This is a genomic window from Priestia sp. SB1 (genome assembly GCF_038898415.1).
In genome coordinates this window covers 110,477-168,147 of sequence record NZ_JBBJSS010000010.1, presented here as the reverse complement: position 1 = coordinate 168,147, position 57,671 = coordinate 110,477, and the positions used below count along the sequence as shown (strand labels likewise).

59 protein-coding genes and 4 pseudogenes (2 of these 63 running past the window's edge) are annotated in these 57,671 nt (G+C 35.7%); 17 read left to right on the top strand and 46 right to left on the bottom strand.

Annotation, left to right across the window (positions count from 1 at the left end; genetic code table 11):
- The 6 genes and pseudogenes from WKH56_RS30325 to WKH56_RS30300 all read right to left on the bottom strand — a co-directional run.
- Positions 1-226: the start of a hypothetical protein gene (locus tag WKH56_RS30325; RefSeq protein ID WP_342837268.1), read on the bottom strand. 740 nt of this gene lie to the left of the window's left edge; 226 of the gene's 966 nt are visible here — the first part of the coding sequence; it begins with the start codon at positions 224-226; its stop codon lies beyond the left edge, outside the window.
- Between the two features lie 153 nt (positions 227-379).
- The gene (locus tag WKH56_RS30320; protein ID WP_328141671.1) at positions 380-649 is read right to left on the bottom strand and encodes a hypothetical protein; all 270 of its coding nucleotides are present in this window, start codon (positions 647-649) and stop codon (positions 380-382) included.
- 314 nt (positions 650-963) lie between these two features.
- On the bottom strand, positions 964-2,052 hold the full coding sequence (locus tag WKH56_RS30315) for a tetratricopeptide repeat protein (RefSeq protein WP_342837266.1): 1,089 nt from the start codon (positions 2,050-2,052) through the stop codon (positions 964-966).
- Positions 2,053-2,530: 478 nt separating this feature from the next.
- A complete protein-coding gene (locus WKH56_RS30310; protein ID WP_154992211.1) occupies positions 2,531-2,881 on the bottom strand; it encodes a DUF2178 domain-containing protein in 351 nt (116 codons plus the stop codon).
- Position 2,882: 1 nt separating this feature from the next.
- On the bottom strand, positions 2,883-3,110 hold the full coding sequence (locus tag WKH56_RS30305) for a helix-turn-helix transcriptional regulator (RefSeq protein ID WP_028414839.1): 228 nt from the start codon (positions 3,108-3,110) through the stop codon (positions 2,883-2,885).
- A gap of 240 nt (positions 3,111-3,350) precedes the next feature.
- Positions 3,351-3,934 (bottom strand): annotated as a pseudogene (locus WKH56_RS30300) (DJ-1/PfpI family protein).
- Between the two features lie 137 nt (positions 3,935-4,071).
- Here WKH56_RS30300 and WKH56_RS30295 point away from each other — a divergent pair.
- The 3 genes from WKH56_RS30295 to WKH56_RS30285 all read left to right on the top strand — a co-directional run bounded on the left by WKH56_RS30295 (position 4,072) and on the right by WKH56_RS30285 (position 6,347).
- On the top strand, positions 4,072-4,482 hold the full coding sequence (locus WKH56_RS30295; protein ID WP_328141675.1) for an Lrp/AsnC family transcriptional regulator: 411 nt from the start codon (positions 4,072-4,074) through the stop codon (positions 4,480-4,482).
- 166 nt (positions 4,483-4,648) lie between these two features.
- Entirely contained in the window at positions 4,649-5,548 is a 900-nt protein-coding gene (locus WKH56_RS30290) for an alpha/beta hydrolase family protein (RefSeq protein ID WP_342837263.1), read from the top strand.
- Between the two features lie 181 nt (positions 5,549-5,729).
- Positions 5,730-6,347, top strand: a complete 618-nt coding sequence (locus WKH56_RS30285; protein ID WP_310884039.1) for a methanogen output domain 1-containing protein — start codon at positions 5,730-5,732, stop codon at positions 6,345-6,347.
- Positions 6,348-6,664: 317 nt separating this feature from the next.
- Here the strand turns inward: WKH56_RS30285 and WKH56_RS30280 are convergent, their stop codons facing one another.
- The 12 genes from WKH56_RS30280 to WKH56_RS30225 form a co-directional block, all read right to left on the bottom strand.
- On the bottom strand, positions 6,665-8,044 hold the full coding sequence (locus WKH56_RS30280) for a PTS ascorbate transporter subunit IIC (protein WP_028414843.1): 1,380 nt from the start codon (positions 8,042-8,044) through the stop codon (positions 6,665-6,667).
- A gap of 21 nt (positions 8,045-8,065) precedes the next feature.
- Positions 8,066-8,347 carry a PTS sugar transporter subunit IIB gene (locus WKH56_RS30275; RefSeq protein ID WP_028414844.1) on the bottom strand — a complete coding sequence of 94 codons (282 nt, stop codon included), beginning with the start codon at positions 8,345-8,347 and terminating at the stop codon, positions 8,066-8,068.
- Entirely contained in the window at positions 8,347-10,389 is a 2,043-nt protein-coding gene (locus tag WKH56_RS30270) for a BglG family transcription antiterminator (RefSeq protein WP_048019346.1), read from the bottom strand. The genes WKH56_RS30275 and WKH56_RS30270 overlap by 1 nt, the downstream gene beginning before the upstream one ends.
- A 337-nt stretch (positions 10,390-10,726) precedes the next feature.
- Positions 10,727-11,563 carry an alpha/beta fold hydrolase gene (locus WKH56_RS30265; RefSeq protein ID WP_243495008.1) on the bottom strand — a complete coding sequence of 279 codons (837 nt, stop codon included), beginning with the start codon at positions 11,561-11,563 and terminating at the stop codon, positions 10,727-10,729.
- A 36-nt stretch (positions 11,564-11,599) separates the two neighbouring features.
- Entirely contained in the window at positions 11,600-12,691 is a 1,092-nt protein-coding gene (locus tag WKH56_RS30260) for a low temperature requirement protein A (protein ID WP_338704930.1), read from the bottom strand.
- 255 nt (positions 12,692-12,946) lie between these two features.
- A complete protein-coding gene (ycaC, locus tag WKH56_RS30255) occupies positions 12,947-13,591 on the bottom strand; it encodes an isochorismate family cysteine hydrolase YcaC (protein ID WP_063247090.1) in 645 nt (214 codons plus the stop codon).
- A gap of 172 nt (positions 13,592-13,763) precedes the next feature.
- Entirely contained in the window at positions 13,764-14,330 is a 567-nt protein-coding gene (locus WKH56_RS30250) for an NADPH-dependent FMN reductase (RefSeq protein ID WP_342837260.1), read from the bottom strand.
- A 145-nt stretch (positions 14,331-14,475) separates the two neighbouring features.
- Positions 14,476-15,414, bottom strand: a complete 939-nt coding sequence (locus WKH56_RS30245; RefSeq protein WP_310884040.1) for a ring-cleaving dioxygenase — start codon at positions 15,412-15,414, stop codon at positions 14,476-14,478.
- A 142-nt stretch (positions 15,415-15,556) separates the two neighbouring features.
- Complete coding sequence (locus WKH56_RS30240; protein ID WP_063247092.1) at positions 15,557-15,955, bottom strand: DoxX family protein; 399 nt, start codon at positions 15,953-15,955, stop codon at positions 15,557-15,559.
- Positions 15,956-16,494: 539 nt separating this feature from the next.
- On the bottom strand, positions 16,495-16,776 hold the full coding sequence (locus tag WKH56_RS30235; protein ID WP_028409889.1) for a hypothetical protein: 282 nt from the start codon (positions 16,774-16,776) through the stop codon (positions 16,495-16,497).
- A gap of 10 nt (positions 16,777-16,786) precedes the next feature.
- A complete protein-coding gene (locus WKH56_RS30230; protein WP_016766321.1) occupies positions 16,787-17,176 on the bottom strand; it encodes an SHOCT-like domain-containing protein in 390 nt (129 codons plus the stop codon).
- Positions 17,177-17,187: 11 nt separating this feature from the next.
- Positions 17,188-17,553 carry a DUF2089 domain-containing protein gene (locus tag WKH56_RS30225; protein WP_028409887.1) on the bottom strand — a complete coding sequence of 122 codons (366 nt, stop codon included), beginning with the start codon at positions 17,551-17,553 and terminating at the stop codon, positions 17,188-17,190.
- Between the two features lie 272 nt (positions 17,554-17,825).
- On the opposite strand from WKH56_RS30225, the gene WKH56_RS30220 reads away from it, so the two are divergent.
- From WKH56_RS30220 to WKH56_RS30210, 3 genes are read left to right on the top strand one after another with little or no spacing between them, the layout of a single operon-like run.
- Positions 17,826-18,383 carry a TetR/AcrR family transcriptional regulator gene (locus WKH56_RS30220; protein ID WP_047750134.1) on the top strand — a complete coding sequence of 186 codons (558 nt, stop codon included), beginning with the start codon at positions 17,826-17,828 and terminating at the stop codon, positions 18,381-18,383.
- 14 nt (positions 18,384-18,397) lie between these two features.
- The gene (locus tag WKH56_RS30215; protein WP_063247095.1) at positions 18,398-18,760 is read left to right on the top strand and encodes a DMT family transporter; all 363 of its coding nucleotides are present in this window, start codon (positions 18,398-18,400) and stop codon (positions 18,758-18,760) included.
- A gap of 4 nt (positions 18,761-18,764) precedes the next feature.
- Positions 18,765-19,175, top strand: coding sequence for a YvaD family protein (locus tag WKH56_RS30210; protein WP_063247096.1), 411 nt, complete (start codon positions 18,765-18,767; stop codon positions 19,173-19,175).
- A 95-nt stretch (positions 19,176-19,270) separates the two neighbouring features.
- Here the strand turns inward: WKH56_RS30210 and WKH56_RS30205 are convergent, their stop codons facing one another.
- The 8 genes from WKH56_RS30205 to WKH56_RS30170 all read right to left on the bottom strand — a co-directional run bounded on the left by WKH56_RS30205 (position 19,271) and on the right by WKH56_RS30170 (position 27,443).
- The gene (locus WKH56_RS30205) at positions 19,271-20,674 is read right to left on the bottom strand and encodes an MFS transporter (protein ID WP_034267369.1); all 1,404 of its coding nucleotides are present in this window, start codon (positions 20,672-20,674) and stop codon (positions 19,271-19,273) included.
- 160 nt (positions 20,675-20,834) lie between these two features.
- A complete protein-coding gene (locus WKH56_RS30200; protein WP_063247097.1) occupies positions 20,835-21,842 on the bottom strand; it encodes a LacI family DNA-binding transcriptional regulator in 1,008 nt (335 codons plus the stop codon).
- A 106-nt stretch (positions 21,843-21,948) separates the two neighbouring features.
- A complete protein-coding gene (locus tag WKH56_RS30195) occupies positions 21,949-22,896 on the bottom strand; it encodes a dihydrodipicolinate synthase family protein (RefSeq protein ID WP_028413776.1) in 948 nt (315 codons plus the stop codon).
- 360 nt (positions 22,897-23,256) lie between these two features.
- Positions 23,257-24,063, bottom strand: a complete 807-nt coding sequence (locus tag WKH56_RS30190) for a DUF2262 domain-containing protein (RefSeq protein WP_168761134.1) — start codon at positions 24,061-24,063, stop codon at positions 23,257-23,259.
- A gap of 92 nt (positions 24,064-24,155) precedes the next feature.
- On the bottom strand, positions 24,156-24,632 hold the full coding sequence (locus WKH56_RS30185) for a hypothetical protein (RefSeq protein ID WP_221832243.1): 477 nt from the start codon (positions 24,630-24,632) through the stop codon (positions 24,156-24,158).
- Positions 24,633-25,483: 851 nt separating this feature from the next.
- Complete coding sequence (locus WKH56_RS30180) at positions 25,484-25,654, bottom strand: hypothetical protein (protein ID WP_168761135.1); 171 nt, start codon at positions 25,652-25,654, stop codon at positions 25,484-25,486.
- A 197-nt stretch (positions 25,655-25,851) separates the two neighbouring features.
- Positions 25,852-26,742, bottom strand: a complete 891-nt coding sequence (locus tag WKH56_RS30175) for a prephenate dehydrogenase/arogenate dehydrogenase family protein (RefSeq protein WP_063247193.1) — start codon at positions 26,740-26,742, stop codon at positions 25,852-25,854.
- A 20-nt stretch (positions 26,743-26,762) separates the two neighbouring features.
- Positions 26,763-27,443, bottom strand: coding sequence for an S-adenosylmethionine--2-demethylmenaquinone methyltransferase (locus WKH56_RS30170; RefSeq protein ID WP_048019338.1), 681 nt, complete (start codon positions 27,441-27,443; stop codon positions 26,763-26,765).
- A 436-nt stretch (positions 27,444-27,879) separates the two neighbouring features.
- Between WKH56_RS30170 and WKH56_RS30165 the strand changes: the two genes are divergently transcribed.
- Both WKH56_RS30165 and WKH56_RS30160 read left to right on the top strand, forming a co-directional pair.
- Positions 27,880-28,731, top strand: a complete 852-nt coding sequence (locus WKH56_RS30165) for a MurR/RpiR family transcriptional regulator (protein ID WP_048019337.1) — start codon at positions 27,880-27,882, stop codon at positions 28,729-28,731.
- A 726-nt stretch (positions 28,732-29,457) separates the two neighbouring features.
- The gene (locus WKH56_RS30160; protein ID WP_221832241.1) at positions 29,458-30,756 is read left to right on the top strand and encodes a CitMHS family transporter; all 1,299 of its coding nucleotides are present in this window, start codon (positions 29,458-29,460) and stop codon (positions 30,754-30,756) included.
- A 264-nt stretch (positions 30,757-31,020) separates the two neighbouring features.
- Here the strand turns inward: WKH56_RS30160 and WKH56_RS30155 are convergent, their stop codons facing one another.
- The 6 genes from WKH56_RS30155 to WKH56_RS30130 all read right to left on the bottom strand — a co-directional run bounded on the left by WKH56_RS30155 (position 31,021) and on the right by WKH56_RS30130 (position 36,612).
- Positions 31,021-31,488 (bottom strand): hypothetical protein, encoded by a 468-nt coding sequence (locus WKH56_RS30155; protein ID WP_310884041.1) that lies wholly within the window; start codon positions 31,486-31,488, stop codon positions 31,021-31,023.
- Positions 31,489-31,587: 99 nt separating this feature from the next.
- Positions 31,588-33,033 carry a DHA2 family efflux MFS transporter permease subunit gene (locus WKH56_RS30150; RefSeq protein ID WP_168761136.1) on the bottom strand — a complete coding sequence of 482 codons (1,446 nt, stop codon included), beginning with the start codon at positions 33,031-33,033 and terminating at the stop codon, positions 31,588-31,590.
- A 113-nt stretch (positions 33,034-33,146) separates the two neighbouring features.
- A complete protein-coding gene (locus tag WKH56_RS30145; protein ID WP_157774343.1) occupies positions 33,147-33,305 on the bottom strand; it encodes a hypothetical protein in 159 nt (52 codons plus the stop codon).
- A gap of 200 nt (positions 33,306-33,505) precedes the next feature.
- Positions 33,506-34,012: a DinB family protein gene (locus tag WKH56_RS30140; protein ID WP_221832225.1), complete on the bottom strand. Its 507-nt coding sequence runs from the start codon at positions 34,010-34,012 to the stop codon at positions 33,506-33,508.
- A gap of 201 nt (positions 34,013-34,213) precedes the next feature.
- The gene (locus WKH56_RS30135; RefSeq protein WP_342837258.1) at positions 34,214-35,911 is read right to left on the bottom strand and encodes an MFS transporter; all 1,698 of its coding nucleotides are present in this window, start codon (positions 35,909-35,911) and stop codon (positions 34,214-34,216) included.
- Between the two features lie 68 nt (positions 35,912-35,979).
- On the bottom strand, positions 35,980-36,612 hold the full coding sequence (locus tag WKH56_RS30130) for a TetR/AcrR family transcriptional regulator (RefSeq protein WP_048019331.1): 633 nt from the start codon (positions 36,610-36,612) through the stop codon (positions 35,980-35,982).
- A gap of 290 nt (positions 36,613-36,902) precedes the next feature.
- On the opposite strand from WKH56_RS30130, the gene WKH56_RS30125 reads away from it, so the two are divergent.
- Positions 36,903-37,097 carry a hypothetical protein gene (locus WKH56_RS30125; protein ID WP_028414863.1) on the top strand — a complete coding sequence of 65 codons (195 nt, stop codon included), beginning with the start codon at positions 36,903-36,905 and terminating at the stop codon, positions 37,095-37,097.
- A gap of 199 nt (positions 37,098-37,296) precedes the next feature.
- On the opposite strand, the gene WKH56_RS30120 is transcribed toward WKH56_RS30125, so the two are convergent.
- The 3 genes from WKH56_RS30120 to WKH56_RS30110 all read right to left on the bottom strand — a co-directional run bounded on the left by WKH56_RS30120 (position 37,297) and on the right by WKH56_RS30110 (position 40,061).
- Positions 37,297-37,494: a ChaB family protein gene (locus WKH56_RS30120; protein ID WP_033580050.1), complete on the bottom strand. Its 198-nt coding sequence runs from the start codon at positions 37,492-37,494 to the stop codon at positions 37,297-37,299.
- Positions 37,495-38,011: 517 nt separating this feature from the next.
- Complete coding sequence (locus tag WKH56_RS30115; RefSeq protein WP_221832222.1) at positions 38,012-39,364, bottom strand: sensor histidine kinase; 1,353 nt, start codon at positions 39,362-39,364, stop codon at positions 38,012-38,014.
- The gene (locus WKH56_RS30110; protein WP_048019328.1) at positions 39,342-40,061 is read right to left on the bottom strand and encodes a response regulator transcription factor; all 720 of its coding nucleotides are present in this window, start codon (positions 40,059-40,061) and stop codon (positions 39,342-39,344) included. The genes WKH56_RS30115 and WKH56_RS30110 overlap by 23 nt, the downstream gene beginning before the upstream one ends.
- 600 nt (positions 40,062-40,661) lie before the next feature.
- Between WKH56_RS30110 and WKH56_RS30105 the strand changes: the two genes are divergently transcribed.
- Positions 40,662-43,781, top strand: coding sequence for an efflux RND transporter permease subunit (locus WKH56_RS30105; protein WP_310884042.1), 3,120 nt, complete (start codon positions 40,662-40,664; stop codon positions 43,779-43,781).
- 184 nt (positions 43,782-43,965) lie between these two features.
- Positions 43,966-44,559 (top strand): hypothetical protein, encoded by a 594-nt coding sequence (locus WKH56_RS30100; RefSeq protein WP_048019326.1) that lies wholly within the window; start codon positions 43,966-43,968, stop codon positions 44,557-44,559.
- A 79-nt stretch (positions 44,560-44,638) separates the two neighbouring features.
- Here the strand turns inward: WKH56_RS30100 and WKH56_RS30095 are convergent, their stop codons facing one another.
- The 3 genes from WKH56_RS30095 to WKH56_RS30085 form a co-directional block, all read right to left on the bottom strand.
- A complete protein-coding gene (locus WKH56_RS30095) occupies positions 44,639-45,841 on the bottom strand; it encodes an iron-containing alcohol dehydrogenase (protein WP_048019325.1) in 1,203 nt (400 codons plus the stop codon).
- Between the two features lie 80 nt (positions 45,842-45,921).
- On the bottom strand, positions 45,922-46,431 hold the full coding sequence (locus WKH56_RS30090) for a GNAT family N-acetyltransferase (RefSeq protein ID WP_048019324.1): 510 nt from the start codon (positions 46,429-46,431) through the stop codon (positions 45,922-45,924).
- A gap of 222 nt (positions 46,432-46,653) precedes the next feature.
- The gene (locus WKH56_RS30085; protein ID WP_048019323.1) at positions 46,654-46,995 is read right to left on the bottom strand and encodes a hypothetical protein; all 342 of its coding nucleotides are present in this window, start codon (positions 46,993-46,995) and stop codon (positions 46,654-46,656) included.
- Positions 46,996-47,676: 681 nt separating this feature from the next.
- Here WKH56_RS30085 and WKH56_RS30080 point away from each other — a divergent pair.
- On the top strand, positions 47,677-47,868 hold the full coding sequence (locus tag WKH56_RS30080) for a hypothetical protein (RefSeq protein ID WP_028414873.1): 192 nt from the start codon (positions 47,677-47,679) through the stop codon (positions 47,866-47,868).
- 402 nt (positions 47,869-48,270) lie between these two features.
- Here the strand turns inward: WKH56_RS30080 and WKH56_RS30075 are convergent, their stop codons facing one another.
- Both WKH56_RS30075 and WKH56_RS30070 read right to left on the bottom strand, forming a co-directional pair.
- Positions 48,271-48,438: a hypothetical protein gene (locus WKH56_RS30075; protein ID WP_168761144.1), complete on the bottom strand. Its 168-nt coding sequence runs from the start codon at positions 48,436-48,438 to the stop codon at positions 48,271-48,273.
- Positions 48,439-48,634: 196 nt separating this feature from the next.
- Positions 48,635-49,018 carry a hypothetical protein gene (locus WKH56_RS30070; RefSeq protein WP_063247112.1) on the bottom strand — a complete coding sequence of 128 codons (384 nt, stop codon included), beginning with the start codon at positions 49,016-49,018 and terminating at the stop codon, positions 48,635-48,637.
- A gap of 603 nt (positions 49,019-49,621) precedes the next feature.
- Between WKH56_RS30070 and WKH56_RS30065 the strand changes: the two genes are divergently transcribed.
- On the top strand, positions 49,622-50,335 hold the full coding sequence (locus WKH56_RS30065; RefSeq protein ID WP_034267430.1) for a hypothetical protein: 714 nt from the start codon (positions 49,622-49,624) through the stop codon (positions 50,333-50,335).
- A gap of 53 nt (positions 50,336-50,388) precedes the next feature.
- Here the strand turns inward: WKH56_RS30065 and WKH56_RS30060 are convergent, their stop codons facing one another.
- The 3 genes from WKH56_RS30060 to WKH56_RS30050 all read right to left on the bottom strand — a co-directional run bounded on the left by WKH56_RS30060 (position 50,389) and on the right by WKH56_RS30050 (position 51,876).
- Positions 50,389-50,535 carry a hypothetical protein gene (locus tag WKH56_RS30060; protein WP_014458831.1) on the bottom strand — a complete coding sequence of 49 codons (147 nt, stop codon included), beginning with the start codon at positions 50,533-50,535 and terminating at the stop codon, positions 50,389-50,391.
- 43 nt (positions 50,536-50,578) lie between these two features.
- On the bottom strand, positions 50,579-51,499 hold the full coding sequence (locus tag WKH56_RS30055; protein ID WP_168761145.1) for a CPBP family intramembrane glutamic endopeptidase: 921 nt from the start codon (positions 51,497-51,499) through the stop codon (positions 50,579-50,581).
- A gap of 221 nt (positions 51,500-51,720) precedes the next feature.
- Positions 51,721-51,876 carry a hypothetical protein gene (locus tag WKH56_RS30050; protein WP_342837304.1) on the bottom strand — a complete coding sequence of 52 codons (156 nt, stop codon included), beginning with the start codon at positions 51,874-51,876 and terminating at the stop codon, positions 51,721-51,723.
- Positions 51,877-52,353: 477 nt separating this feature from the next.
- Between WKH56_RS30050 and bioF the strand changes: the two genes are divergently transcribed.
- The 4 genes and pseudogenes from bioF (at position 52,354) to bioC (ending at position 55,089) form a co-directional block, all read left to right on the top strand.
- Positions 52,354-53,532: an 8-amino-7-oxononanoate synthase gene (bioF, locus tag WKH56_RS30045; RefSeq protein ID WP_221832218.1), complete on the top strand. Its 1,179-nt coding sequence runs from the start codon at positions 52,354-52,356 to the stop codon at positions 53,530-53,532.
- Positions 53,529-53,726, top strand: coding sequence for a hypothetical protein (locus WKH56_RS30040; RefSeq protein WP_342837256.1), 198 nt, complete (start codon positions 53,529-53,531; stop codon positions 53,724-53,726). The genes bioF and WKH56_RS30040 overlap by 4 nt, the downstream gene beginning before the upstream one ends.
- A gap of 12 nt (positions 53,727-53,738) precedes the next feature.
- Positions 53,739-54,275: pseudogene (locus WKH56_RS30035) on the top strand (alpha/beta fold hydrolase); the annotation flags it as partial.
- Complete coding sequence (gene bioC, locus WKH56_RS30030) at positions 54,268-55,089, top strand: malonyl-ACP O-methyltransferase BioC (RefSeq protein ID WP_063247116.1); 822 nt, start codon at positions 54,268-54,270, stop codon at positions 55,087-55,089. The pseudogene WKH56_RS30035 and the gene bioC, both read left to right, overlap by 8 nt.
- Before the next feature lie 111 nt (positions 55,090-55,200).
- On the opposite strand, the pseudogene WKH56_RS30025 reads toward bioC, so the two are convergent.
- The 3 genes and pseudogenes from WKH56_RS30025 to murQ form a co-directional block, all read right to left on the bottom strand.
- Positions 55,201-55,641: pseudogene (locus WKH56_RS30025) on the bottom strand (PTS sugar transporter subunit IIA); the annotation flags it as partial.
- Positions 55,642-55,761: 120 nt separating this feature from the next.
- A pseudogene (locus WKH56_RS30020) lies at positions 55,762-57,153 on the bottom strand (PTS transporter subunit EIIC); the annotation flags it as partial.
- A gap of 32 nt (positions 57,154-57,185) precedes the next feature.
- A protein-coding gene (murQ, locus tag WKH56_RS30015; RefSeq protein ID WP_048019317.1) for an N-acetylmuramic acid 6-phosphate etherase crosses the window boundary here: on the bottom strand, positions 57,186-57,671 show its 3' portion. 405 nt of this gene lie beyond the right edge of the window; only the last 486 of its 891 coding nucleotides appear in the window; its start codon lies beyond the right edge, outside the window; its stop codon occupies positions 57,186-57,188.

The following is a 57,671-nucleotide window of genomic DNA, read 5'->3' as shown; positions in this document are numbered from 1 at the left end:
TTGCAGTTTCTTTGTTTGTAGCATCAGTAGATGTTGCTTTACTTGCTTGCTTCTCGTCATTAGTAGCTGCTTTGTCTTTTGACTCAGTTTTATTTTCGTCTTTTGCAGAATCTTTACTAGAGTCATCACTGCTGCTACAACTGCTAACAATAACAATAAGAGATACTACAATTACAAGTAGTGCAATGAGTTTTTTCCCTAGGTCTTTCTTTTTTTCTTTTGCCATCTTTCTATTCTCCCTCGATGTATATTGCTACATATAAATTTGTTTCTACGTATCTATAAATCTAACAAATTCAAACATGATAGCTAGTCCCTACATAATTATACACTAAAAAAGAAGATACTGGTAAATGGTAAAGAAACTCTAGTACCGCTCTTATAGAACGTACAAGATGAACCCAATGACATAAACTAAAAGAGCAAGCGTCCATTTTACTACCGAAGAGCATTTGAATTTGTCTAATCTGCTTGATAGATAAATAGCAACTATGCCGATAACAATGTAGGCCGCTGGTGACCTCCATGATTCAGGAGTCAAGGTAAAGAGGATCCAACATGTACCTAATACGAATGCAGTACTAAGCTGAGATGAAGTCTCTTTCGGTTTATGTCTTTCACTTCTTGTAGGCAGTTGGTTACTCTCCATTTATTTCTCTCTCCCTTTACATAAACTTTCTTTGAACCAACGAACTAAACATCTTCCTCTTATTCTATTAATGTGTCATTCACTTGTACTACTTTTGAACCTTCTGGGAAGGTTAAGCATACCTTTTCTATGGATGAATATCCGTCCTCGTTGGAAAACAAGAAAAAACCTGCCCCATAATGAAAAATAGTGATGAATGTAGTATCTTCTTCTGTTTTTGAAAACGGGGATCAATACATTTTTACATCTTCCCCATTCCTTCAATTATACAAATCAATCATTTTATATATTTATCCTAAAAGAGTTGTAGCATCTTATATAGAAAAATAACTAGGGTTTGTATCTGTATGTCTAAAACAGCCATACAAATAACAGCGAGTTTCCAACGTAGGTTCATACTTTACAACAGGAGCTTTTCCCCAATACACTTCTTTAACCGTATTTTTAATGAAGGTAATCTCTTCTTTTGTCACTTCTTTGTATTCTATTTTAAACTCTTCTTCCTCATCTGGATCTTGAAGAACTTCTTGCATTTCTTTTTCTTTTCTTTGGATAGTCTTAGAAGCAAGTTCTTCAATTTCTTTTGTTTTTGAGAGCTTCCATAAACAATAAAAATAAGTCGGATAAAATTCTTCTGAATAAAATTCCCAGTCTAACTTGCAGTAGATATTAACAACCTCTTCATAATTCTCCAGAATATAATAGATCTCTGCTATATCAGCTTCTAAATCTTCTCCTTCTTTTTTACTCAGCAGCAGCAGCTCTTTTACAGCTTCTTTTGCTTCTGATTCCCTTCCCAAATGCGCTAGACAAACTCCATAGCTAAGGAATGGAAATAAACTATCGTTGTTAGAAGATCGCAGTAAGTGCGCTTTACGAAAACATTCCGCTGCTTCAGATAACCTTCCTTTTTTGTAGTAGCATAACCCAAGATTATTTAGATTTTCTAGTGAAGGAGTTAGAGTGATGGCTTCTTCTAATATACCAATCGCTTCTTCATACTTTTCTTTTTTAATGTACATTTCACCCATTACATTATAGGGAAAAGAATGCCTTGGTTTGTACTTCAATATATCTTCTACTATATCAAATGCTTCTTTATCTGCGATTTCCCATGTATAAGACATTTCTTCCACATCTTCTTCAACACTTCTTGATTCCATGTCTTCTACAATTGGTTTGCCTTCTGCAAAATAAAAATAGCCTAAATTATAAAGAGTTTGGATGGAAGGTTTTAGTTCAGCAGCAGCTTGCAGTTGAAAGAAAGCCTCTTCATACTGATTTATTTCCATAAAAACGATCGCTAGCTCATTTCTTAGCTGTACATTGTTTGGGTCTGTTTCCACTTGCTTCTGCATGTGAAGCGCAACCTTTTCAAAATCTATTTCATCATACTTGCTCATAGTCATACTCCTTTTAAATAGCAAACATAAAAGCCGCCTCGATTTGTCAGATAAGGCAGCTTTTACGAGAAATTTAATATAGAATCTGTTTTACTATGAATTATAGTATACTTTTCCGGTAAACACTATATTTTCCTGTAGAGACACACTCGTCTGGGTAGAGAATATAGTTAACTATAAATTTAATGATAAATATGATTTAGTTATTGATCATCATCTATTTCATTTTATAAAACGTAACCAATAGTCTACTATAATTGAATGTCTGAAATGTTGAGCACTAAAGAAAGAGAATGAATGATGGTTGGTCTATAGAAATGTATCAATCTTATTCGTTTAAAGACGACCATAAAAATAAGAGTAGGATTGTCATGAAGTTAATAAGGTTGTTGTAAGAAAATTATAGTTAAAACACTAAAGCCAAAGAAATGTATAGCCTTCTATGGCTTTTTTACTGCTGGTAAATCTGCGTCATTCTCTAGTTTAAAAAATCCCTTTTATATCGAACAGCAAGATATATACCTGAAGCAATGAATGCAATGGAATATTTAAATAAGAAGAAAATTTGCCACATATATTCTTTTGGAAAAATCAAGTCGCACAAAATAACTCCACACAGTACAACGAGGGCACTTTTTAAACCGATTTGACTTGTTCTTTCGTCAGACACACTCATGCCCATTTTCTTTTGAAAAACATATATTAAAACTGCTCCTACTATAAGCGATATAAATCCAATACAAATAAGCATATTCCAGTTACTATTTGATTGTTCTGTCCAGGTTCTCAAAGGAGTAAAAATGGCATTTTCTATTTTGTCAGTTATCATTTTAATCCCTTCCTTTCACATAACTAAAAATATCGTTAACATCTACGTTAAAGAAATCAGCTATTCGAAAAGCTAAAACAAGAGAAGGCGAATAATTATTCTTCTCCATCACATATATCGTTTGTTTAGATACTCCAACTGCGTCAGCCAATTCTTTTTGAGACATCCTGTTTAAAACTCGGTGCTCATACACTTTATTTTCAACGTAGTCACCATTTTTTTCTTTCAATGTAATCACCTTCCTTTTTTTGACTACAACTATATAATACAACAAACTTTGATAAAGGTAAAGTAAACTTATACAAAAGATAAATATTATTATATAATTTAGGGAAATAAAAAGAGTTAGACTCTTAGCAAGAAGTCTAACTCTTTTTCTATTTCAACATCAAAAAATAAAGTACTCATTTCCTTTTACTGTTTAAAAACGGTTCATTTTCGTTTCTTCGCTAAAAACAATATTCGTTGATTAGTTAAATCCCATTAAGTTTTTCACCTGTTGAACATTTTCTAAAGAAGTTAATTTCTCTAATAGTAAAAAGGCCACATCAAACCCGGTGCTAGGTTTGAGGAAGTAATTATATTGTGGTTTACGACAATATAATCATCTTGAACAAGTACACCAAATTCTTTTAACTGTGCCCTTCTTATACTTGTGGGGTGATTATAGGTAGTAGCTTTTTCACCTTCCAGAATTCCACTTTTTCCAAGTGAAAGAGCGGCAACACAGACACTGGCTATAGGTTTTCCTGCTGAGTGAAATTCTCGAATAACCTGCAAGAATCTCTCATCGTAAGCATCTTCGTAAAAATTTGCTTCTTCAAAGCCACCTGGTATAGCAAGCGCATCAAATTTTTTTACATTAATATCTGATACTAGCATTTCTGGAATTACAGTAAAATTCCATGTACAGGTTAGTTTTGGATGTAAGCCTGCTGTTATTAGTTCAGTCGTGCCGTCTCCCTCAAATTTATTCCATCCAAACACATCTGTAAAAACGCTTGCTTCTACAGCTTCAAATCCATTTGCTAAAAGTAATAATATTTTCTTCATAGAATCATCTCCTTTCAGTAATTTTTATGAAATACTTATGCAATGTTATATACAAATAATTAGGTTATTTCTAAAGATAGCTTTACTAAATTGGGCAATTACTTGATAATAATTAATAAAAAAAGGTTGACGATAACATGGAGGTAATAGATAGAAAAATACTTCATGAACTGCAGGCAAATGCTAAGATTTCAATGAAAGAATTAGCTCAAAAAGTTTATTTATCTTCTCCTTCTACCATTGAACGAGTGAGAAGGTTAGAGGAAAACGGGATTATAAAAGGCTATAAAACAATTGTTGATGCAGAAAAATTGAATAGAAACATAACTGCGTTTGTTTTATTTGAAACGACAAAATGTGAAGATCTTGCCGCGTTTTGTAGCGTTCATCCTGATGTAATGGAATGTTATCGTGTGGCAGGAAAAATAAGTTACATAGCAAAAGTACGTGCAGAGTCCGTACATACTTTAGAAGAATTTATTGATAAAGCTATGGAGTTTGGTACACTTTCAACAAACATCGTTTTATCATCACATACGAATATGTAACTCAAATTATCTCAAGATACTAGCAGTGAATAACTTTAAAAAAGCATGTTTATATATTTGTTAGTTAACAGTATCCAAATTGATTTTCCAAGAGAGCTAAATCAATAAAATTTCATATATGAGCTTGTTGTAATAAGGATTTTTAAAAGCAAGGAGGAGTATATAAGTGCAAATAAAAAAACATGAAAGACAGTTATTTTATGCCGGATGTCAATTCGTAGATATAGAAAATCAAGAACATGAAAACGTCTTGCCTCTGCTTATTATGTATCCTACATACAAAGAAGAAAAAGTTGAAAAGATGGGACCTTACACGATAAGCGCTGCGCAAGATGCTCCGCTTTCAGATGGATTATTTCCTTTGGTCATTATTTCTCATGGAGATGGAAGCACGCCTCTTGCTTATCGAACCATTGCTCAATTTTTAGCACGTAATGGTTTTATTGTAGGGGTACCTCAGCATCCGTTTAATAATCGAGAAAATAATACGCTATCTGGAACAATAGACAATTTAAAAAATCGGCCTACTCATATACGTACTGTAATCGATTGGTTTTTAAAAGAAAATTCCTTTTCTCCATCCATTCATTCAAATAATATTTCTCTTATTGGCCATTCAATGGGAGGATATACGGCTCTTGCTGTAGCAGGTGGAGTTCCCACTTCTTTTCCTTCTGAATCTCCTGATCAAAAGCCTTATTGTTTATCTGTTGATCATGATAAGCGGGTTCAATCACTTATTCTTTTAGCGCCAGCCGCCGGATGGTTTAGAGAAAGAGGAGCGCTTCAAGACGTGAATATACCTATTTTAATGATTACAGGAGAAAAGGATACGATTACTCCTTCTTTTCACGGGGAATTTGTGTTAAATGGGGTTTCTGATGCGGAAAAAGTTCAGTATATCGTTGTAGAAAATGGAGGACATTTTTCATTTCTCAGTCCATTTCCGGACTTTATGAAATCTCCTACCTTCCTCCCTTCTCAGGATCCGGAAGGCTTTAATCGCAAAGAGTTTCATGAGGACCTGCAAAACACTATATTGGACTTTTTATTACATTCTTTTTAATAGATTAGTCACTTGTACCCCCTTTTCTTTTGAAGCAATTATATCTAGGAAGAAAAGTTAAAAAACATAACACACACTCTTATTAATCTGTAATAATTAAGAAATAGAGATATATAGAAAAAGTGCTGCTTATTAAATTGATATTTTTGCTCTTTTACAAAACAAAAGGGGGATTTACAATATGGCTTTAAAAAAAGATCAGCTAACCGGACATGTATTTTTGGCTAAACTTATTACACAGTACGCAATGATTCATGAAAAAACGGTAGGCCCCGTAGCTGAAGAATATATTAAACAACTTGGTATTCGTACTGGAGAGTGGATGGAAAGCCTTTATAGCGATAAGCATGAAAAGTGGACGGTAGAGAAATATGCAGAAGTTATAATTGACCTTAAAAATTCAATTGGAGGTCACTTTGAAATTGTTTCCGTTCATCCAGACCATGTGATTGTAAGCGCTACCCAATGTCCATTTGGTGATGTCGTACAGGATGCTCCTCATTTATGTAAGATGACGTCTAGTGTGTTTGGAGGAATTGCAGCTCGGAAATTCGGCTATGGAAAAGTGAGCTTGCGCCAGCGTATTGCTCTTGGTCATCCAATGTGTGAAGTTGCTATATATTTTACAAAGCACAGTGAAGAAAATGGAGATGTGTATGAAGATCTTCCTATTACGCCTTCTTATGGTAACCCTTTCAATTGGGAAGAGGAAACAATTCATATGCTTAATCAAGAACTTCGAAGAAGCGATGAAATGATTGAAACCCTTCTTGCGGAATTAGAAGAATTACGTAAATAGCATTTGTATTACCACACTTAACTATGAAGACATTTTGTTCTAGTTAGAGAAGCAAAACAAGACGTACAAAACAAAGAGCAGCCTTTGATTAAAGGTTTGCTCTTTGTTTTTATCACTCATTTTAATTATTATGGTAAGCAGAAAAAATAAAGTAAAAGTTATTATAGCTATTTAGGGATTTTATTTGTAACCTTATGCTTACGAATCAGATGCGTCACCCTAAAGAGTCCTTGAAGCGGTCAGAATGCCTTTGTTAATTGCATGAACTGATAATGAATGGATTGACGATACTACTTCAAGCTCTTGTCTATCATTTTTTATTTCTCAACTTTTTTGTAAGGCACTGCATGACTTTCTTGCTTGCGTATACTGGCCAAGATCATTATCAGTAACACTAAACCAATACCAACCATAATGGTAGTTTTTCCACCGAAATGAGCTAGCCCACTCAAGAATAGTCCCACTATACCGAAGTCTGAATCTGAAAATGTAGCATTTGATAGACCCAAATCTCCCAACACGGGTATTAATAGAATTGGCATGAAACTGATTAAAAGGCCGTTCACAAATGATCCTAAAATCGCACCGCGTACACCACCCATTGCATTTCCAAACACCCCTGCAGCTGCACCGGTAAAGAAGTGAGGTACTACACCTGGCAAAATAATGATTCCTCCTGATAAAACTAGTATTAACATACTAACAATGCCGCCTAAAAAACTTGAAAAGAAACCAATTAATACAGCGTTTGGTGCATAAGTATAGATGATTGGAACATCTAATGCTGGCTTTGAATTTGGCACAATTTTAGAAGATATCCCTTTAAATGCTGGTACAATTTCAGCTAATACCAATCGTACACCAGCTAAAATGACGAAAACGCCGGCAGAAAACATTCCTGCTTGAAGTACCGCAAATAAAATATAGTTTTTTCCGTCACTTAATTTTCCTTCGACATAACCAGGCCCCGCAAAAAGAGCGACAATAACGTAGAAAATCGCCATAGTTAATGCAATACTAACCGTACTGTCTCGTAAGAAGCCGAGCCCTTTTGGAAAGTTAATTTTTTCTGTTGATACAATCTCTTTCTTTCCCTTTACAGCCATCCCCACGAGACCACCAACTGCAAAACCAACTGCTCCAGAATGTCCTAGTGCCACATTATCATTACCTGTTAATTTACGGATAAAAGGCTGAACGAGGGCTGGAGAAAGCGTCATAAAAATTCCCACTGTTAAAGCACCAAAAAGAATTAATGAAAAAGATGTAAAACCACTTACGGATAAAATGATGGCAATCATACATGACATGTACAAAGTGATATGTCCTGTCAGAAAAATATATTTAAATCGTGTAAAACGAGCAATCAGCAGGTTTACAATCATACCAAAAAACATAATCAATGCGGTCGAAGAACCATATTTACTCAGTGCAATCGCAACGATGGCTTCATTATTTGGAACGACACCGTTTACGTTAAATGCTGCTTTGAACATTTCTCCAAATGGAGCGAGTGCTTGCTGAAGAATCCCTGCACCTGCTGTAATAACCAGGAACCCAACAAACGTTTTTGTTGTTCCTTTTAGTGTATCTGAAAGATTTTTCTTTTGTGCAAGTAGACCTACTAGAGCAATTATGGCTACTAAAACTGAAGGTTCACTCAGAACGTTAACTAATACATTTAACACCTGATTCATCGCTATCACCTCTCAATTTCTTTACAGTAGATTTTTTTCTTGCAGAACCCCTGTTAATTTAGCGCGTAATTCTTCTAAATCAATAATATTATCCAAAATTACGACGTTTCCTAAGCTTGCCCCGCCCTCTGCAATATCTTTTGCAAGGAAGAACACGTCTGCATCCTCTGGTGTTGCAGAACCTAAATCAGAATGATTTACTTCTACGCCGCTTACTCCCATCTCATTCAACAACTGTTGAATATTCATTTCTACCATAAAACTTGTTCCTAATCCTGATCCACATACTGTTAAAATTTTCATTATTCATCTTCTCCTTTTTTTCGCATCATAGCTATAATTTCAGCTGAAGTTTCAGCTTCTTTTAAACGTTTTAATGAGTCTTCATTTACTAAAAATGAGGTCAATTCTGACAGTGCTTTTAAATGTAATTTGTTATCAATGGCTGCTAGACAGATAAACAAGTCAATTGCATGTTCTTCTTGGTTCAGTAACAAAACTGGTTTCTTCATTCGTAGAAGGGACATACCAAGCTCTTGTACACCTTGTTCTGGCCGAGCATGAGGAATAGCTATCCCTTTCCCTATATGAATAAAAGCTCCCATTTCTAAAACTCTATCAATCATTGCTTGAGTATAGGCTGAAGTAATATAATGCTGTTCTTCCAAAGGTTTTGCTGCTAGTTGGATTGCTTCTTCCCACTCTAGAGAAGCGTCAGAGAATTGAATCTTATCCTCTGTTAAAAGTTCAGAAAGCATAGGGGCGTAACTCCTTTCACATGTATAGCTTTGTCTTAAATGTTTTGTTAAATCTTCATAAAGCGATTTTTCATTTTTAATAGTTGCATATTTTCGTATGGTCGCCATTAACTTATCCATTGGGATAGTTGATTGAACCGGCAAATTAAAATCAGCTGCCACAGCCTGCTGCAAATAGTTTTCCTCTAGCGCTGTTAATAATGGACGTGTTAAATAAACAGGCTTGGATGATTCCAAATAAATAGTTGAAAAAATCATATCGTAACTGTCTGGTGACAGTTTTTCGATTTCTGCAGCCGAATATGATTCTGTAAAATGCAATTTTGGAAACAGTTGTCGTAATTGCGTTCGTAGCATCATAGAGGAACTAATCCCATTTGGGCAAACGATTGTGGCTTTATACACTTTAGGTTTAGCCTCCAGTTTTCGAACATGCCCACCGAATAAAATCGTAAAATACCCTATCTCTTCATCTGAAATACATTTTCCCGTATATTCAGAAAGCGGCTTCAACGCCTGTTTAACAAATTCAAAGAGTACACCGTGCTCTGTTTTAATTGTGTCAATCAACGGATTTGATAATGGCACTTCACAGATGATTCTAAAATAGGCTGGTACCAAATGTTTATATAAGAGCGATTTTAAAATATGCCTTTCCTTAAATGGTACTAATATTAAGCGCTCTACTTCTGAAATAATAGTGCTTGATACAAGGTCAAGCTTTTCATCAATATGGAGCTCGTCTATATTCTGCATAGCAGATAACAATTGAACCGTTAGATAGATAACCTCTGCTTCAGCCACTTCATCAAATAAATAAGCTGATAGCTCTTCCCCCATTTTTAGTAAGGGCTGTTCTTTCATTAATTTAATTTGCTTGATTGGTAGAATCAGTTTATGATGCCCAGACCTGCACTGTAGAAATAAGAGTTCATAAACTAGCTGATCTAGCCGGTTACTAACAAAATCAATCCGATATTTTTTAGCTAAATCATTTACGTTCTCTCTAATTGCCGAACCCGTATTTTCATAATTCCAACTATTAAGAACCTGCTTCATCCCTGAAATGCCCATTGGCAATTGCAAAAGTGTTCCAATACAAATAGTTGCAAATCGACGCTTAAGCCTCTCTTCTCCCTCTAGATGAAAGCCATCTGTCCGGTTATAAGATAACTGAATGCCTTCTTTCTCACAATACGAACGAAGCTTTTTAATATCCGCTAGTGCTGTATTCCTGCTTACCTGCAGAAAAGACTGATAATGTATATTTGCTATCGGCTCTTTTCTTATATACGTGTATAAATAAATTAAGTATATCCGCTCAGTCTCTTGAAAAACTGACTGCTGACGGTTAAGCGATGTGCCTTCTAGTTTCCAATAATTTTTAATTCTTTCATCAACCTTAAATTCTATATCAATCACTTGAATTTCCGGTAAATCTAAATTGCTTAATGCATTGTTCAACTTATCAAGCGTATAAGCAAATTGTCGAGGTGATAAATTTATTTGAAGTCTCAACTCCGGAATTGATAACTTCGGGTAATTAATCATCTGCTCAAGCAGCTGCAATGATTTATGATCAAACATCTTATTATCCTCCTCATGTTTATTATAAAATAGAAGTGTTAGCGATTACATAACTGTTCAATCCAATCTTTGTTGTCATTTTAGAATAGCTGTTGGACTGAAGGTTATATTTCCCATTTAAAAGTTTAACATAAGCTCTCGCACCACAGAATGGCAAACGTTTATTATTTGATTTTTATCTTTTAAAGCTATAGCAAAGCAATTTAAATGGCCTCCCTTACTATAGTACGCTTTTCTATCGGCGTAAAAAAACAAAAAAGAAGTGACCCTTTGGTCACTTCTTCTGTTCATTAACTATTTTCCGAGCTGTTTTTACTTATCAAACATTCACTTACATTCAGTCTCGTAAAAATGACACCAGCGCTTCGTTAAATTCGTGTGCATGCGTTGCATTTAAGCCGTGCGGACCGCCTTTTATTAAGGCTAACTTAGAACCAGAAATAGCTTCATGCGTTCGCTTTCCGCTATATTCAAATGGAACGATCTCGTCTGCATCACCGTGAATAATAAGAGTCGGTATTGTAAACTTAGCTAAATCGGCTCTGAAATCCGTTTTGCTGAAAGCAGCTATACAGTCTAGCGTCCCTTTAGGTGATGCAGCTGCTGCAATATCCCGGTTGTACAGTCGAAATGGTTCGCTGACTAAGCCCTTTCCGTCTTTAGCTCCAAAAAATGTTTTTGTAAAATCATCAAGAAAAGCTAAACGATCATTTTTTACGCCGTTTTCAAATTCTTGAATGCCTGTATCATCCAATGCTCCTTCAGGATGATCCTCTGACTTGTAAAGAAATGGTGGTACGGCTCCTGCAAATACGGCTTTTTCTACTCTATCTGTGCCGTATGTTCCTACATAACGGGCTACTTCTCCGCCACCCATTGAAAACCCAACTAGTGTCACATTTTTTAAATCCAAATGTTCTAGCAGCTGATGTAAATCAGCAGCGAATGTATCATAATCGTAGCCGTTCCATGGCTGAGAAGACTTGCCGAATCCTCGGCGGTCATACGTGATGACTCTGTGTCCAGCCTCAATAAGAGCCGGAACTTGATATTCCCAAGAACGTCCGCTTAGTGGCCAGCCGTGAATTAAGACAACCGGCTTTCCTGTCCCGTGATCCTCATAGTATAGTTCAATAGGTGCTTCATTTTCTGTTCCTACCGTAATTTTTGCCATTTTGCTACCTCCATTATATAGTCGTTCTTTATTTGGTTAAGTGGTCGTAAACCTAGCGTAGATCATAAAAAAGATCGCTAATTCTCCTATGATGAGAGTGCTGGGAACAATCAGTATTAAGTTAACAATAAAAAACAGCGCTAAAATCCCTAAAAACATTCCCAAGTGATACACTTTCAAACGATGTTGTTCAAATCTATATTGGTGAAAAACAAGAGTGGTTGCCATGAAATAAAGCAGCACGGATCCGAATACAAAATATAAGCTGAATGTGTACTGAACTTCATGTAAAAACATGAGCTTAATCGATGCTGCAATCATGCTTAGAGACATGAGGATAAGTAAGTGTCCGTAAATAATCGTTTGTCCGGCTCTTTGAATAGACTTGTTTACTTTCTTTTCTACATTCTCAAAGTACTGCCACCACATGGCAATAATCAGGACAAATGAAATAACCGAAAATAAAATGGTATTCCAGTCCCCTTTTTGTGGCTGTATCACAGCAAGAATGCTGACAACGGATTCTCCGAACAGGATTAATGTTAACAAAGCAAAACGCTCCAATAAATGAGCGGTGTTGGTCGGTAATTTTGCCAGTCTATTATGCCCTAAAATAGGTAAAATCATATCCACTGCAATTCCTGTATACAACACGGCGTAGCGAATCCATGAATCAAAAAAAAGCGAAAGAAGCGAGATAAAAATCCCAATTCCAAAGCATGTACCTAAAAACACAGCAACTTTTTTCCGTTCATCTCGTTCAAATTTTTGAACAATAAGGTATTGAATCGAGGTTAACGCTCTTAGCCCAATATAGCCAATCAAAAAAGAGACGTAATATTGATCAAAATCTACGGACAAGCTTGAGATCATGATAAGAACAAACAGCATTTGAAGAATCATAAAGATGCGCTGATGCAAAAAATCTTGTCCAAACCGATTGATAAACATCGTTTGTCCGGTCCACGCCCACCATATAGGAATAAAAATTAGTACAAACTTTAACAAATACTCTCCATGAATATACCCTTGTTCAACGTGAAGCAAAACATGCGTAGCAGTAGCAACGGCTGCCACAAATAACAAATCATAAAAAAGCTCCAGCCACGTAACTTTTTTTTCTTCCACTACTCCGCATCCCTTCCTATCATTTATAAGCTGTAGTGAATGTATTTTATTTTATATATAAGAGACGCATACTTCATGACAGGCAGCGTAGTAAAAGATAGATGAGCCGACTGTTCATCAGTCGGCTCATCTATCTAACAATTGCTCTTATGTCGTTACATTTTCTCCGTCACATAAATGCTCCATAGATGCCATTCTACTTTCATGTCTTATATGTAAAGAGAACGACCGATGCCAAAATGAAGCTCCGCTACGTTAAACGCCCTGCTTGCTGAAATCGCGCTGAGCTCCTCTATAGCTGCCCATTAAGTTTTGATAACCAGGAAGATGACTAGAAATTAAATTACCAAAACCTTCAACGTCGTTGCGCCAGTCACGCTGCAGCTCGCACGCTACGCTAAACCAGTTCATAAGCTGCGCGCCGCCGTGAGCCATACGCGTTAATGCCGCATCTGCGACTTGCTTATTGAACGTCCCGGAAGCGTCTGTCACAACAAACACTTCGTAGCCTGCTTTAATGGCAGAAAGCGCAGGAAAAGCAACGCAGACGTCTGTCACTACACCGGCGATAATCAGCTGTTTTTTCCCGGTCGCTTTAATGGCTTTAACAAACTCTTCGTTGTCCCACGCGTTAATTTGTCCAGGACGAGCTATTTTTGGCGCGTCAGGAAACAAATCAACGAGTTCCCCCATTAGCGGGCCGTTGGGTCCATTTTCAAAGCTAGTTGTTAAAATAACCGGTAAATCAAAGAATTTAGCCGTATCACCAAGAGCCAATACGTTGTTTTTAAATTCATCAACACCATAATCACGTACAAGGCCGGAAATAAGACCCGTTTGGTGGTCAACTAAAAGCACGGCAGCATCATCTTTTGAAAGGCGAGAGTAAAGATCAGACATTTTATCATCCTCCTTAAATTAAGGCAAGTAAGGACACGTACCTTTTCCATTCCTTACAAGCGGTCTATCATTTGAACGGTTTTTTGGATTTCATTTATGATCTGTTGAGTAAAACATGTATAGAAAGAAAAGTTATTTCTGAGGTGAAGGTTCGTGAGGTGTGTTCTCTTTCTTAATCTAGAACAGGAACAGGCGCTTGATCAATCCAATGAATGAACTGCTGTAAGTAGCGCTGAAGATAGCGTTTTGTTGACTCATCAGTTAGTACCTTTTGCTGAGCATCAACTTTTTCATGAACTTGCGAAATCAGCATTTTTTGAAATGGTAAAACATGAACTTGCATAGCTTCTAGTATTTCTCTCGTTTGCTTTTGAGCAAAAGCCGTACCGAAGCCTCCTGGAGTTGCTCCAATGAGACCAACTGGTTTTCTGTTTAAAACAGAAGAAGTCCGAGGCCTTGATGCCCAGTCCAAAGCATTTTTTAATACCCCTGTAATTCCGGAATTGTACTCTGGACTTACAATGATAACACCATCAACATCTTGAATCGCAGCTCTAAAGGATGCGACAGATTCTGGTGATCCGTCAGCTTCTAAGTCTTCATTAAAAAAAGGCAGGCTGCTTATTTCAATCCAGCGATATTGAGCTGAGTTATCTAATGTAGTCAATGACTCAGCAATCATTCGGTTATACGAATTCTTTCGTAAACTTCCACAAATAAGACCAATGGTTTTTGTCATCTATTCACCTCCTCACTTGGAATTAATTTCATATTACCACGGTGTTTCAAATATAGATATTAGTTTTATATATAGATAAATTAATTCCTTCTTTGTACCTAATTTAGAATTGAACTAGCATTTTACTATTACTAAAAGAATTCCTTTAGTCTAATTCTCTCACTTCAAAAGGAATCAAAGCTCTTTCAATTTGATCTCGATGAGTTTCATACTGTTCAGGCAGCATGAGCTTTTCTCCCATTGTTTTAAGTGACTCATCATGTGCAAAGCCTGGAGGATCTGTTGCAATTTCAAATAGAATTTCTCCGTGTTCTTTAAAGTAAATCGCATTAAAGTAATTTCGATCTCGAACAGCCGTCACTCCGTATCCGCTATCGGCTACGTATTTCTGCCATTCTAACTGATCTTCATCATCTTTTGCTCGCCATGCAATATGGTGAACCGTTCCAACGCCCATTTGCCCGCGTCCAATGGTTGTTAATTTTAAATCGATGATATTTCCAATGTCAGCTGATGATTGAAAACGTATAAAATCTCCTTCTTGCCCTACTTTTTGTAGACCCATTACGTTTTCTAATAATTGAGCTGTTTCATCAGGTCGAACGGATAATAGCGTAGCGCCTCCGAATCCTTTAATAGCAACATCCGAATTAATTTCACCAGCTTGCCACGTATTCTTTTCACCTTCTTCTCTTTCCACAATCTCTAGATGCAAACCATGAGGATCGTCAAACTCTAAATACTGCTCTCCAAATCGCTCCATCTTTGTAGCTGGAACTCCAAACTTAGCTAATCGCTGTTCCCAAAAGCCCATCGCACCTTTTGGAACCACATAGGAAGTTACGCCAACTTGCCCGTCGCCTATTTTTCCTTGTCGTGCATTTGCCCACGGAAAGAATGTGATAATCGTTCCAGGTTTTCCGCCTTCATTCCCAAAGTAAAGGTGATACGTTCCTGGATCATCAAAGTTTACTGTTTGTTTGACCAAGCGTAACCCTAACACGCCCGTATAGAAATCAACATTTTCCTGAGGATGACCTACAATCGCCGTGATATGATGAATACCCGCTGTTTTTTTACTCATTACTACCATCTCCTTCGATACATTTTTCGTCATATGTTTCGTTATCCCTCTTAAAATTACAACTATTTATCGTAAATATCTCGAATTCGAGATATTAGTCAAAAAATAAAAGCACCTTGCTTATTCCAACCCATTTTCTCTTTTAGAAAATAAAAGTATCTAGTGCATAATAACCTGGTCCTGCAATTGCTACACCGATCGCTACAACTAAAAGCATAAGGTTATATTCATACCCGTTTTGTGTTGCCCAGTATCCATTTGGACCGTGTACTTTCACAATCGCCATAACCATTGTTCCGGCAATCAAAAGTGCTCCAAGCGGCGTAAGAAGTCCTGCAGCAAATAAAGCTCCACCTACTAGCTCAGATAAACCAGCCATTAACGCCATTCTAACGCCTGGCTTCATTCCGATAGATTCAAACCATCCGCCCGTTCCTTTTAAGCCGTGACCGCCGAACCATCCAAATAATTTCTGAGTTCCATGTGCCATAAAAGATAATCCAATGACCAAACGTATTAACAACAAACCAATACTCACCATTTTTATTCCTCCTATTTTTTCATTACTTTAAAATCTCGAATTAAAATATCTTGAATTAAGGATAATTATAAAATCATATGCTCCTGCTGTCAACATAAATTTTTATATTTTTTGCAGCTAGTTAAAACGCTTAACGGCTTATTAAAAACATATTCATGATTTTATGTGGATATGAGCATGGAAGTGGAAAATATAACGGCTGAACTTTGCTGTTCTTATTAAAAGTGGAATGGTTTTTGAAACGCAACTATACTTAATGATTCTGAGCCAAATTGAGACCCTTTTTTGTATCAAAACTTATCTCAAGACCTATAAACAGAAGCGTATACATAAATAAAAGAAGCACCCCCCTCTCACCAGAGTTTGCTCCTTCTATTTGGACACATAGAGAATACCCAACTGTTAGATAGTACTCGTGTATATAACTAACGAAAGTCTTTTTCTACTTTCAAATATTTAAGACCTTTTATTAAATAAGCTCAGACACTCGGAGCCATTTTCATTTTAGTTCTTTAAAGCCAACTGCACTTTACACTAAATTATAGTTTAACTCTTACCTCCGTACCGTCAGTAGCTTTGACATCTACTAGTACCATTCCCTTATGTTTCTTCAGTTCCTTAACAATAGGCTTTAGCACACTTTTATCTATTAGCGGAAAAGTAAAGTTCAGCTCTTTTCTTTTAAAATGTTCTTTTGTCCATTTATCTATATGCTTCTGGATAAATTTCGAAAAAGCAACGCTGATAGCAACGTTTAAAAGAGCATATGGAATTGGGATACTAAACCGAGCTTCTTTGGTTTTCACTTTTACATGAATCATAAGCGCACCGTTACTCAATGATGACCGAAACGGTATCTCCGTTTGCCGATTTAATATCAACAATCTGGCCATCTAACTCGTTTTCAATTGCTTCAACAATCAAGTTTATGTCTATATCTTTTACATATTTTTCTGATTGAGGAATACTTGCTGCGATGCTGTGTCCAGCCATTAATACCAGCTTGACAAGCTTTATTGGTAAATTAACCTTCACATTATCATTTTCAGTTGAAACAACTCGAATTTTCAAGGTTTTATCTAAATACGCATTCGGTTTCTTCAAAAGCTTATTGCCTGTTTCTTCTTTTTCTTTTAATACTTGAATCAGTTCTGATCCCTTTTCTGCATCAATTTTTCCTTCTTGAACCATTGTTAACACTTTTGTAATTTCCTCTTTCACAAAAATCCCCCCTATTCTTCTTTTAAGAGCTTGATGGCTTCTTCTGCTGTAATTTCACCATTTTCTAACATAGACACAACTTTTTTCTCGTCTACTTCGTTTTTCTTCTTTTCTACATATCCAAGAGATGAAATGATGTCAGTCAGCTTGCCTCGGACGGTTGGATACGAAACGCCCAGTTCTTTCTCAACTTCTTTGATATTTCCTCTGCACGTTAAAAACACTTCTACAAAATGAAGCTGATCACTCGATAAAGATGCCAGCTTAGATAATTCAAACTCATTTTCAATCGTCGTGTGACAATGGCTGCACTGCAGCTTTGTAATTTTTAACGTTTCACTGCAGACAGGACAATTTGTAAGTACTTTATAAGCCATAATCAAATCTCCTTCTTTTAGTTAATTTGATTATACAACAATTATTTAATATTAAAAACAATAAAATTAAATAATTTTATATTAAAAATTAAATATATTAACTTTAATTTTAAAAATATTGATAAATCGTTCTAAAACCAAAATAATAAGAGCCCAGATTCTTCACATCTAAAAAAGTAAACACAAGATAAAAATGTTTATTTTTGGAAAAATATGTTGTAAAATACATTTGGTACTATAAAATTATTTTTGGTACCAAATGGAGGTTTTTTATGAAAGAAAGGATTACACAAGAAGCTATTTTTTTAATTCAGCAAAAAGGTTTGTCTTTTACTATTAGCGATTTGGCTAAGAATTTAGGAACGAGCAAACGAACCATGTACCAACATTTCAACTCCAAAGACGACATCATTGACTCGATAATCGAAAATCTCATCCTACAGATCAAGAACAAAGAAGAAGAAATCTTCCATGATGAAAGTCTAAGTTTACCGGAAAAGATTACTCAAGTTCTTATATGTGTTCCTGAAGAGTTTAGCACAATGGACATTCGCCTATTAGCAGATTTAAAACGGCTTCACTATAATCAATGGGTTAAGATAGATGACTTTCTAAAGCAAGAGTGGGATCTAGTGGTAAAACTTATGGAAGAAGGCATAGAAACCGGAGTTATACGTGAAATTAATTTACAACTGTTTGTAGAGCTATACTTGGGCGCAATCAACCAAATTTATCAGCCAAACTTTTCGCTAAAAACTAACTTAACAATGAGTGAAATATTAAAATCTGTTATGGATATTCTTTTGAATGGCATTTCTATAAAAAAATAAGGTGGCGAAAAGATGTGCATTGGATTTATCTATGTTTAGCTATTCTTTTTGAAGTAGCTGGTACAACGTCCATGAAATTATCAGACGGTTTTACTAAAGTTATACCAAGTGTGCTACTTATACTTTTTTATATTTGTAGTTTGTACTTTTTAACGTTAACTTTAAAAAGTTTAGAGGTTTCAATCGCTTACGCTATTTGGTCAGGGATGGGGATTATAATTATTACGTTAATTGGATTTATGTACTTTAATGAAAGTGTAAGCCTGCTAAAAATTGTTGCTATAGCTCTCATTATTATAGGCGTGGTAACATTAAATATGACGGGTGAAAAAGAAGGTGATACTAGTAAATCTACTTTAGGCGAACACATGAGGTAAAAAAATGAGATATTTAAAACTTTTTTTTCTTGTCACAGATATTGGGTTTATTATCTATTGGATTGTTACTTACTTTGAATTGATACCCAAAAGTGCAGCCTTCAAAGATTATGATAACCCCATAGTGATAGCCTGGAACTGGTCGTTCTTCCCTCTAGATATTCTTATTTCATTCACTGGATTGTTTAGCCTATATTTATACAGGTTGCGTAGAGAATCATGGAAAGGATACGCTTTAATTTCTCTAGTGTTAACATTTTGCTCAGGGCTACAGGCTATTGCATATTGGGCATTTATTAAAGATTTCGATTTCACATGGTGGGCTTTTAATTTGTACTTGATGGTTTACCCCCTTTTCTTTATAAAGCTACTTATAAAAGATAACGGCAATCAAAAAAGCAACCTTTCCTTATAATGAACGTTTTAAAAATTGTAAGAATTAATGAATAGCAGCATTCACTAATAAAAGAGGTAAGATTGGCTTAACCTTACCTCTTGGAACTTGCTCTTTTATGGTGCAATATCTTCTAATACCTTTTCACGTGTTTCAATCATCTTAAACGCCATAAATGCACCTACTGCAGCTACACAAGCAAACAGAACAAAAACAGAGGTAATTCCCTTAGCTCCTAACACAAAGCCAAGTATTGTAGGAGCAATAGCCGAAGCTAGTCGCAGCCATGCTGTTGCAAACGCGATTCCAAGTACTCTCATACGTGTTGGATAAATTTCTGGCGTATAGAGATAGAGAAGAACTGTAATGGTTCCCATAACGCCGTATGCTGCTGAACCTAAATACATAACACTTTCAGCAGATTTGGCACCGTTAAACCAAAGCGTTGTTAAAAGTAATCCTACAACTAGAAAAGCAATAGTTGCCCATCTTTTACGTCCAACTCTATCAATAAGTAAAGCGCACGCAAATACAGCTACTGTTTGAATCACATTCGTTAATGACGCTGCATGTAGAGATTCCTTCAATGGAAGGTTATACACTGTTTTATATAAACTTGGAAGCCAGTTGTTAAGTCCATTCGCAACAAAGTAAGAAGAAAACCAAAGTGTCCAGACAATGAGCGTTCTACTCCGGTAAAAAGGAGAAAACAATTCTTTCCAATCGCCTTTTACTACAGCTTGAGGTGCACTAATTTTTGCTTCTATACGTTTATCTGTACTCGATTCAATCTCTTCAATTACTCGTTCTGCTTCGTCAAACCTGCCCTTTGAAATTAGCCAACGAGGCGATTCACGCAGCTTAAAGAAAAATAAAAAAACAATTAACCCGCCGATACCCCCAATCAAAAACATCCACTTCCATCCAAAGCTAGGTACAACTAAAGCACCAATCTGTGCAGATATCATCAACCCAAGAGGGAAAATCATTTCATATAGCATAAAAAAACGTCCGCGCCCTTGTGCAACTGAAAGTTCATTTATATAAGCTGCGGCAACAGGAACTTCACCACCTACTCCGATACCTTGTACAAACCGTAACCACAGTAGCGCATGAAAATTACCTGCAAATGCACAAGCAATACTCATGATTGACATTAAAAAAATGGTCCATTTAGCACTATAGACACGTCCAAATCGTTCCGCCAACCACCCAAAGAAGATAGCTCCAATTGCTTGTCCAAGATATCCAGAACCGATAAGAATACCGATTTGACCAGGGGTTAAATTCCATATTCCAATTAACACGGGTAAAACGAATGCCAGAGATAACGCGTCAAAAGCATCAAAAAACGTGGCTGAACCCATAATTACGCGCGGTTTAATATGCCAACGTGAAAAGGGAACGCTTTCTATCCGTGTAAGCAGTTCGGTAGCACGATTAGACAAACCAATTTCTTCGTGATCATAGTTGATATTCTTAGTGGGTTCTGAAGAATTTCTGTTCAATTCTGTATTCATACATAAATCCTCCTTAATAGCAATTCCCTCAAATCGGAATGACAATCACCCTAAGATACGTGAAACAAAACTTATTAAATCAGAAATTAAATGAAAGGGTTTACAGTTAAAGGCAGCAAATAGTAGACTCTAAAATCTTTTTAGAGCCTAGGTATGAATCTTAGTTATGTTTTGGACTATCGGTTGTAGATCTGTTAATATACTCCATATTGAATACGACATCTTTTTTTCGAATCTGTTTTCCTTCGAGCATATTCATCAGTATCGAGGTTGCTCTTTGACCAATACCTAATAAATCGACATGCACTGTAGATAAAGCAGGCGTAATAAAATCTGAAATTGGAACATCATCTGCACCAACCACTGATAAATCTTTGGGTACAGATAGTCCAAGCATATTGGCTGCCTTAATAACCCCGATGGCTAAATAATCAGATGAGCAAACGACCCCTGTAATGTTGCTATGTTTCTTTAAAAATGTCGCTACTTCTGTTGTTGCTTTTAAAGCGTCAAACTCATCAATCTCAAATACGTTTTCAGAAGAAAAAGGTAAACCTAGTTCATCCATTCTCTTTTTATATCCATTTAAACACCTGACACTATGCATGGAACTCATCGGCCCATTTACTATTCCGATATTCCGATGTCCTAGCTGATAAAGAGCATCCACTGCTTGTTTGATACCATCTTCATCATCCGGTCGCACGCATGGGAAAGGAGACCCTTCTAAATAGCTCCCTACTACGACAATCGGTAATCGGATACTTTCTAACCATTCTAGACTTAGCTCCTCATTTCTAGGTGCAAAAAGAATAACCCCATCTACAGCTTGAGTTTCAAGCAACCTCTTCTGTTGAGAAGAGGTAAATGACATCATCATATTATAGTCTGTTTGGTCGATTCCTTTCGCTATTCCTTCTAAAACGGTTGAAAAAAATGGATTGTTCAAAATAAATGATCCTCGTGGAACCACAACTGCAATATTTCCTGTGTTTTGTTTAACGAGTCCTCTAGCTCCTAAATTAGGACGATAATCTAATTCTTCCATTACTTTACGAATTCGCTCTGCGGTTTTCGCTCCAACACCAGGTTTATTTGTCAATACTCGTGAGACAGAAGCTGTTGACACACCAGCTTTAAGTGCCACGTCCTTAATACTTACGCTCATAGTACATACCTCCGTGGGTCAAGTATATCTATCTATTATAAACGAGTCCCACCTAAATACTAAAGAATAGTGGTTGCAATCTTGCAACCACTATCTACAATGTTTATTACGCTTTCACTTCATCTTTTAATAATCCGACTTTTAGTAAGCCTTGACGAATTTCTTCTACTTCCTCTTCTTTTAAAGGTAATACTGGACGTCTCGCTAATGAACTACTAATTAATCCACGTTGATACATCGCTTCTTTCATACGCAAGTGAGAAGTAGAAGAAGGTTCATCCATTTTATATACAGCCTGCTTTAATTCAAAGATACGGTCATACACAGCATTCGCAGCCGTTAAGTCTTGATCTTTCACACATTTCACTAATTCCGCGATTAAATCTGGCACAAAACAACCAAATCCAACTAATGCACCGTCGATTCCTTGAACTAAAGTAGGTAACAAGTATTCATCATGACACGTTAACAGTGAGACATCAGGCGCATTCTTTTTTAGAGCTCGAATATCTACTTCATATTGTGCAATATCTCGTTGTCCGACTTTAATAGACACAACGTTTGGAATCGCAGCCATTTCTAATAATTGGCTGGTTGTATACGAAGTTTTTGTCCAAGTTGGATATTGGTGAACAACGATTGAGATGTTGATCGCTTCTGCCACGTCTTTAAAAAACTGTACTGGTGATTCTTCTTGCATTCCAAATCGCAGCCAAGAATGTGGAGGCATAAGAAGGATCCCACTTCCTCCAGCTTTTTCTACAGCTTGCGCGTGTTGGATAGCTTCGATTGTTCCCTCTGCTGAAACACCAGAGATAACAGGAATACGTCCTTTTAATTCATCAGCTGCAATTCTTACAGCTTCTGCACGTTCTTCAGGTAGTAAAGTCATGATTTCCCCTGTGTGACCATTTACTACAATTCCATTAACCCCTTCGTGACCTGCAACCCAGCGAACTAAAGAACGAAAGCCCTCTTCATCAATCGAATAATCGTCCTTAAATGGGATAAGAACTGCTGGAAATACGCCACTCCATTTTACTTTGTTTTTCATTAAAAACATCCCCTTTGTTGTTTTAATTTTTAACTTTAAACTTATAGTAAACGTTTACGTAATTAATCATAAAATGTAAACGTTTAATTGTCAATATAATTTTTATTTTCTGATAAATAAAGATAAAAACTGCTTTTAATCGTTAAAAAATCCAGCAAAAATATAATTATCACAGAATAATTTAGTAGTAAACGTTTACTATCACGAAAAACTCATACAAATCCGTTTAAGCAGCATAGTAATTCGTATATGTTCCAAGCCCTAAAAAGAGTAAAAACAAGATTGAATAAAAAAAGAGAAGGATAAACTCCTTCTCTTACACTACATAATTGTTTTTAAACTATCATTCAACCACTCTATTTATCCTGCAATTTGAGCCCTAGTAAAAGTCCCATTTATATTTCCTTCTACAACGATACTATGTCCTGCAAACATATCTCCATCAGAAAAATAAAAATCAAAATCACCTTCTGGATAAACGGATATAGTGTCTAAACTCATAAAATCCATAAACATTTCTTCTGTAATTTCCTCTATTTCATCCTCTTCCTGTAGCCAATCGTTTGCTAAATCGACCAGTTCCGCTGCGGCATACATTCTAATTTTCCGGCTCCATTTATCCTGCTCCCCAAAAAGTGTGTGTGCTGTCTTCAGCGCAGATTTCATCATACTTTCATCTTCATGCCAGTCGAAATACAGCTCGCACTGTTCATTCTCCCAAGCAATGTTTCTTTCAAAAACTTTAATACCCTTTTCAAGTGTAAACTTGCCAAATATCTCATCATGATAATAAACCGGCTTTACTGATTCTTTTACTATCGTTTCTAACTCTCCGTCTTCATACTCTGGTTCCAGAATGTTAACGAGCATCATTGAATCCGTTCCCGTACGTACTTGTAGCTTTACAACGGTATTACTTTGCAGTAGATTCATTGCTTTCTCCACTTCTTCCTCGTCCACTAACCATCTAAGCTGTATCTCTTCTTTCTTGACTACTTCATTTTCCTCTAAACTTTTCCATGCAATTAAATCAATTGATGCTGTCCATAAAGTCTCTTCACTGGACATTCCAGCACCAATTCCTACTGAACCTGTAACCGCTGCTATGTCAATTACGTCTTCTGAGAACTCTTTTTCAAATGTCTTTTTTTCATTGAATTCACTCATTTAATATACATTCCCCTCTTTAACTGCTGTTGAAAAATTCGCCCTAAATATATAGTCACAAACTGATATGTTAATTCTCTGCTTTTATCTCTTTATAGCGGTCCACCTTCAAAACCAATAGGCCATCCGCTTCTGTTGAACTTTACTTTATATTGAAATACATTGGGATAATCGCCGTAAACAAAAGCTAAAGAACATCCTGCAAGAATATGTCCGTCAAAATTTAAAAGCTGCCCAAAACTTACAGCGGACAGATAATAGACACTAAATTTTTGTGCAGAAATGAACTGCTTTAAATACTCGAATGACCTTTTAAGATAGATATGTAATTGTTTCAATATACAATCCGCCATTTCAACAAATTCCTCATATGGCTTTTCACTATTTCCCTCTATCGTAATTTCAACTTCTTCCCATTCTCCTATATCCGTACTCCAAAACCATCGCCTTGTAACTGGGACTTCAGCTTCATTTTCATCAAGTGGTTGAAATAGGACAAGTTCTTCATACCCATTTTGTTTGAAGTTAGAGATTGTATAGGTTCGTTCAGAGAACTTAAGATCACTCATTTATTCCTCCTCCCTTCTATGTTTTTACTTCTATGTAGAAATATGTTTTTGACTTACTACGTTTAATTTTAGTACTACACAAAGCGAGCATCAATTAAATTACTCAGCCTCTTTCAATAAAAACTTTTACGTTTTTCTGATTGCTGTTACTATAATAAGAGAGAAGCACATTACCTATAAATTATAAGGTGGAGGGGTAACAAATAAATAAGAAAATCGCTAATATCATCATCTTTTTTATGTGGTTTCTGTTCTTGCTTCTTCTATGGATCATCTTCTCTTTTTCTAAAGGCCAAGGTGGAGAATGGTGGTCTATGTACCATTTGAACTCCCATAAATATGGTCCTTGGGCTTTGGGGATTTCTTACATAAAAATTAGTGTTGCTGCGGTTATTTCGTTAGTAATAGCCTATATCGCGAGTTTTGGATTCAAAAGAAAGAAAGAAGATCAACTGAGGTGCTACTTAATAAAAGAGGATTTCTAACGTAGCTTTTATATTTTAGGGAGAAATGCAAAATCACTTATATAAGAATTCACACACATATAATTCTAGTTGTTTGAATTGAGGTTACAGTTCTTCCTGTAACCTCTTTTACAATTCCTTACCTGCAATTATCTTTTATATAAGTGTCATATGAGGTATTTTTTAATTTCCACAAGTTTGATCATGGGAAGCAGCCTTTCTAATTCCTGTTCCCCATTGGTTACCAACACTACCTTATTTTTAAACATAACGTTTATATCTCTTTTATTATCAAGCTCTGGAGAATTACCATATTTGCTTGTTCATTCCTTTTGTTTGGTCTTCTTCACTATCTTTTTTAAGTAGATTTCCTAAACCTAAAAGAACTCAGTTAACAGCTAGGGGAGAAGCTGGATTATAACAACAGATAATTTCAGAAAAAATTTTATGATTTTGTAATTTCACGAAAGTTTCTCTTGCCTCCCTTTCTGTTTTAAATTCAAACATGATAATATTATTTTCTCTTGAATAAGCATTGATTACAGTAACCACCCACATTAAAAACCCCCTAGGGTTGTTACAATTAAATTTGATTCTGATAAATGAATATCTCTAGCATTCTTATGAGTAACTGTTATACCTGTAGACTTATTTGGAATGAACCCCTTTTCTAACCAAATAGAACCGCTTTGAAAATTCCATGTTCCCAAGTAAATCTCCCCGTCTCTTACTATTGATATAATAGATTAGTTTATTTAATTGTTTACAGCAGCATCTTCTTTACATGCTTTGATAACATCCAACCAATGATCTGGCTTTTGTCCTTTAAACTTTTCTTTTAAATTAAATGAAGCCAATGTTTCTAACTTACTTTTTGCCGCTCTAGACATAACAGAATTTAAATTAGAGGCCTCTAGCATTTGAATAGAGCCGTCTAACTCAATTGATCTTCTTAATGCATGTATAGAGGTTCCAGTTACCAATCGGTTCATTGTTTCTCTAAAGCTCTTACTATCTAAAGTTTCACTAATAGAATCTAAGACTAATTGTTCTACGTTAAATTCATGAGAAGCTTCTAATAACTCTAGATAAAGAGCAACTACACCTTTCATATAAATGCTGCGAATTAGCTTTACAGCAGAGGCATCACCAGGTTTTTCACTTACTTTAGTTATGTCCATACTGTACGGAGTCATTAAAGAAATCAGTCGATCTACACCATTACCACTTGCTGAAATAGGAACCTTATGTTTATAAACTGGCAGGGGACCTAGCATTGCGGCATCCACAAAGAATGCATTCTTCTCTTGTATATTTATATCAATTTTTTGTTTTACGATGGGAGTGGAAGCTGATACATCTACATAGATACAACCTTTCTTTATAAATGGTTTTAGCATCTCACTAACTTCAAGTGCTTTATCTGCGGGTACTGCTACTATTACTATATCTACTTGTTTTAGAACTTCTTCGGGTCTATAAAGAAGTTCTACTTGAGCTTGAGCAGCTCGTTCTTTAATTTGTGGACCATATGTAGGATGGTCTATCATAACATCATGAGCAAAAATGGTTTCTAAACCTTCGCCTTTTAAGCCAACTGATAACTCAAAGGCCGCCTCTCCAAATCCAATAAAACCTAATTTCACTTTAAAGCTCTCCCTTCTGTTTATAATCCATATGCTTTCATCTGTTCTCTTAACCATGAAGGCTGAATGTTACCTCCAGATTCACCTTGCAGACGCGCTCTTTCAAATGCTTCGATCGTTTCTAAACGTGTTTTCTCATACTCTAGTTTTTTTTCCGCTTTAAAAAGAACCTCTTCAATCTTTTCTTTTGGAACTACAACAACTCCGTCATCATCACCTATAATTAGATCTCCTGGAATAACAGCTACGCCTCCACAAGAAATAGGTTTATGTAACTCACCTGGACCATCTTTAAGAGGACCATTCGGAATAAATCCTTTTGAGAAAATAGGATATCCTGATTGACTAAGGGTCTCTTTGTCCCGAACTGCCCCATCTATAATAATCCCCTCAAGTCCAATAGCTTTAGCTGCAGCTGCCATTAATTCTCCAAGGTAAGCATTTGCCGTATGCCCCTTTCCATCTACAACTAGTACATATCCTTCTGTACCATCATAGATTGCCTGATGAAGAAATAAGTTATCTCCAGGTCTTAAACTTACAGTTAGAGCGGTTCCAACTACCTTCATTCCTGTAGATACAGGCTTAATTTTATAATCCATTGAACCTGTACACCCCATTGCATCGGATATAAGAGTTGTATTAAGAAGGTTTGCTCTCTTAATAATGTCTTCAGATAATACTGGTGCTAAATTACTCACTGATATACACTCCTCTTCGATTTTAATATATTCTAATCAATGCTCTACTCAGGATAACGCTTACAAAATTAAATTAATAAAATTAGATATTGCCCCCCTATTCGCAGAATATCTACAGTTTATTTGCTGCATTTTTGAAAAAGATAGAAAAACGTCGTAAAAAATAAATAAAGTAATAAAAATTACTACATTTTTTATTTAAGTAATATTTATTACTATAATCTTAAATGTATCTTATCACCGGTTCCTAATAAAGTAAATCTATTTTTATAAATAAAGCACAGGAAAAACATATCCTAAGCTTTATTGCTTAGAAGAAACATTTTTACATAAAAAAGTAAACATGCTAAAATTCAAGTAAGTATTGTGATAAATACTTTTTATATGCTTAAAAAAATAAAATTTACAATATAATCTGTTTAATTGGAGCGAAGGTATGGAAAATCCAATATTAAAATTAAAAGATAATATCTCACAACTAACAGAAACTCAACGGAGAGTAGCAGACTATATCCTTAAAAATCCTGTCGATGTAGCTTTTTTAACGGTTGATCAATTGGCTTTGACAGTAAAAACTAGTACGACCACGATAATGAGATTAGCTTTTAGTCTAGGCTATTCTGGATATGCAGAGTTTCAAAAAGGACTTCAGGAGCTTTTACGTAACAATGCTGCTCCTCAAATCAGATTAGAAACAAATTTGAAGGGCTTAGATGAGAGTGATTTGTGGATGCGATGTGCAGAAAGTCAATTCAATAACATTCAATCAACAGTAGAAATGATTTCTACAGAGAGCCTAAATAAAGCGTTAGAAATGATTGTCTCTGCAGACCGAATATTTTGTACAAGCGTTAGAAGTGGTTTACCCGTGGCACAGCATCTATCTTTTGGGCTTAATCGACTACTCGGAAACTGTGAGCTAATTGTCTCTGACTTAAGTGATTGGGTGGATAAAGGAATTACTTTAACTTCCAAAGATTTAGTTATTGCAACCTCCTTTCCAAGGTACGCTAGAAGAACTGTTGAGTTTGTAACAGCTGCCAAAAGTAACGATGCCAAGGTCATTTCAATTACCGACAGTTATTCTTCTCCTTTAGTTAAGTACTCAGATTTAGTACTGACTTGTAGCTCGAGTAGTATCGCTTTTCATAATTCACCTATAGCGTCGCTACTTGTGGCTGATTATCTTGTAAGTGCGATAGCTATAAATTATCCAGAAAAGACAAAGGATCGTCTCGATAAAATCACTTCAATCCTTACAAAAATTAATTATCATTACACTGATTAAATTTACGAATGTGGTAAAAGCATGAAATATCGAATGTATAAAATAATTCGATATTTTATGTTTTTACCATTTTTTTATTTTTTCAGTTAAGTCTAATACTTCCCTTTCACTTTTCATTTCTATAAAAAAACATTTACTTTTCATTAGAAGCCATGATAGTATACTTTTAAATAGTCACAATTATTACAACAATTAAATAAAAAGTAATAATTATTACTTCAAACGATGGGTTGTAATAATGAATATAGTTAGTTCTGTAAAATCATTTTTAGATATCATCCGGAGATATCTGACTGCTCCCCTACTAAGATATTACAAAGTGACTATAAGTTTATTAATCCTAACACTGGTATTTTGCTTGTTAACACGCAAATGATGAGAGCACTACCTTTGGTTCTAAGCAATCATCAACAAAAGGTTTTAGTAAAGGAGTGATTAGTTCAAGAAACACGAGAATAGAAAATAATCTATTAATGATTCTATATATACAGTGGGCTTATGGGGGATTTCACGCCAGATTTTTTGTAAACCCTTACATTCGTTCTGATAACAGGTTTTAAACCAATAATATGTAAAAAAATCCAATTCATTTCTACTAATGAATGATTGTGAAAAGCAGCTTTATAATAAAGAATGATAGTTAGATAGTTTCATGAGAATTTAAAAAGTATGACATTAAAGATAAACAAGAGGGAAAATGAAGGAAAGTTCTAGAGGGGGTATAATATGTTAACATTTTTAGGTTTTTCGATGATTGTAGTATTTATGTATTTAATCATGAGTAAGCGTTTGTCTGCCTTCAGTGCATTAACAGTGGTTCCTATTGTTTTTGCTTTATTGGGCGGCTTCACTGATTTAGGACCAATGATGATGAAGGGTCTTGAAACCATTGCTCCGACAGCAATTATGATTATCTTTGCCATTCTCTATTTCGGGGTGTTAATTGATACAGGATTATTTGATCCTTTAGTAGCGAAGATTATAAAGATGGTTGGCGGTGATCCTCTAAAAATTGTAATGGGTACTGCAGTACTTTCTTTAATAGTTGCTTTAGATGGTGACGGTACCATTACATATCTAATTGTAGTAACTGCATTTCTCCCACTATACAATCGATTAGGTATGAATAAACTTATTCTAGCCTGTATTCCTGCGTTAGCAATGGGTATTATGAATTTGACTCCCTGGGGTGGTCCTGCTGTGCAAGCTACGGCTGCTGTAAAAGCAGATGTAACAGACTTACTATTACCACTTATTCCTTCTATGTTTGCAGGAACTATCTGGATTTTAGGGGTTTCTTATTTCCTTGGACGACGCGAGCGTAAAAGACTTGGAGTTATCAATATAGATACAGAATTTAATAATGAAATTGCTGCAGCTCTTGATGTAGGAATGGATGCATCAATAAAGCGTCCAAAATTATTTTGGTTTAACTTAGCTTTAACACTTTTACTTCTTATTGCTTTAGTTCTAGGGTTCTTACCATTACCAGCTTTGTTTATGATTGGATTTGCTATCGTGATGATTGTTAATTACCCAAATTTACAAGATCAAAAGGAACGCTTGCATGCTCATGCAGGAAATATATTAACGGTGGTTTCCATGATATTTGCTGCAGGTATATTTACTGGAATTATAGATGGAACAGGTATTGTTAAAGCTATGGCGGATACTTTAATAGCCGTTATTCCTGATGCTCTTGGCCCAAAATTAACAGTAATTGTTGCCCTTATAAGTATGCCATTCACATTTTTTATGGCAAATGCTCCCTTCTATTTCGGGATTATTCCTATTATGTCTGAAACGGCTGCTCACTTTGGCATCCCTCCACTAGAAATTGGTCAAGCTTCTTTACTAGGGCAACCCTTGCATCTATTAAGTCCACTTCAAGGTTCTATCTATGTCTTAGTAGGACTCCTTGGCATTGATATAGGCGACCATATTCGCTTTGCTGCCAAGTATGCCATTGGAACAGCGTTAGTTATGACGATTGTGGCTGTATTATTTGGAATACTATCTACATGAATGATTTATGGGAACATAAAAAAGAGAGAGCTGATTCTTCAAAACAGCTCTCTTCTATATATTTAACTTTAAATTACATTAAAGATTGAAATATAACATAAGCAAATCACTAATCAATCATGACTGATACAGTATCTCCGTTTGTCAATTTGATCTCAACAATTTGGACATCAAATTCATGTTCAATTGCTTGAATAATAAGGGGATGTCTATATCCACGAAATTTAAAAATGGTGCCTACGTAATCCCACTTAAGGTTTTAAATCAACTCCATCTTTTCACCTTTTCAAATAAATACTGCACTCCATATAACAAATATGCTTTGTAATGAAGGTAGATAAAAAATTGAAAATGACTTAATCGGTTTAGACTTACAATTTTCAACCTTTTAAGAACATCAATAAAGTAAAAAGCAAAGATTCCATCAGCTATAATATTCAATAATATAAACTTCTTAAAGTTTCCATACGAAGATTTAAGCAGCCACATTGAAAGTGGCATATAAGGCCCAATGCTAAAAGGAAGTTCATCTTTTATAAACGAATCTTTTTTGTCATAAAACCTCCACCACTTCCTCTGATGCCCATACAAATGATTAATAATTTCTAAGATAATAATAAAAATTTCAGCTACTGAATAACGTCTTATGCTGCGTTTTCCTATAAACAACAATGACAACCACGGAATCGCTATTATAGATAGATTAAATCCTAAGTGTTTCCTTGATATCATAAGTGAACTCACCTCAATGTACTTTATCTAGTTCTTCTTATAGTGTCCGCCTATTACAAAAAAAAACACAAACCATCTATAATGGTCTGTGTTTTTTTATTAATGCGCCTTCTGTTCAACATTGACTCTCTTGATAAAGAACGAGATAACCAATCCAACAATTGAAACAATAATCGCAAAGACGAACGCATGTTGAACACCGTTGGTAAAGGCAAGAACTTGGTTTAATGGATCCATTTTATCTGATACCGTCTCAAGGAAGCTCCTTGAACCTGATGACAGAATCGAGATTCCAACAGCTGTTCCAATTGCGCCAGAAACCTGCTGCAAGGTGTTCATAATCGCTGTTCCATGCGGGTACAGCTCCGGTGGAAGCTGGTTTAACCCGTTTGTTTGAGCCGGCATCATAATCATCGAAATGGCGATCATAAGTGCAATGTGCAACCCAACGATAAACCCTGTTGACGTTTCCAGCGTTACGGTTGAGAAACCATACATGGTGCCGGCTACAATCACAAGACCAGGGATAACTAACCATTTAGGACCAAAACGGTCGAATAATCCCCCCATAACCGGTGAAAGAATTCCGTTAATCACTCCTCCAGGAAGAAGCATTAGGCCAGCGGTAAAGGTTGATAAAGCTAGTGATGTTTGTAAGTATAAAGGTAAAATCATCATCGCAGACAGCAGTACCATCATGCAGACTAGAATTAATAAAAGGCCAATTGTGAACATTGGATACTTAAAGGCTTTAAGGTCTAACATTGGTTCTTTCATCTTCGTTTGGCGAATAGAAAACGCAACTAACGCAATAGTTCCAATCACAAGAGTTAGAATAACCTGTAGACTTCCCCAGCCCCCGCCTTCTCCGGCACTGCTAAATCCGAATACGATTCCTCCAAAACCTATTGTTGAAAGAACAACAGAAATCATATCGATTTTTGGCTTTGTTGGTGTGGTAACGTTCTGCATAAAGAAAGCTCCAAACACTAAAGCAGCAAATAACAGTGGAAGTGAAATCCAAAAAATCCAGTGCCACGTTAATGTTTTTAAAATTAAGCCTGATACAGTTGGTCCAACAGCTGGCGCAAACATTATAACAAGGCCGATGATCCCCATTGACTTTCCACGTTTATGCGGCGGGATAATAACAAGAATTGTGTTAAACATAAGCGGTAACAGTAAAGCAGTGCCCACCGCTTGCACGACACGGGCAATCATCAGTACCCCAAACGTTGGTGCAATAGCGGCAATAAATGTTCCAACGATGGAGCAAATTAGAGATGCTATAAAAAGCTGTCTGGTCGTAAAGCGCTGAAGAATAAAACCTGAAATAGGTACCAAAATTCCTAACGTTAACAGATACCCTGTTGTCAGCCACTGTGCGGTTGTTTCGTGAATACCAAAGCCTGAAATTAGCTCCTTTAACGCCATATTTAAGGCTGTTTCACTAAATAAACCAATAAACCCGGCAATAAGAAACGACGTAATAATCGGCAGCACTTTGATGTTAGAGCTTTCGGCTGCTGTTTGTTGATTACTCATATTAAATTGTCTTCCTCTCTTTTACGTACTCTTTTTGGTGAATTTTTTCTATCTCAATGATAAGTTGATTAGCAGACAAACGATACATACCGATATAAAGATTAGTAATAAGTTTAAGACATTGTGCTGATTAAGCTTTTTCCTTCTCTTCTCTTTTGACCGGATTGCTTTTTGTCTTCTAAATTCGTTTCTTTCCACAGATACCTCTCTCTCCATTTCATTTCTAAATTACGTATGTAAACTGTTTCCCATTTATGTATATGCTTTTTCAATAAGCAAGATAGAACTAAAAAATGAAAAGAGGAAAGGCACATATTTATACCATTCCCCTGCACAAAGGAAAAATGAATTTCCACTTTGTATCCAGGAATATTGTAACACAGCTATAAGCACTGTTTCTATCTAAAATATACTAAATAATGATATCTATATACCTATGAATAACTAATAGTTCTGAACAGAATGATTGAATTCAGTGTCTCCATTTTAAGATATGTTCATTTTCCGTTTGAAGCAGCTTCGTCATACAAACGATTTGTCCCGTATGATAGGCATAATGTTCAACGGCATATAAGATAACACTTAAGCATGACTGTACTTTACTTGGTTCTGGAATTAAGGTACTTGTTGTAGAGGGCATTTGTATGGATTTTTCTAAATCGTTAAAATCAAAATTCCCGATAACTTCTTTACTTTGTTGTCGTGTAAGGATTAAATTTTCTATCAGCTGATCAGCGTTCATTACTCTGTTGTCAGTAAACTCTTTAGATCGCTGTCTAATAAAAGGCTTACCACCAATTATGCTGGCGATAAATGCATATTCGCTGCCGGCAAGATGTAAACACAAGTTTCCAATACTATTCGTTTCTTGACGGAACTTTTTCCAAATGTCATCATCTTCTAGTCTACTAATACAAGTTTGAATTATATTCAATTGTGTATCAAGGGATTCAATACTTTCTTTTATGAAGGAATTCATCTAGGTTCTCCTATTGGGTTTTTATTCTATTTTATAAATAATTATACATATATCCACCTATATTTGCACTGTATTTTTTGTATTAGTTATTAATTTACATAAAACATACCTGTAAAGCGTACATGTAGAAATGAAAAGAGCAAACTCCCTTGCACGTGAGTTTGCTCTTTCTCTTCTTCATTCAAATTTCTTAAGTTTAACTTATTGTCCTATATCCTTCATCCTTTTAAGAGCTTTTCTATATTCTTGATCTCTCATATGCAGCATTTTATCAGGAGAAGGTTTAGGCTGGCCAAACTTTTTCAAAGCTTCTCTATACTCGCTGTCACCAATGACTCCATTCGAAACAATCTCTTTAGACGAACGCTCAAAAACGGGAGTAGCTTTTTTACTGTGAACCTCTTCGGTACTCAGTTTTTCTTTATTTTTTTCTTTATCATGCGGCTTATGAGCCAGCTTGTGTCCTTTACCTGTTAGAAACATCAAAAACGAGAGAATGAATACCACAATGCTCAATACACACGAAAACGTAGAAAAGGTATGATACGTAATGATTTCAGATTTTACATGTAGAGACTGAGTAAAATTTCCTTTACTAGCAACCTGGCTCTCTGCACTTACCGTCGCAAGGTTATCTTTATACACCTTTGCAAAAACAATACTGCTGATTACAGGAATGACTGCAGATACTGTAACTCTTATAAATTGAACCGTGACCATTCGAGGGACTAAACTTGGTAGTGGTCCGCCTAAAGCAGCACCCATAAGACCTGCAGCGACTGTGAATCCTACTCCTGTGATTAAAGCAGCGAAGTTACTAACAAAGAGAAAAGCTGAAGCATGACCGTCCACATACATCCACTGTATGTTTACTCCCATAATAATGACGGCTCCTATAATACCTAATACGCCCGGCCCGACTTTATCATATAATACGGCACTTAATATGGCCGCAATTACTATCCCTGCAAAAAGTCCGATATAGATCAGTGACATCTCTCCTTTATCAAAACCAGATCCACTTTTAAGCAATCCTTGTAGAGATAAAAGAGTGAGACTCATACTAATATTTCCTATAACAGCGATTAAGATAGCGAGAGCTGGTTTTCGAGAAGCCACTAATCGAAAGGGAATTAAAGGATTTTTAATATGCCATTCTGCTATAAATAAAAAACATAAAAAAATGATGCTTCCTACTATGCCTATCCATACATAAGTAGATGCCCATCCTGATTTTTGGAGATTAAGTAATGTAAACGTAATAAATGCAGTAACCATAAACATTAACGCTACACCGATGATGTCAAATGGTGCATGATGTTTTTGCTGTTGCTTGGCATGATCATTTGTTAAAAATTTGTAGCTAAAACCTATTCCCAGTAAGGAAAGTACGGCCGCTATATAAAATAACCATCTCCAGTGTCCGTAGCTGTTCACTAACATTCCGAGAAAAATACCCACAACGCTAGATCCATAAAACCCGCCAATAAGAATCAGTAATGCCAAGTTCCGTTTCTGAATCGGAAAAGAAAGAACCAGCATTGGAATCATCAGCATAAGTGCTAAACCCGTTCCTGTCCCTTGTAAAAAACGACCAATTCCCATTCCTAAAAAGCTGTTAGAAGCAATACTTACGATAGCTCCTATAAGAAACAAACACATCGAAAGAACATAATTCCTTCTCTCCCCTAACTTGTGTCGCAGGATAGGTCCAAACGGAATACAAAATGCAAAGCTTATAACCCCTATTAAAACCGGTGTTATTGAAATATAAGATTGATTGTGAAACGTTTGTTGGAGAATTTCACGTATAGAATTTAATGACGTGTTTAACATTAAACCAGGACCAATAGCTAAAACTGCCAGTAAGGAAATCCCCCAGTGTTTTTCTATTTTCATACCACAATTCCTTTCTGCCTTTCATGATTGTAAAATATCTTTATTTGAACAAACTAAAAAATAAAGCTTCAGTAAGGAAGCTTTATTTTATTTTCTAAACCTGCCACTCGAATTGGCCCTAGAAGTGTTAAACGGGTTAATTTTTCAGCCATAAATGCAGGGCTAAATTTCATATCGCTTTCTAACCAAGAACAAATGACACCTATATGAGCTGATGTGATATAGCTAATGAGGATATCTTTAGGAATATCCAGTCCATCCTCTGCTTCTCCAATTGAAGAGATTAGCTCTCCGTACACTCTCTTCTTTACAATTTCCGTCATATGACTTCTGAATTGAGGCAATCCTCGGTCACTTAGCATGACTTTAAAATAATCAGCGTGTTCGTAGATGAATTCAAAAAGCTTTAAAAAAGAAACAGACTCATCTTTTTCTTCTACTTCTGAGGAAGCCTCGTTATTTTGTTTAGGCTTTACCTGCTCTATTAGTTCTTCTAAAACTTCATTCATGATCTGAACAAGAAAGTCTTGCTTATCTTGATAGCGTAAATAAAATGTTCCTCGCGTTAATTCCGCTTTTTCCGTAATTTCTTGAATCGTAATGGACGTGACATCTTTCTCTTTAAGAAGTTCGACTAAAGCGTCTCTTAAGTATTTATTTGTTCTTTTTATCCTAGGATCTACTTTTGTTTTTTTAGACATAGTTGATCTCCTTGTATCACTTTTATTAAGACATACGATGGACTATTTAAACTATCCTGTATCATCAGCATATATTCTATACATAATGTAAACTAATGAACATCATGTATATTAATTCTCACAAAGTATTGCCAATCTGTCAATATCAAAAATGGGTGCAGAACAAATCATTTCGTTGTTAGACACCGGTGGTGTGAACTCAAGAGTGAAATCTTTTGTAAAAACGTTCAAAAGAAATGGTATTAGAAATGAGGTAATAGTAAAAATTGATATTATGGAGGTGTTTTCTTATGAAAAAGTTTGAAGTAACGTTTCATTTAATCAATGGTGAAATCAGTCATATAGTTGAAACTAAATCACTTATTCGTGCAAAGAACTACATACAATATAGATTTGAAGATAAAAGTAAAGTATTAGACTTAGCAAATGACTTAGTACTCGTTAAAAGCAGCGTTCAATACTTTACCGTAGCTGAAAAAGAATAAGTAATGATATAAACAGGGTATGAATTGCTTGTTACACCGCTGTTAATTTCCATGCAAGGCTTCGCTTTTCGCAGGCGGCAAGTGAGCCCGCAGGAGTCTTGGCCTCGCTATCCAATTAACGGCTATAAGCACCTACATTCACCCTCATAATAAAAAAGATCCGAACGGTTTATCGTTCGGATCTTCAGCTCTTTTCTAGCTATTTTTTCACCCAGTTGTCATTACTATCCTTTTTGTACTTTGTTTTTACCGCATTCCACGCAACTTTATGCGCCGTAGCTTCTTCTTTGTATTCGTCACTGGCAGAATTAAATGCTTCTTTATAAATTTCCTGAGCATGATGAGGAAGGTTATCTTTTACTCCATCAGGCAGTTCTTTTAATGAATTGTAGGGCATATAGTATTCCTCCTTGAAAACGTCTTTTACTACTAATTTACCTGTTCTTAATGAGTATAAACATTTAATAAACTCTGAAAACGAATATCTTTTAAGCTAATCATATTAACTGTGATTCTCATAATTTTGAAAACCCTTGCTAATTGTAGCAAGGGCTTCTTTTTGATGAGTTTCTTCCATTAACAATATATGGAACTAAAGTATATATCTTTTCAAAAGAGATCCTGAATAAAAACAAAAAATAAAACGCTTTCATTTTTTTATTCTATTAACTCATTTCCTTTGTTACAATGTAATTATAGGGATTATAGCAGAAGGGCAGATGGGACATATGAGTACAAATCTATTGATCATTTTAGGAGTTATATTTCTGACAACAGTTGCTATCACTATTTTAATTAAGATTCCTGAAGAGGAATAAACTACATCATAAAATAAAATCCCCTAGACATTTTTATGGACTAGGGGTATTTGTATATACTTAGTATTAAAAAGTATATACAAAAATTAAGTTTTTTTAGTTCTTAAGAGGGAAAACGACTTTAATTTCTGTTCCTACGTGTTCTCTGCTCTGTATGTGAATTTCCCCTTTATGAAGGTCAACAATATTTTTAGCAATGGCTAATCCCAGGCCACTTCCTCCTGAATCCCGTTTGCGTGCCTTGTCCACTCTATAAAATCGTTCAAAAACATGCGCTTGATCCTCTTCTGGTATCCCAATTCCGTAATCTTTTATTCGAAGAATCCCTTTCTGTTGACCACTTTCTAAAAAGACTTCAATTGCACCCGTACTGTACTTTATGGCGTTATCTAAAAAGATAATGATAACCTGTTTCAGCTTCAATTCATCTCCATTAATGAAGATCGACCGAGAATTTTTATGCAAAACAATAGGCCGATCATAAACTTGCTTAAACTGATTGATAAGAGTTGTACAGAGAGCAACAAGATCAACTGGTTTCATATCAACAGATTCGGCGTCCTCTAATTCAGCTAAACTTAACAATGTTTTAGTTAAACTTTTCATTCTATTTGTTTCTATATAAATCGCCTCAGTTGCTTCTTTGGCTATTTTTTCATCTCGTGTGCCGTGTCTTCTAAGAATCGTAATAAAGCTGCTAATAATAGTTAAAGGTGTTTTTAATTCATGAGAAGCATCGGAAATAAATTGTCTTTGCTTATTTGAATTTTCCTCCAGTTTACCAATCATACGATTAAATGTAGCGGCCATTTTGTACACTTCATCTTTTGTTTCAGTTTGTATGTTAATTTTTTTTAAGGTTCCACTTTGCTCAATATCTTCCATTGTGGAGATCATAGATACAATAGGCTTCATAATGATGGCTGATAACCATCTGCCAGCTAAAAAAGAAAGAAGAACAGAAATAGCCGTGACCGTCCCCATTATGGATAAAATAATGTCTTTGCGGCTTTCTAGCCCAGATAACCGTTCACTTATTTCTAGTGTCCCTACTACTTTTTGATTTTGCTGAATAGGTACATGAACTACTAAGTTTTGATGTTCTTGAAAAGGTCTAAGTTCAAAGTTTTTTTCTGACGAAAAAGCAGGATGAATTTTCTTAACAAGGGTGTTATCATTACTGACCTGATCAATCACTTTAGAGTCGGGTCCTACAATTCGAATAAAAGAGTGAGTAGACATGTACGAATTCAAAAGATTTTTGTCTAATGTTAAGGTGTCGGAAATATGATATTTCTTCAGCATTTCATTCGCGTTTTTTGAAACTAAATGGGCCTCCATATTAACGGTCGTTTTCATAAACAAGAAAAATACAATCGTATTGACTATAAGTAAGCTAGCTAACAGAGAGAGCGTAATAAACAAATTAACTTTGGTAGTGATTTTCATGTTGATCCTTCCTCATCACATAGCCTACTCCTCGAATAGTTTGAATTAAGGGAGATGGATTACCTTCTTCTAGTTTCTTTCTTAAATGTCCGATGTACACATCTACCACGTTAGTTTCTCCTTCATAATCATAGCCCCAAACGGTTAAAAGAATATTCTCCCTGCTTAGTACGATATTTTGATTTTTTAGTAAGTGAACAAGCAAATCATATTCTTTCGGCGTTAATATAATCGCCTTGTTTTTTCTAAGTACATCTCTAGTTTCTAAATTTACAGATAAATCTTCTATAGATAAATGAACATCTTTTTTTTCAGTAACATCCTGAACGATCGCTCTATGACGAAGACTATTACGTACTCTAGCTAAAACTTCTTCTATTTCAAACGGCTTGGTGATGTAATCATTCGCCCCATGATCTAGCCCCATCACTTTATCCAGCGTGGTGTCGCGAGCTGTCAAAAGAATAATGGGCAAGTAGATATCTTTTTTTCTAATTCTTCGAAGAACTTCAATTCCATTTAATCCTGGAAGCATAACGTCTAATAAAATTAAATTAATATTGTTATTCAAGGCGGCTTCTAAGCCGGTTTTCCCTTCGTGTTCCACGATTACTTCGTATCCTTCATGCTCAAGCTCAATTTGAAGGGCCCTCGCAATCATTACTTCGTCTTCAACGATTAAAATGCATTTTTTCATCGATATTCTCCTCTCTCAACTAGACTAAAAAAAACATTTCCTTGAGGAAAGAATGCCCTTTTCTATTTAGCTAACGAACTACATTCATAAAAATAACAAAATATAACCGGAATAATCTATATAAGTAAGATGGAATAAAATCCATAATTCGCCCTTCTTTCCTATACACATGTTTATCTAAAACCGAGTGGATAATCCCACTCTGAATCTAACTGGAGATAGGACATTAAAGAGATCTACTTAGTTTTACTGTAGCACTGATTTTAGAAAACAAAGGCTTTTTCATGAATTTTTAATGTTATCTTTAATGTTTTTTTAATTACAAGCCCTAGACTTAAAGAGTCCTATTTGAAAACGCTTTATGAAACGAATTGTTTTTCTAATCAATAGGTTAAGGAGTTGATAACAAATTTATGTAACAGAAAGGAAAACATAGGTATGCATGAATCGATTAAAGGATTAGTACAATCTAGAGTCTTCATAAGCCTTTTTAACCTTCTAGAGTATTCGCACAATGGAATAAATGAGTGGAAACATCTGATAAGACAGGCTTTAGGAAATTTTTCTGTACAAAGATAATAAAGCAGGAGGAGTAAATATATGCTCAAAAAACTCGTAGAAGGAACTATGCAAAGAGCTATCTTAATGATTGTATGTGTCGTGATTATTTTAGCTTGGGGTGGTATTTCAGCTTTTCAAATGCAACGAGATTATCTTCCAGGCATCAATAATACAACACTTACTGTAAGCATGCGTCTACCTATGTATCAAGCTGAACAAGTAAAACAATTGGTTACAGACAAATTAGAAAGTGCTGCAAGAACGACAGACGGATTACAAGATATTGAAACGAGCTCATATGATGGCGGCTTATTTATGAGTCTCTATTTCCCAATGAATACGGATATGAAGCAAGCAGAAAGCGATGTAAATAAAGCTTTGGCTAACGCTGATATACCGCCAACCATTACATCAACGCCTCTTGTTACAAGAGTTACAACCAGTTCTTTTCCTATACTTACGTATAACTTAACGAGTGATAAGCTGGATGAAAACCAATTGAAATCAACCGTTCAACAAGATATCGTCCAACAATTAAAAACAGTGCCTGGAGTATCTGACGTCTCCACATTTGGCGGGGCAAAAGATGGATATGTTTTGACAGTAGGAATGAAGGATTTAGCGAAAAATAATTTAACGATGGATGACTTGAATAAAGCACTATCTCTATCCGTTCCATCATTACCTAAAGGGATTGTACTGCAAAATCAGCTATCGATTCCCGTTACCTTTGAGGGATGGACGTTAAATGAACAGCAAATGAAAAACATTAAAATTAAAAATGCAGACGGTAATTCCATCCCTCTTTCAGCAGTTGCAAGCATTTCACATGCGTTAAATGATGTAAAAACAGTTGCTAGAATAGATGGTAAACCAAGCGTTCAATTAAATGTCATTAAAACGCCATCTGCCAATATTACAGACGTAGCGAAACATGTAAAAGAACGGGTACATGGACTGCAGCTTGTTAAAGATGGATCTGTGTCATTAACACCGCAGTTGGATCGTGAAAAAGAATTAAACGATTCGTTAAATGGGTTAATTCGAGAGGGCTTACTCGGATGTTTATTCTCCATGGTTTGCGTATTTTTCTTTTTCCGAAACGTGCGATCTACGCTGCTTATAGCCATTTCGCTGCCCATTTCATTGTTAGCAACAGCTGCTATTTTAAAAACAATGGGCATTACGCTTAATATCTTAACCGTTTCAGGACTAATTGTTGCCATGGGACGTATTGTAGATGATTCAATCGTTATCATTGATAATATGTATCGCAGGAGAGAAAAGTCTCAAAATAAAGCGCTGCTGCCACTTTTAAGTGCTTCTGTTCATGAAATGATTCCAGCTATTCTTGGTTCAACACTTACCACTATCGCTGTTTATATTCCAATAGCTTTTGTAGGAGGAATTGTAAGCGCCTCTTATAGCGGGATTGCTTGGTCCGTTGTGATTGCGTTAATCATTTCATTTTTTGTTGCCATGCTGGTGATTCCTACACTTGCCTTTATGGGGTGGAAAGGAGCACCATCAAAGCAGAAAGCTGTTTCTCTTGAACCTATGATGAAGCCCGTTTTGGCATCGGCACTAAAGCATAAGAAACTCGTCGTGCTCATTTCGGCTTTACTTTTTATTTTTGCAGCTTCTTATTCCGCTTTCCTTCCTGTTTCATTTTTGCCAAGTGCCAAAACAGGTCAAGTTGCAATTAAATTAGAATTGCCTCAAGGAAGCACTCTACAACAAGTCGATGCTGAGGTTCAAAAAGTGGAACAAAATCTACAAAAAAATAGCAAAGTAAAGTCTTATTCATCGACGTTTGGTGCAACCAGTACGCCGCAAAGTGATGACGTGTTCGATCAAGGCGGTGGTTTTTTACAAAAACCAAATGTAGCCAATCTTTCAGTAGTATTACAGAATGAGAAAGAAACAGATACAGTGATTACGCAGTTAGCTTCTACTCTTCCTAAGCTTTCGAAAAATGTAGCTTATACCGTAACGAGCCAAAATATTTCTGGTGATGATTCGCAAATGAAGATCATGTTTGCCGGCTCCGACCAGGCTACCTTAGACAGAACAGCTGAAAAAGCACGAAAAGAATTATCTACAATAGATGGCTTAAGTGTAGACGGAAAAATTGATCTAACAAACGGACAACCAAAATACAAAATTACGTTTAACCAGCAGGCTATTATTCAAAAAGGAGTTCAGCTTTCTGACATAATGACCGTGATTAATCGATATATGACACAGACAAAAGACGCAACTCTCGTAGTAAATCATATGAGTCTTCCTGTTGATGTATATGCAGATCAAACGTCTTCTGATCAGCTCAATGTTCAAATGAATACGAGTCCAGAAGATGTGATGAAGTCTCTTGGAAATGAAACGTTCTCGGGCAAAGGCGGAAAAATTGTTAAACTTAATGAGCTAGCATCGATTACAAAAGACCCGACGTCTTCTACTATTAGTGAAAGAAATGGACAACCGTTTTCTTTAGTAACAGCTCAAATTACATCTAATGATATCAGCAAAGTATCTAAACAAGTGGATAAAAAACTTCAAGGTATGAACCTTTCAAATGGTGTAACCTATTCGATGGGAGGTATAACAGAACAAGTAAAAAGCATGATTTTTGACATGTCCGTTGCTGTTGCCTTTTCTATTTTACTCGTGTTGTTAATCACATCAACACTGTTTAAAGGCTGGAGAGCGCCTTTCTCTGTCTTGCTAAGTATCCCGCTTGCATTAAGTGGCGTTGTGATAGCTCTTGTAATTTTTGGAAGCGAATGGAACTTGGCTGCATTGATCGGGGTGCTGATGCTTACAGGAATCGTTGTAACTAATGGGATTGTGTTGATTGATAAAATTGAACGCAACCGTAAAAGTGGAATGGATATACAACAAGCCGTTATTTCTGGCAGTCTCTCTCGAGTTCGCCCAATTTTAATCACGGCTGCTACAACAATCTTAACGCTGTTGCCACTTGCCTTTTCGCATCAAGCAGATACGGTAATTTCTCAAACGTTAGGAATTGTAGTAATTGGAGGAATGATTACATCTACTTGTAATAGCTTCCTAGTGATTCCAATCATTTATCAATGGCTCCATAAAAAGCAGGTAAACAAAGACGTTAATTCGAATAAAGTCACTCAACAAATATAAAAATAAGCGAAGGAACATACAGTGAATTTGTATGTTCCTTTATTTGTCTTCAAAATAGAAGAGGAAACAAGAAAGGTCTGCTTTTATTTCTATCGAAAAATTACATTATGATACATACGTCTTTATAAGGATTTTAATATATAATTAAGACTAAAAAAGAATAATTTCAGAAAGGGGAAAATGTGTGAAACGTAGTCGATTGTTGGTTTTATCGTTAATTAGTAGTTTGTTAGTTATTTCAGTATCGTTATTCCAGTGGGATCTCGTTGATATAATAACGGAATTTTTAATGTTGCCTGTTTGGTTATTTGTCTATGCCTTCTTTATCATCATAACTGTATGGGCATTGATTCACCTTTTTAAAAATAGAAAGTGGCAGCCCGTTGTTATTCAGCTCATCACTATCGCATTATGGTTCTTCTTTCCCTTTACTCAAGTCAACTTGGATTTGAACTTTAAAATCCATCAAGAGAAGAGAGAAGAAGCTGCGGCTAAAATAGAAAATGGCGTGATTAAACCTAACGTCCCCGATAGTCCATCACTTATTCAATTGCCAAAAGAGTATACCCAATTGTCTAAAGGCGGAGGCGACATTGAAGTAGAAACAAAAGGAAAGTCGACATCCATTCTTTTCTTTACGTACCGCGGGATGCTAGACAATTTCTCAGGATTTGTTTATGATCCAAACGATCATAAGCCTTCAAAAAGCGATTTTGACGGAGATTTTAAACAGATAGAAAAAGTACATAAGAACTGGTATTACGTATCTTCTTATTAAAAATAGATCCTACTTAAAAACTGGCCTCCAATCGTTAGACACTGTCTGACAATTGGGGCCGGTTTTTAATTTTCATTCTTTAATTCAAGCTCTCTACTTCAGAATGCCGTTTTTTATCTACACGGTCAAAGTAAGCTTGTTCAAGAATTTGCATATAATCAGCCTCGGTAATTAAGCGGACGTTACTTGGCGTTGAGTTGTTTTGCATAGCCAACTTTACAATGCTCGGAAAGTCTTCTTTCTTTACACCCTCTAGCTCTTTTAATTTAGGAATGTTTAATGATTCTGTTAATTCTATAATTCCTTGAATTAATTTTTCAACAGCTGTTTCATCTGAATCTGAATCTTTGGCAAAATTCATATACCTTGCTAATGTAGCATGCAGCTGCTTATTCTCCATAGAATTAAATTTTAATACATATGGTAAAAATACTGCGTTAGCAACTCCATGCGGGGTATCATAAAGTCCTCCAAGCGCTTCTGCTAAGCAGTGTACCGAAGCAACATCTGCAGATCCGAAACACAAGCCAGCTAAGAGACTTCCTTCCAGCATATCTTGACGAGCCGCTTCATTTTTACCATCTCGGAAAACGATAGGTAATGCCGAAACAATCGTTCTCATTGCTTGAGCTCCAAGCGCTTGTGAAATAGGATTTGTTACTTTACACGTATAACCTTCAATCGCATGAACGAGGGCATCAATGCCAGTCGCAGCCGTAACAGAAGGCGGAAGACTTAATGTTAGTTCAGGATCAAGAATCGCCAAGACAGGTCTTAATGTACTATGTTTGAGCGTCATTTTCCGATGTGTAGATGCCTCGGTAATAACGGCAGAACGAGTAACCTCTGAGCCCGTACCTGAAGTAGTTGGAATACAAATAACTGGTGCAATGTTTGAATACAGAAGTCGGCCGTCTGCATAGTCAGATGGTTCCCCGACGTTTGGGCCGCACAGCGCAATAGCTTTTCCTGTATCCATCGCACTCCCGCCACCAATGGCAACAACTGCATCCGCACTAAAGTCACGAAATAACTTAGCACCTTCCAAGCAATTCGTATCTCGAGGGTTTTGTTCAATTGAATCAAATACCAGCACTCGATAACCAGCTGCCTCCAGGGCAGTTACAATTGGTGAAACTAATCCTGCACGAACCACACCAGGGTCACTCACGACTAAAATTGATGAACCAATATTTAAAGATGTCAGCATTTCTGGTAATTCTCTAGCTTTGCCCATTCCTACCTCAATTTGAGTAGAACAAAAATAGTTATAAGATTTCATTTATATCCCTCCCGTTGTCTAAAATCAAATACATACCTTAAGAAGTACTAGTTTTTAAAATTTCATCATGGCCGGTAAGCTTACTTATTCCACTCTGAAGCTAATATACCCATAAAATATGTATCTACGTATTTCCCATCCACATAGGCATGGTTTCTTAATTTTCCTTCGGTAACAAAACCAATTTTTTCATACAATGCAATGGCCTGTTCGTTTATTCCTCTTGTGGTTAAATAGATTTTATTTAGACGAAGCTGTTTAAACCCTAAATCAATCATTTGCTCCATAGCCATTCGACCATATCCGTGACCTCTAGATTCTGAAGATAGGAGAATTCCTATACTAGCTCTTCCATGTCCATGGTCTATATCCTTCAGAAATACCCATCCAACTAATTCTTTTTTATCGTTTTCAATTCCTAAAATTAAATCGTTGTTCATTCTTTTCTTTTCTACTTCTTGTACCACCTCTTCATAAGTTAAAGGTGTTCTGCCTATCACTCGTATTGCCCGTTCATCATTTAACCATTTATGTAAGTATTGAATGTGAGTAGTTTCAAATGGTGTAAGATATATTCTTTTTGTACTCATTGATTTATCTTCTCCTTTTAAAAAGAGTTAACCACAAATTACAATTCATTCCATAAATATCGCTGACAAAGGTAAATGTGTATTTCTACTTACGATATACAACAGCCAAATTAAAATAAGTAGGTGCATAATTGAATGAAGCCATTAATCTGTTTAAATAGAACATTTTTGTATATACTTCTAAAATCAATAAAAAAACCCTCTCTTACATTTTACGTATAGTTAATCTTTGTCTTTAATTAAGGTTAATTCATCGGTTTGAGCTATTAAATCAATTATCTTATTTCCTTTTTCATAATAAGTCGAGGCCCATTCTCGATCCCTTTCCTTCCACCCTTTTGATTTAATCACTAATTTATATCCTGACGGGATGCCGTTTTCTTCAGAAGCTTTAGACCAATCATATATAGCTGCACGTTTTTTTCCTTTTACTAACTTTGCATTTTTAGGGACAGGGAAACCGAAAAACTTATCAGATGGGATATAGGAAAAGAATGTAACAAAATAAAAAATCGCTGCTCCTATTAGTAGAATTGCTGAAACAGTCGTCACGGCTTTTTTCAACTTATTGCCCTTCTTTCAATGACATTTTTACAATGAGATAGATCTTATTGCATTAAGATTTCTGTTGTTTTAGATTTAAGCACCTTTTTGTACATTCGTCTTATAGAGCTTTTTCAACCAGGAATAAAGAATACATTCGCTAATTATAAAGAGAAGAACGCTTATAAACGTAGTTGCTAAAAACTCAAAGATGTTAAGAATAGACATAGCGTGTCCCCACCACCAATATCTAAAATCCGTTCCGAACAAAACAAAATGAATAAAAAGAGAAATTGCCTGAACTTCTCCTACTGATCTATGAGATTTTATAATAAGTATTCTTCCAATAAAGAAACTAATTATGAAAGAGAAAATAATGAATACAAAATAAAGAGAACTGGCCAATAAGGCTTTCTGTGGTGAATACATGATAACCTCCTTTTATATTGATTATTTTACCATTAATTATAATTAAAGGAAGTTAACTTTTAAGGATTTGCACCTTAAAAAATATTTAAATAGAAAAAGAATTTTTTGTAGCATTGTTGACACATTGTTTCTCAAAAAACAGGATCAATTTTTCTCTAATCTAAGGTTGGTCCTTCTAATAAACCCCATTATGTTAATCCGATGTAATAGAAGAAGGATTTTTACTTTTTAAGGTAGAATAGTTCCTTAAAGAATCATAAAGGAGTTGATTTCATGTCTAAACAAACAAAAGATAGAAAAGAAATAAAGCTTTTGGATTCTCAACTTTACTTATGTGAGGAAATTAGAAAGCTGTTGAGGAAAAAAGAAAAAAGAAGTCTAGCCTTTGAACAAGAGTATACAGAACATGATATATTACACATTGCTTTAAACAGATTAATGAGTGAGCTAATCTCTAGACATTAAAAATTTCATCTATTATATTTGATATTATTCGAAATAGATACGTTTAATATAAAAAATAGACAGAATATTTAATTAATATCTTTACTTTGTAAACGTTTTCGTTTATACTAAGTATAGGTTGGATGGCATGAGTGGCTGTCATAGTATTTAGCGTAGGCGGGGCTGATATGAGGGAACAGGGCATAAAAGAAATGTCCTTTTTTTGTTTGGGCAACATTTGTTAGAAACTAGGAAATGTTATAAAACTTCTTTCAAACGCTTTTTTTTGTTTCATATGCCCTATCCAGTCTAGAAATTGAAAAAGACCACCTCTTCCCAGTTACAAGAGGTAGCATTTTTTAAAATTGAATGAACAGTAGTCATTAAATAATGCTTTATTGCTTCTTGAGTAAGTTGCTTAACTTAAGAAATGGTATTCACAGACAACATATTAACCGCTTTTTCCAACAGTAAAATATCTTCTTCAACCATTCTTTTCATATCATCGAGATCAAGTTGAATATATTCTTCTTTTAAACGTTCTAATTCCCTGACGAACAGGGATCCCGTATAGTACCTATAATTTGTCACTACTATTTATCCCCTTTGTATGCTCTTAATAGATGTAATTCCCCTTTATTCAGATTAACAACCAATAAATGCAAAATTTTTTAAAAAAATCCTTCCCTGATGTAGGCAAAGGATTTTTAACTTGATCAGAATAGGAAAAATATGTTATTAACGTGGCCAGATTTTTAGTTTCATATACATACAACGTTTTATCGTTCTACTTTGATGTTAAATCAAATTTATCTTCTTTCCCATTCCATTTTATTGTCACGTGATAAGGAGCGTTGCTGCTTTGAGTCGAACACCCGCTGCAGCTTCCATTTAAATTAATTTTCCCTTCTGTCTCGTCATCTGTACCTGATAATTTGCTTGTTTCCCCTTCAACAACATAAGAAACTTTTCCTACTTTCTCCTTGTCTTTTCCTTTATAGATGATACTGCCTTGCCCATTTTCAGTATTCTCTCCTTTATTTAAAAGATATAAAGCTTTCCAATGATCTCCTTCACCTTCGAAACGCACACTTTCTTCTTTGGTACCACAGCTACCCAATACTAATAAAAAAATAGATATAAGTCCTAAAAACAAAAACTTCCTTTTCAATTTAAATCCTCCTACACGATAAAAAAGCACCCCAATATCCTATTAGGTGATTTTTTGTTAGTATCTGTTCTTTTTTTCAAGTAATTTAATTAATCTATCATTTTGTTTCACTATCGTTCTTAGCTTAGCTTCTAACGAACATAAAGTGATAAAGACGGCTATAAATCCTATAATGACAAAAAACATATTAGCTGATATCCCCCATACATCATTTTATTTTCAGAACAATATCTATATAATAACATTTTTTCTATATTTTATATCTTTGTATCTTAATTAACACAATAAATAAAAGGAATAGGAAAGTGTTCTCTTAAAGGAAACCTTCAGGGCCGCCATTTAAACGTTCTAGCTATACCAAAATACAGAATGAATATGCCTTCACCCGCGAACTCAACAGCTTTCCTTTATAATAAATACCCTTTCTCTAGCTAATAATAAGTAAGTAAAATATGTATATACTATAAACTAACACCATTCTTAAAAGTCTGACGTTTTCGAACATCTACCTATAATTCAGCAATGTTTCCATCTAAATCATGGTTTCTCTTCTTCTATTAAAGGGAATTAAACCTTAAAAGTGAACCTTAAAAGGAGACCATCATGGTTACAATTGAATCAATTATCATAGGTATTGTTTTTATCCTCATTCAACTATACGCATTAACGATTGTCGAACGTTCTCCAATCGGGGAGCAAAAGCTGCTCTCATTATCAGGCGGTGTAGCTATTGCTTATGTATTTATTTATATCTTACCGACGCTTCATAAGAAACAAGAAGAGTTTGGAGGATCGCTAGCCCTTGATACTGAACTATATTTTCTTGGTCTTCTCGGCTTACTCGTCTATTTTTCAGTGTATTCATTTGCTCAAACAAAAGCAGCCACTCACCTAACGGAACTGACCGTTTATATGGTACAGGCTAGTTTTTTTATGATTTATTCTTTTATCATTTCTTATGTCGTGTTTTCAACCGATGTTAAGCGAGTTGAATCAGTATTCTACGGACTGGCTATCAGCCTTCATTTTATCGGGTGGTCTTACCATCTAGGAAAAAAACATCCGCGCTTACACAAAAATAGAGGTCGCTATATGCTTGCCGGAGCAACTTTTCTTGGGTCCATTCTGGGCGTTTTCGGTCCCTCATCAGGACTGCTTATTGAGTCGATGATTGCTTTTAGTTCAGGTGCAATGTTATTTAACGTCATCAGTAAAGAGCTCCCTTTTGAAAAACATGCGCATTTGCCAACCTTTTTAATCTCATCTCTTGTCTACGCGGCTACAATGATTTCGTTAAAAGCTTTTTTCAATTGGTAGCTGCGTGCGCGTGTTTATACAAAATAAAAAGAGCAGCCTTTAAGGCTGCTCTTTTAAAGTATGGTTTTTATTACTAGATATACTGCAGCAATCGATGCAAGAACGATAAGCACATTTAAAATACGATGTTGAGTAGCTAAGTGGCCCCGCTTCATTTCTGCACGAGTCAATGGTTTATTTTCATCGTGATTTCCACTCACTCTGTTACATCTCCTATCCTGTTTAGGTATTGGTTCTGCCAATTTAAGTAATAAGCTGATCTTTGTCAGCTGCTTCTTCCTTTTTTATCTTCCCTCTACATAAGATATAGAAAACACTAAACATAACAATCGACCAAATAAGGTTAGCTCCTGGCTCAGTGTTAGCTACCTTAAACAAACTCGGTATAGACCCGAAAACAGAATCATCCGTTGTAAGGAACAGAGCGAGAAACATGTTGTTGGCTGCGTGTGCGCCAATGGTAATTTCTAAGCTTTTTGTTTTAACCGCGATATATGTAAGAGCAAAACCAGCTACAATATAATCTAGTCCCACCAATATAATGGATTTATTCATTTCGGGATTAGCAAAATGACCTATTGAAAACATTAGTCCCACAATAATCGCAAGTAAAATTGGACGCTTCACTTTCTTACCCACCCATTGAAGAAGAAGACCTCTAAAAAACAGCTCCTCGGTTGTTGTTTGAATAGGTACTAATAAAAGCGTGATCAGTACTAACAGGGCATACTCTTTTAAACTTACATGATTCCATGAATAATCCGAGTGGTTAAACACGACATCAATTAATTGTGAAACGATTAGTAACAGACTAAAAGCTCCAAAAGACCATATTACTTTCTTCCAGTTCACACGTTTGTTAGCAGTGATTAGTGATTTCATTTTTCGTTTGTGAATAAAACGAATCCCGATCCATAAACCAAAAATCCAGCATATGTACATAATATGAGACAACAGAAAATCAAGATTAGCATTGATTCCTACAGCTAATCCGGTATCAAAATCAACATATGATTTTCCACTTTCATCAGCTGCAACCATTATCATTTCAGCAATAATATAAATAATGGATCCTAACAGCATAAACACAGAAGCAAGGACTGTTGTACTTACATAACGCTTCCAGCTATTTTTTCCTTCTTCCACATTTAAATAGTTTTTCATTTTATTCTTACTCCCTCAGCCTTCTCTTCTCAACTACATCGTTCTTCTCTACTTCGTTGTTGTCTAGGCAATGTAAAAATCTATTAGGACCCGAAGTCCTGCAATTATGTTAACTACCGCCTACTTTTTACCTGTGAAGATAAGGGAAGAGACTGACAACATTAAGAAATTACAACTCTACCCATTACCTCTTTATATAAAATTTAGCACCTTAAAAGCCGTCAAAAAACAGCTTCTTCTAAAAGAAGACTCGACACTAAGTCATCGTTAACCTTTATATCCTGCTCATACGTGCCCGCATACACATAATTTTGAAGAAAATACTTGCTACTCAAGAATATATATCCTAGAACAACTAAAATAAATATTTTTTTCAACATTGTCCTCACCTTTTTATCTAAAGTTTTCCCCTCGCGGCTGCTTCCACAATCGCTAAGGGCTTATCCATAAATAGCTTTTCATTTTTTAAAATTAGCTACCATTCTGTCTAACACCGCAAAAATGTATATAAGTTACAATTATATTACATTATTATTACAAATGTAACAATTACATTATAACTAAGAAAATGAGGATAATCAATATGAAGTGTTTAGTAAAGCAAATAAAATTGCTAGATTAATATGATGCGTGTAAATAAATCCAAAACATGTTGGAAAAGACGTTTGTTATTAAACAGGAATATTTAAAGAACAAAAAAAGCAAACTCCCTACCGTTAGGAGTTTGCTTCTTTTATTCAAGAGTTTTTATAACCTCTCTCATCTTGACACTCTTCTAAAGGAGTGATTAGATATATATGTTAACTTTTTAAAAATTAAAGTTAACTAATTTTATTGTCGGTGGTGAGAGTGTATTGTATTGGGAAGAAGATATTAAGAGAGAACTTGCCTATTTAGATGAGATTTTTCAAAAAAGGCACCTTGTTACTACAGAATTTACTGAACAACCATGGCTTACAGTCAATGGACGTAAAATGTTAAACCTTGCCTCTAATAACTATTTAGGCTATGCAGGAGATAGTGGACTGAAGAAAACAATGAGTGATGCTGTGATGACGTATGGAGTAGGAGCAACAGCTTCACGCTTAATAGTAGGAAATCACTTCCTTTACGAGAAAGCAGAAAGAGCCCTTGTTAATTGGAAAAAAGCTGAGGCAGGACTTATTATCAATAGTGGTTATAATGCAAACCTAGGAATCATCTCAGCCTTGGTTCCGCGTAATGGCTTCATCTTCAGCGATAAGTTAAATCATGCAAGTATCATTGACGGGGCCCTACTGAGCCGTGCAAAACTTCAACGCTATCGCCATAACGATATGAACCACCTAGAAAATTTATTAAAAAAAGTTCCCTTAGAGTCACGGAAGTTAGTTGTAACAGATACTGTTTTCAGCATGGATGGCGATTTCGCCAAGCTCAAGGAGCTTGTTAAATTAAAAGAGCAATATAACGCCCTACTAATGGTTGATGAGGCTCATGCAAGCGGTGTATACGGAAAAAATGGTGAAGGATACGCACATTTTCTTAATCTGCAAGATAAAATTGATATTCAAATGGGAACGTTTAGTAAAGCGCTAGGGTCATTTGGAGCTTATGTTACGGGAAAACAGTGGCTCATAGATTATTTGAAAAATAGAATGCGAGGACTCATTTATTCAACTGCTCTTCCCCCTGCTATACTCGGTGCAATAACGGCTGCAATTGAAAAGGTGCAACAAGACACAGAGCGCCGCGCACTTCTTCATAAACATGCACTATTTTTTAGGAAGGCACTTACATACGAAGGATTTAACACATGTAATAGTCAATCTCAGATCATTCCAATTTTAACGGGAGAAAACAAAAGAACAATGCAGTTTGCAGAGCGTTTACAGAAAGAAGAAATTGCTGCTATTGCAGTTAGGCCTCCTACTGTTCCTGAAAATAAAGCAAGAATTCGTTTTACTGTAACAGCAGATCATACGCGAGAAGATTTAGATTGGGCCATAAAGAGAATTTCTCTAATTGGAAAAGAAATGAGTGTGATTCAATGAAACCATCCACTATTATAATATTTCCCGGATGGGGAATGGAAAAAGCAGCGTTTCAACCAATCATAAAATCATTGTCTACTATATGTAACGTTTTGTGTACAGACTGGAGAGGTGTAAAAGAACTAAGTAACTTTAGAGAACGAGCAATCCAATTGCTTATTTCTACTCCAGGCACTGTTTATTTAATGGGTTAGTCATTAGGTTCTCTTGTAACGCTTGAACTTGCAAATTTATACCCTAACAAGATAGAAGGACTCATATTAATTAGCGGAACTAGTCGCTTTACAAACGGCATGCATAATACATTTGGATGGGAGCAACGCATTGTTGAACGTATGAAAAAACAACTACAGCGTAATAAAGAAGAAACCCTTACTTCATTTTATAACGCTATGTTCACTAAATCTGAAAAAGAAGAAGAATTTCATCATCAATTTATAGAAGTTGTTCAGCGTGATTATCAAGGAGACAGTATGTACTCCCTCCTTACAGGGCTGGATTATTTACTCCAAAAAGATGTTAGAATGCAACTCAATCAAATTCAAACTCCTTGTTTGTTGATCCATGGAAAAGATGATCAAATATGTTTACCTGAGTCTTCTTCTTTCATAGCTGAAAGAATTGGTGGAAAAGCGCAGCTGTGTATCCTAGAAAAAGCTGGCCATATTCCTTTTTTTACAAAGCCTCAGCACTGTACACAACTTATAGAAAAATTTCTCGAAAAGGAGCTCATTTATGATTAATAAGCAACTTTTAAAGAAAAGGTTCAATAATCATGCTAAAACTTATGATGCTTATGCCGATGTACAAAAAAGCATGGCAAACCAATTAATAGATCAGCTTTCCACCAATTTCTTTAACGAGGAAATAGCTATTCTTGAAATTGGCTGCGGCACGGGTTATTTAACACAATTATTGTGCAAAAAATTCCCTAAGGCTGCTATTACAGCAGTTGATTTGTCATCAGGAATGATTGAGTTAGCAAAGGAAAAAGTAAGGGAAGATCGAATTTCTTTCATATGCGGAGATATCGAGGAACTAAGTATAGAAAGACATTATGACCTTATTATTTCGAATGCAACATTTCAGTGGTTTAATAGTCTTCATACGACAATTAAAAAATTGTATAAACAACTTAAGCCTACAGGCAGCCTGCTATTTTCAACCTTTGGTAACCGTACGTTTCAAGAGCTTCATTCATGCTACAGCCATGTGAAACAAAAGCTTGGTCTTTTCAGTAACAGTTCACCTGGCCAATCGTTTTTTTCTCTTGAAGAGTTGTCTCAAATTTGTGAACAAGCATTAGTTCCATTGAGAGAGCATCCATTTAAACTATCAAAAACGGAGGAGCTAGAGGTTCAATACTTTCCGACGGTTAAGGCATTTTTCACATCAATAAAAAAGATTGGAGCAAGTAACAGTAACGAGGAAAGCTACTGTCAGCGCCCTTCCTTTTTTCGTGAATTAATCAACCTATACGAAAATAATCATCGTGACGAACATGGCGTGAAAGTAACCTATCATTGCTTAATGTTTAATATTACAAAAACGAACTAATAGCCAATCCAGCCCTGGCTACTCTCTAGAAGTGATGACTTGCCGCCAGTAAAAAAGGGTACTCTTCTATTTAGAAAAGTACCCTTAAATAATCAATTAGATTTAATTAACTTACTGTTTTTTAGAAACTAACTCAATAACATTTGTTATACCTTGCTCATTGTACCCTGTGTTTAATAACTGTATTTGATTATGTTCAGATAAATTTGTAAAAATGATTGGTGTAACAAGTGATTTAGCATTTTCTTTAATGTAGTTTAGGTCTATTTTTAAAAGCGGGGTTCCTTGTGTAACCTTTTCTCCCTCTTTAATTAGACATGTAAACCCTTTCCCATTCAAGTTCACTGTTTCTAACCCTATGTGAATTAATAACTCTAAACCTTGATCTGTTTTTAGACCTATGGCATGTTTTGTAGGAAAGATGCTAACAACCTCCCCATTGATAGGAGAAATAAGCGTATTATTAGTTGGTTCGATGGCAAAACCGTCTCCCATCATCCTTGAAGAAAAAACGGCATCAGGGACTTCTTCTAGAGGCACAATATATCCATCAAACGGAAGTTTGAATGCGCTTCCTAAAGTTGTATCGTTCATTTCTTTTTTCTCACCTGTTGCAGCAACTTCAGCTTTTGTCTTCGCTTCAGGTACTTCTTTGTTATTAGAGCCTTCTGTAATAGCCTCTTTTGGTATGCCAAATAAATATGTGCAGATGAATCCTCCAGCATATCCTGCAAGTAAGCCGATGATATATTTCAGCCATAAACCATGAGCAATTAATGGAATTAAAGCTAGGCCAGATGGGCCGATAGCAATGGAACCAACGTTTCCGAACATTCCAATTACAGCTCCTCCAATTCCTCCACCGATACAAGCCGTAATGAATGGGCGTCCTAATGGAAGAATAACTCCATAAATAAGTGGTTCTCCAATACCTAATATTCCGACAGGAAGAGCCCCTTTAATAATGGTAACAAGTGATTTATTTTTATGGCAACGAACCCAAAGTGCTAAAGTTGCACCTACTTGTCCAGCACCAGACATTGCAAGAATCGGAAGCAAGATGGTCATACCAGCTGTGTTAATCATTTCAATATGAATAGGGATTAATACTTGATGCAGACCTAGCATCACCAATGGTAAAAATGCCACTCCTAGTACAAAACCTGCAAAAACCCCTCCACGTTCAAGTGTCCAATCTATTCCGCCAATTAAATTACTAGAAATTAGACCTGCAAAAGGCATAATAAAGAAAATCGTTAACAATCCGACAATCAGAAGAGCAATTGTAGGTGTAACAATAATATCGATTGCATCAGGAATAAATCGACGTAAGAATTTTTCTAAAAATGAAAGTAACCATACAGCAATCAAAACTCCGATAACCCCGCCTTGCCCAGGCGTTAGAGGCTGATCGGTAAAGATATTCATAATAGGAAATTCTTCTGTAACTCCCGTTAAAAGGGTGATACCTCCGATAACTCCACCTAGGGCTGGAGTAGCTCCAAACTCTTTTGCTGCGTTAATACCTACATAAATAACTAAATAGCTGAAGATTGCATTTTTGATCACATTAAGGATCGTAACGTATTGTTGCCAAGTATCTTTATCAAGATCTCCTGCAGTTATGCTATTGGCTAAAATAGAGGCAATACCAGCTATTAAACCTGCACCTACGAATGCTGGGATTAAAGGTATGAAAATGCTCCCAACTTTTCGCAAAAAATTTTTGAATGGCGTATTGTTTTTCTTTTTTAGCTCAGACTTCATATCTGCACCTTTTGACGTCAAATCTTCAGATGAAGGAGCTGCAGGATCTTCTTGAAGTACAATACCAAATTGTTCAGCAACTTTCGTAACTACTCCTGGTCCTAGAATAATTTGATACGTATCATCATCGACAACCCCTACCACTCCTTTCACTTGTTTTATACTCGCTTCATCGATTCTATTATGATTCACTGGGGTGACACGGAGTCTTGTCATACAGTGTGTATAATTCGCTATATTAGAACTGCCTCCAAGAGCTTGAAGCAGTTCTTTAGCTGTTTGATGATGTTTACTCATAGTTGTTCCCATCTCCCTTATAGTTTCGCTACTTAATTCACGATTGCTTGACGGATAAACCCTTGTGTTTGTTCTAAACGATGTAAAGATTCCTCATATGAAAGTCCTGTTAAAATCATGACTATAGCAAGCTTAGAATTACAATTTGCTTTTGCTAAGTACTCTTCTGCCGTATCATACGTGCATGAAGTTGCTTCCATCACAATTCGTTTTGCGCGTTCTACGAGCTTTTCATTAGTCAGCTGAACGTCTACCATTAGATTTCCATACACTTTTCCGATACCTACCATAGAAGCTGTCGAAAGCATGTTACAAACCAATTTTTGTGCTGTTCCGGCTTTCAAGCGAGTAGAACCTGTTAATACTTCAGGACCATTTACTACTTCAATTGCAATGTTTGCTACTTTTCCAATATCAGAGCCCTTATTACAGCTAACTGCTATTGTTTGAGCTTCAATTGAGTTAGCATATTCTAATGCTCCAATGACATAAGGTGTACGACCGCTTGCTGCAATCCC

Coding starts and splice junctions, on each gene's coding strand:
- WKH56_RS30320 (WP_328141671.1), bottom strand. CDS start 649: ATGGAGAGTAACCAACTGCCTACAAGAAGTGAAAGACATAAACCGAAA.
- WKH56_RS30315 (WP_342837266.1), bottom strand. CDS start 2,052: ATGAGCAAGTATGATGAAATAGATTTTGAAAAGGTTGCGCTTCACATG.
- WKH56_RS30310 (WP_154992211.1), bottom strand. CDS start 2,881: ATGATAACTGACAAAATAGAAAATGCCATTTTTACTCCTTTGAGAACC.
- WKH56_RS30295 (WP_328141675.1), top strand. CDS start 4,072: ATGGAGGTAATAGATAGAAAAATACTTCATGAACTGCAGGCAAATGCT.
- WKH56_RS30285 (WP_310884039.1), top strand. CDS start 5,730: ATGGCTTTAAAAAAAGATCAGCTAACCGGACATGTATTTTTGGCTAAA.
- WKH56_RS30280 (WP_028414843.1), bottom strand. CDS start 8,044: ATGAATCAGGTGTTAAATGTATTAGTTAACGTTCTGAGTGAACCTTCA.
- WKH56_RS30275 (WP_028414844.1), bottom strand. CDS start 8,347: ATGAAAATTTTAACAGTATGTGGATCAGGATTAGGAACAAGTTTTATG.
- WKH56_RS30270 (WP_048019346.1), bottom strand. CDS start 10,389: ATGTTTGATCATAAATCATTGCAGCTGCTTGAGCAGATGATTAATTAC.
- WKH56_RS30265 (WP_243495008.1), bottom strand. CDS start 11,563: ATGGCAAAAATTACGGTAGGAACAGAAAATGAAGCACCTATTGAACTA.
- ycaC (WP_063247090.1), bottom strand. CDS start 13,591: ATGTCTGATCTTTACTCTCGCCTTTCAAAAGATGATGCTGCCGTGCTT.
- WKH56_RS30250 (WP_342837260.1), bottom strand. CDS start 14,330: ATGACAAAAACCATTGGTCTTATTTGTGGAAGTTTACGAAAGAATTCG.
- WKH56_RS30245 (WP_310884040.1), bottom strand. CDS start 15,414: ATGAGTAAAAAAACAGCGGGTATTCATCATATCACGGCGATTGTAGGT.
- WKH56_RS30240 (WP_063247092.1), bottom strand. CDS start 15,955: ATGGTGAGTATTGGTTTGTTGTTAATACGTTTGGTCATTGGATTATCT.
- WKH56_RS30235 (WP_028409889.1), bottom strand. CDS start 16,776: ATGATTCATGTAAAAGTGAAAACCAAAGAAGCTCGGTTTAGTATCCCA.
- WKH56_RS30225 (WP_028409887.1), bottom strand. CDS start 17,553: ATGGCTTATAAAGTACTTACAAATTGTCCTGTCTGCAGTGAAACGTTA.
- WKH56_RS30220 (WP_047750134.1), top strand. CDS start 17,826: ATGAAAGAAAGGATTACACAAGAAGCTATTTTTTTAATTCAGCAAAAA.
- WKH56_RS30210 (WP_063247096.1), top strand. CDS start 18,765: ATGAGATATTTAAAACTTTTTTTTCTTGTCACAGATATTGGGTTTATT.
- WKH56_RS30205 (WP_034267369.1), bottom strand. CDS start 20,674: ATGAATACAGAATTGAACAGAAATTCTTCAGAACCCACTAAGAATATC.
- WKH56_RS30200 (WP_063247097.1), bottom strand. CDS start 21,842: ATGAGCGTAAGTATTAAGGACGTGGCACTTAAAGCTGGTGTGTCAACA.
- WKH56_RS30195 (WP_028413776.1), bottom strand. CDS start 22,896: ATGAAAAACAAAGTAAAATGGAGTGGCGTATTTCCAGCAGTTCTTATC.
- WKH56_RS30190 (WP_168761134.1), bottom strand. CDS start 24,063: ATGAGTGAATTCAATGAAAAAAAGACATTTGAAAAAGAGTTCTCAGAA.
- WKH56_RS30185 (WP_221832243.1), bottom strand. CDS start 24,632: ATGAGTGATCTTAAGTTCTCTGAACGAACCTATACAATCTCTAACTTC.
- WKH56_RS30180 (WP_168761135.1), bottom strand. CDS start 25,654: ATGTGGGTGGTTACTGTAATCAATGCTTATTCAAGAGAAAATAATATT.
- WKH56_RS30165 (WP_048019337.1), top strand. CDS start 27,880: ATGGAAAATCCAATATTAAAATTAAAAGATAATATCTCACAACTAACA.
- WKH56_RS30160 (WP_221832241.1), top strand. CDS start 29,458: ATGTTAACATTTTTAGGTTTTTCGATGATTGTAGTATTTATGTATTTA.
- WKH56_RS30155 (WP_310884041.1), bottom strand. CDS start 31,488: ATGATATCAAGGAAACACTTAGGATTTAATCTATCTATAATAGCGATT.
- WKH56_RS30150 (WP_168761136.1), bottom strand. CDS start 33,033: ATGAGTAATCAACAAACAGCAGCCGAAAGCTCTAACATCAAAGTGCTG.
- WKH56_RS30140 (WP_221832225.1), bottom strand. CDS start 34,012: ATGAATTCCTTCATAAAAGAAAGTATTGAATCCCTTGATACACAATTG.
- WKH56_RS30135 (WP_342837258.1), bottom strand. CDS start 35,911: ATGAAAATAGAAAAACACTGGGGGATTTCCTTACTGGCAGTTTTAGCT.
- WKH56_RS30130 (WP_048019331.1), bottom strand. CDS start 36,612: ATGTCTAAAAAAACAAAAGTAGATCCTAGGATAAAAAGAACAAATAAA.
- WKH56_RS30125 (WP_028414863.1), top strand. CDS start 36,903: ATGAAAAAGTTTGAAGTAACGTTTCATTTAATCAATGGTGAAATCAGT.
- WKH56_RS30120 (WP_033580050.1), bottom strand. CDS start 37,494: ATGCCCTACAATTCATTAAAAGAACTGCCTGATGGAGTAAAAGATAAC.
- WKH56_RS30115 (WP_221832222.1), bottom strand. CDS start 39,364: ATGAAAATCACTACCAAAGTTAATTTGTTTATTACGCTCTCTCTGTTA.
- WKH56_RS30110 (WP_048019328.1), bottom strand. CDS start 40,061: ATGAAAAAATGCATTTTAATCGTTGAAGACGAAGTAATGATTGCGAGG.
- WKH56_RS30105 (WP_310884042.1), top strand. CDS start 40,662: ATGCTCAAAAAACTCGTAGAAGGAACTATGCAAAGAGCTATCTTAATG.
- WKH56_RS30095 (WP_048019325.1), bottom strand. CDS start 45,841: ATGAAATCTTATAACTATTTTTGTTCTACTCAAATTGAGGTAGGAATG.
- WKH56_RS30090 (WP_048019324.1), bottom strand. CDS start 46,431: ATGAGTACAAAAAGAATATATCTTACACCATTTGAAACTACTCACATT.
- WKH56_RS30080 (WP_028414873.1), top strand. CDS start 47,677: ATGTCTAAACAAACAAAAGATAGAAAAGAAATAAAGCTTTTGGATTCT.
- WKH56_RS30065 (WP_034267430.1), top strand. CDS start 49,622: ATGGTTACAATTGAATCAATTATCATAGGTATTGTTTTTATCCTCATT.
- WKH56_RS30055 (WP_168761145.1), bottom strand. CDS start 51,499: ATGAAAAACTATTTAAATGTGGAAGAAGGAAAAAATAGCTGGAAGCGT.
- WKH56_RS30040 (WP_342837256.1), top strand. CDS start 53,529: ATGAAACCATCCACTATTATAATATTTCCCGGATGGGGAATGGAAAAA.
- bioC (WP_063247116.1), top strand. CDS start 54,268: ATGATTAATAAGCAACTTTTAAAGAAAAGGTTCAATAATCATGCTAAA.